The organism is Thalassotalea hakodatensis, from assembly GCF_030295995.1.
In the GTDB taxonomy this organism is placed as follows: domain Bacteria; phylum Pseudomonadota; class Gammaproteobacteria; order Enterobacterales; family Alteromonadaceae; genus Thalassotalea_C; species Thalassotalea_C hakodatensis.
In genome coordinates, this window is record NZ_AP027365.1 from 2,825,905 (window position 1) to 2,883,575 (window position 57,671).

General features: G+C 39.2%; 58 protein-coding genes and 1 other annotated feature (2 of these 59 only partly in view). Of the genes, 22 read left to right on the forward strand and 36 right to left on the reverse strand.

The window, feature by feature from the left end; translation table 11 throughout:
* On the reverse strand, nt 1–260 hold the 5' portion of the coding sequence (locus QUE72_RS12480) for an AzlC family ABC transporter permease (protein WP_286269320.1). It extends 463 nt beyond the left edge of the window; the window shows 260 of its 723 coding nt (coding positions 1–260); its start codon is at nt 258–260; its stop codon lies off the left edge, out of view.
* 77 nt (nt 261–337) lie between these two features.
* On the opposite strand from QUE72_RS12480, the gene QUE72_RS12485 reads away from it, so the two are divergent.
* Nucleotides 338–1,087, forward strand: a complete 750-nt coding sequence (locus QUE72_RS12485) for an SDR family oxidoreductase (RefSeq protein WP_286269321.1) — start codon at nt 338–340, stop codon at nt 1,085–1,087.
* A 71-nt stretch (nt 1,088–1,158) separates the two neighbouring features.
* The gene (locus QUE72_RS12490; protein ID WP_074495583.1) at nt 1,159–1,530 is read left to right on the forward strand and encodes a ribosome recycling factor family protein; all 372 of its coding nucleotides are present in this window, start codon (nt 1,159–1,161) and stop codon (nt 1,528–1,530) included.
* 79 nt (nt 1,531–1,609) lie between these two features.
* Here the strand turns inward: QUE72_RS12490 and topA are convergent, their stop codons facing one another.
* Entirely contained in the window at nt 1,610–4,252 is a 2,643-nt protein-coding gene (gene topA, locus QUE72_RS12495) for a type I DNA topoisomerase (RefSeq protein WP_286269322.1), read from the reverse strand.
* Between the two features lie 383 nt (nt 4,253–4,635).
* On the opposite strand from topA, the gene QUE72_RS12500 reads away from it, so the two are divergent.
* On the forward strand, nt 4,636–5,739 hold the full coding sequence (locus QUE72_RS12500; protein ID WP_286269323.1) for an arginase family protein: 1,104 nt from the start codon (nt 4,636–4,638) through the stop codon (nt 5,737–5,739).
* 77 nt (nt 5,740–5,816) lie between these two features.
* Here the strand turns inward: QUE72_RS12500 and QUE72_RS12505 are convergent, their stop codons facing one another.
* A complete protein-coding gene (locus QUE72_RS12505; protein ID WP_286269324.1) occupies nt 5,817–8,168 on the reverse strand; it encodes an Ig-like domain-containing protein in 2,352 nt (783 codons plus the stop codon).
* 168 nt (nt 8,169–8,336) lie between these two features.
* Here QUE72_RS12505 and QUE72_RS12510 point away from each other — a divergent pair, with 168 nt between their 5' ends.
* The gene (locus tag QUE72_RS12510; protein WP_286269326.1) at nt 8,337–9,677 is read left to right on the forward strand and encodes a dicarboxylate/amino acid:cation symporter; all 1,341 of its coding nucleotides are present in this window, start codon (nt 8,337–8,339) and stop codon (nt 9,675–9,677) included.
* A 71-nt stretch (nt 9,678–9,748) separates the two neighbouring features.
* On the opposite strand, the gene QUE72_RS12515 is transcribed toward QUE72_RS12510, so the two are convergent.
* From QUE72_RS12515 to QUE72_RS12525, 3 genes are all read right to left on the reverse strand, one after another.
* Complete coding sequence (locus tag QUE72_RS12515; protein WP_286269328.1) at nt 9,749–10,435, reverse strand: class I SAM-dependent methyltransferase; 687 nt, start codon at nt 10,433–10,435, stop codon at nt 9,749–9,751.
* Between the two features lie 7 nt (nt 10,436–10,442).
* Nucleotides 10,443–11,486 carry a protease SohB gene (sohB, locus tag QUE72_RS12520; protein ID WP_286269329.1) on the reverse strand — a complete coding sequence of 348 codons (1,044 nt, stop codon included), beginning with the start codon at nt 11,484–11,486 and terminating at the stop codon, nt 10,443–10,445.
* 109 nt (nt 11,487–11,595) lie between these two features.
* The gene (locus QUE72_RS12525; RefSeq protein ID WP_286269331.1) at nt 11,596–13,998 is read right to left on the reverse strand and encodes a VolA/Pla-1 family phospholipase; all 2,403 of its coding nucleotides are present in this window, start codon (nt 13,996–13,998) and stop codon (nt 11,596–11,598) included.
* 243 nt (nt 13,999–14,241) lie between these two features.
* On the opposite strand from QUE72_RS12525, the gene QUE72_RS12530 reads away from it, so the two are divergent.
* On the forward strand, nt 14,242–14,979 hold the full coding sequence (locus QUE72_RS12530) for a YciK family oxidoreductase (RefSeq protein ID WP_074495606.1): 738 nt from the start codon (nt 14,242–14,244) through the stop codon (nt 14,977–14,979).
* A 77-nt stretch (nt 14,980–15,056) separates the two neighbouring features.
* Here QUE72_RS12530 and fadD read toward each other — a convergent pair whose 3' ends face one another.
* The 8 genes from fadD to QUE72_RS12570 all read right to left on the reverse strand — a co-directional run bounded on the left by fadD (nt 15,057) and on the right by QUE72_RS12570 (nt 22,694).
* Nucleotides 15,057–16,712, reverse strand: coding sequence for a long-chain-fatty-acid--CoA ligase FadD (gene fadD, locus QUE72_RS12535; RefSeq protein WP_286269333.1), 1,656 nt, complete (start codon nt 16,710–16,712; stop codon nt 15,057–15,059).
* Between the two features lie 205 nt (nt 16,713–16,917).
* The gene (locus QUE72_RS12540) at nt 16,918–17,769 is read right to left on the reverse strand and encodes an alpha/beta fold hydrolase (protein ID WP_286269336.1); all 852 of its coding nucleotides are present in this window, start codon (nt 17,767–17,769) and stop codon (nt 16,918–16,920) included.
* Between the two features lie 20 nt (nt 17,770–17,789).
* A complete protein-coding gene (locus QUE72_RS12545) occupies nt 17,790–18,371 on the reverse strand; it encodes a Slp family lipoprotein (protein WP_074495563.1) in 582 nt (193 codons plus the stop codon).
* Between the two features lie 12 nt (nt 18,372–18,383).
* Nucleotides 18,384–19,067, reverse strand: a complete 684-nt coding sequence (locus tag QUE72_RS12550) for a M50 family metallopeptidase (RefSeq protein ID WP_286269339.1) — start codon at nt 19,065–19,067, stop codon at nt 18,384–18,386.
* Nucleotides 19,068–19,084: 17 nt separating this feature from the next.
* Complete coding sequence (locus tag QUE72_RS12555; protein ID WP_286269340.1) at nt 19,085–19,453, reverse strand: hypothetical protein; 369 nt, start codon at nt 19,451–19,453, stop codon at nt 19,085–19,087.
* Between the two features lie 38 nt (nt 19,454–19,491).
* On the reverse strand, nt 19,492–20,190 hold the full coding sequence (gene tsaB / locus QUE72_RS12560; RefSeq protein WP_286269341.1) for a tRNA (adenosine(37)-N6)-threonylcarbamoyltransferase complex dimerization subunit type 1 TsaB: 699 nt from the start codon (nt 20,188–20,190) through the stop codon (nt 19,492–19,494).
* 9 nt (nt 20,191–20,199) lie between these two features.
* Nucleotides 20,200–22,128, reverse strand: coding sequence for an ATP-dependent DNA helicase (locus tag QUE72_RS12565; RefSeq protein ID WP_286269342.1), 1,929 nt, complete (start codon nt 22,126–22,128; stop codon nt 20,200–20,202).
* Between the two features lie 209 nt (nt 22,129–22,337).
* Complete coding sequence (locus tag QUE72_RS12570; protein ID WP_286269343.1) at nt 22,338–22,694, reverse strand: hypothetical protein; 357 nt, start codon at nt 22,692–22,694, stop codon at nt 22,338–22,340.
* A 271-nt stretch (nt 22,695–22,965) separates the two neighbouring features.
* Nucleotides 22,966–23,097 (forward strand) — a sequence feature (His leader region).
* A 76-nt stretch (nt 23,098–23,173) separates the two neighbouring features.
* On the opposite strand from QUE72_RS12570, the gene hisG reads away from it, so the two are divergent.
* The 11 genes from hisG (at nt 23,174) to QUE72_RS12625 (ending at nt 32,253) form a co-directional block, all read left to right on the forward strand.
* Nucleotides 23,174–24,073: an ATP phosphoribosyltransferase gene (gene hisG, locus QUE72_RS12575; protein ID WP_074495558.1), complete on the forward strand. Its 900-nt coding sequence runs from the start codon at nt 23,174–23,176 to the stop codon at nt 24,071–24,073.
* 7 nt (nt 24,074–24,080) lie between these two features.
* Complete coding sequence (gene hisD / locus QUE72_RS12580) at nt 24,081–25,388, forward strand: histidinol dehydrogenase (RefSeq protein ID WP_286269346.1); 1,308 nt, start codon at nt 24,081–24,083, stop codon at nt 25,386–25,388.
* Nucleotides 25,385–26,497, forward strand: a complete 1,113-nt coding sequence (gene hisC, locus QUE72_RS12585; RefSeq protein ID WP_286269347.1) for a histidinol-phosphate transaminase — start codon at nt 25,385–25,387, stop codon at nt 26,495–26,497. The genes hisD and hisC overlap by 4 nt, the downstream gene beginning before the upstream one ends.
* A 2-nt stretch (nt 26,498–26,499) precedes the next feature.
* A complete protein-coding gene (gene hisB / locus QUE72_RS12590; RefSeq protein ID WP_074495555.1) occupies nt 26,500–27,570 on the forward strand; it encodes a bifunctional histidinol-phosphatase/imidazoleglycerol-phosphate dehydratase HisB in 1,071 nt (356 codons plus the stop codon).
* A gap of 9 nt (nt 27,571–27,579) precedes the next feature.
* The gene (hisH, locus tag QUE72_RS12595) at nt 27,580–28,194 is read left to right on the forward strand and encodes an imidazole glycerol phosphate synthase subunit HisH (protein ID WP_074495554.1); all 615 of its coding nucleotides are present in this window, start codon (nt 27,580–27,582) and stop codon (nt 28,192–28,194) included.
* A gap of 4 nt (nt 28,195–28,198) precedes the next feature.
* Nucleotides 28,199–28,936 carry a 1-(5-phosphoribosyl)-5-[(5-phosphoribosylamino)methylideneamino]imidazole-4-carboxamide isomerase gene (gene hisA, locus QUE72_RS12600; RefSeq protein ID WP_286269348.1) on the forward strand — a complete coding sequence of 246 codons (738 nt, stop codon included), beginning with the start codon at nt 28,199–28,201 and terminating at the stop codon, nt 28,934–28,936.
* Nucleotides 28,918–29,691, forward strand: a complete 774-nt coding sequence (gene hisF / locus QUE72_RS12605; RefSeq protein WP_074495552.1) for an imidazole glycerol phosphate synthase subunit HisF — start codon at nt 28,918–28,920, stop codon at nt 29,689–29,691. The genes hisA and hisF overlap by 19 nt, the downstream gene beginning before the upstream one ends.
* Entirely contained in the window at nt 29,688–30,311 is a 624-nt protein-coding gene (gene hisIE / locus QUE72_RS12610) for a bifunctional phosphoribosyl-AMP cyclohydrolase/phosphoribosyl-ATP diphosphatase HisIE (RefSeq protein WP_286269349.1), read from the forward strand. The genes hisF and hisIE overlap by 4 nt, the downstream gene beginning before the upstream one ends.
* 119 nt (nt 30,312–30,430) lie before the next feature.
* A complete protein-coding gene (locus QUE72_RS12615; RefSeq protein ID WP_286269351.1) occupies nt 30,431–31,309 on the forward strand; it encodes a hypothetical protein in 879 nt (292 codons plus the stop codon).
* A gap of 118 nt (nt 31,310–31,427) precedes the next feature.
* On the forward strand, nt 31,428–31,721 hold the full coding sequence (locus QUE72_RS12620) for a DUF6559 family protein (protein WP_074495543.1): 294 nt from the start codon (nt 31,428–31,430) through the stop codon (nt 31,719–31,721).
* 76 nt (nt 31,722–31,797) lie between these two features.
* Nucleotides 31,798–32,253 carry a GNAT family N-acetyltransferase gene (locus tag QUE72_RS12625; protein WP_286269354.1) on the forward strand — a complete coding sequence of 152 codons (456 nt, stop codon included), beginning with the start codon at nt 31,798–31,800 and terminating at the stop codon, nt 32,251–32,253.
* A gap of 2 nt (nt 32,254–32,255) precedes the next feature.
* Here QUE72_RS12625 and QUE72_RS12630 read toward each other — a convergent pair whose 3' ends face one another.
* The 6 genes from QUE72_RS12630 to htpG form a co-directional block, all read right to left on the reverse strand.
* Nucleotides 32,256–32,648, reverse strand: a complete 393-nt coding sequence (locus QUE72_RS12630; RefSeq protein ID WP_074495541.1) for an MAPEG family protein — start codon at nt 32,646–32,648, stop codon at nt 32,256–32,258.
* Nucleotides 32,649–33,007: 359 nt separating this feature from the next.
* Nucleotides 33,008–33,652, reverse strand: coding sequence for an adenylate kinase (adk, locus tag QUE72_RS12635; RefSeq protein WP_286269355.1), 645 nt, complete (start codon nt 33,650–33,652; stop codon nt 33,008–33,010).
* A gap of 239 nt (nt 33,653–33,891) precedes the next feature.
* Nucleotides 33,892–35,094: a putative manganese transporter gene (locus QUE72_RS12640; RefSeq protein WP_286269356.1), complete on the reverse strand. Its 1,203-nt coding sequence runs from the start codon at nt 35,092–35,094 to the stop codon at nt 33,892–33,894.
* Nucleotides 35,095–35,116: 22 nt separating this feature from the next.
* Complete coding sequence (locus tag QUE72_RS12645; protein ID WP_286269358.1) at nt 35,117–35,416, reverse strand: S24/S26 family peptidase; 300 nt, start codon at nt 35,414–35,416, stop codon at nt 35,117–35,119.
* 13 nt (nt 35,417–35,429) lie between these two features.
* Nucleotides 35,430–35,864, reverse strand: coding sequence for a hypothetical protein (locus QUE72_RS12650; protein WP_286269360.1), 435 nt, complete (start codon nt 35,862–35,864; stop codon nt 35,430–35,432).
* Nucleotides 35,865–36,329: 465 nt separating this feature from the next.
* A complete protein-coding gene (htpG, locus tag QUE72_RS12655) occupies nt 36,330–38,291 on the reverse strand; it encodes a molecular chaperone HtpG (RefSeq protein ID WP_074495525.1) in 1,962 nt (653 codons plus the stop codon).
* A gap of 337 nt (nt 38,292–38,628) precedes the next feature.
* On the opposite strand from htpG, the gene QUE72_RS12660 reads away from it, so the two are divergent.
* A complete protein-coding gene (locus QUE72_RS12660) occupies nt 38,629–39,009 on the forward strand; it encodes a SpoIIAA family protein (protein WP_074495524.1) in 381 nt (126 codons plus the stop codon).
* 35 nt (nt 39,010–39,044) lie between these two features.
* Here QUE72_RS12660 and recR read toward each other — a convergent pair whose 3' ends face one another.
* Nucleotides 39,045–39,647, reverse strand: a complete 603-nt coding sequence (recR, locus tag QUE72_RS12665; protein WP_074495522.1) for a recombination mediator RecR — start codon at nt 39,645–39,647, stop codon at nt 39,045–39,047.
* 199 nt (nt 39,648–39,846) lie between these two features.
* Here recR and QUE72_RS12670 point away from each other — a divergent pair, with 199 nt between their 5' ends.
* Nucleotides 39,847–41,088, forward strand: coding sequence for an MFS transporter (locus QUE72_RS12670; RefSeq protein WP_286269364.1), 1,242 nt, complete (start codon nt 39,847–39,849; stop codon nt 41,086–41,088).
* A gap of 42 nt (nt 41,089–41,130) precedes the next feature.
* Here QUE72_RS12670 and QUE72_RS12675 read toward each other — a convergent pair whose 3' ends face one another.
* From QUE72_RS12675 to QUE72_RS12685, 3 genes are read right to left on the reverse strand one after another with little or no spacing between them, the layout of a single operon-like run.
* A complete protein-coding gene (locus tag QUE72_RS12675; RefSeq protein ID WP_286269365.1) occupies nt 41,131–41,748 on the reverse strand; it encodes a glutathione S-transferase family protein in 618 nt (205 codons plus the stop codon).
* A gap of 22 nt (nt 41,749–41,770) precedes the next feature.
* Entirely contained in the window at nt 41,771–41,977 is a 207-nt protein-coding gene (locus QUE72_RS12680; protein WP_074495518.1) for a tautomerase family protein, read from the reverse strand.
* 24 nt (nt 41,978–42,001) lie between these two features.
* A complete protein-coding gene (locus QUE72_RS12685; protein ID WP_074495516.1) occupies nt 42,002–42,379 on the reverse strand; it encodes a nuclear transport factor 2 family protein in 378 nt (125 codons plus the stop codon).
* A 90-nt stretch (nt 42,380–42,469) separates the two neighbouring features.
* On the opposite strand from QUE72_RS12685, the gene QUE72_RS12690 reads away from it, so the two are divergent.
* On the forward strand, nt 42,470–43,345 hold the full coding sequence (locus QUE72_RS12690; protein ID WP_074495515.1) for a LysR family transcriptional regulator: 876 nt from the start codon (nt 42,470–42,472) through the stop codon (nt 43,343–43,345).
* Between the two features lie 32 nt (nt 43,346–43,377).
* On the opposite strand, the gene QUE72_RS12695 is transcribed toward QUE72_RS12690, so the two are convergent.
* Nucleotides 43,378–43,959 (reverse strand): MarR family winged helix-turn-helix transcriptional regulator, encoded by a 582-nt coding sequence (locus tag QUE72_RS12695; RefSeq protein ID WP_286269366.1) that lies wholly within the window; start codon nt 43,957–43,959, stop codon nt 43,378–43,380.
* Nucleotides 43,960–43,968: 9 nt separating this feature from the next.
* Nucleotides 43,969–44,883: an aldo/keto reductase gene (locus QUE72_RS12700; RefSeq protein WP_286269367.1), complete on the reverse strand. Its 915-nt coding sequence runs from the start codon at nt 44,881–44,883 to the stop codon at nt 43,969–43,971.
* Between the two features lie 165 nt (nt 44,884–45,048).
* Here QUE72_RS12700 and lgt point away from each other — a divergent pair, with 165 nt between their 5' ends.
* Both lgt and QUE72_RS12710 read left to right on the forward strand, forming a co-directional pair.
* Nucleotides 45,049–45,843, forward strand: a complete 795-nt coding sequence (gene lgt, locus QUE72_RS12705; protein WP_286269369.1) for a prolipoprotein diacylglyceryl transferase — start codon at nt 45,049–45,051, stop codon at nt 45,841–45,843.
* 5 nt (nt 45,844–45,848) lie between these two features.
* A complete protein-coding gene (locus QUE72_RS12710) occupies nt 45,849–46,619 on the forward strand; it encodes a ribonuclease H family protein (RefSeq protein WP_286269370.1) in 771 nt (256 codons plus the stop codon).
* A gap of 28 nt (nt 46,620–46,647) precedes the next feature.
* On the opposite strand, the gene kdsB is transcribed toward QUE72_RS12710, so the two are convergent.
* The 5 genes from kdsB to QUE72_RS12735 all read right to left on the reverse strand — a co-directional run bounded on the left by kdsB (nt 46,648) and on the right by QUE72_RS12735 (nt 52,904).
* Nucleotides 46,648–47,418 (reverse strand): 3-deoxy-manno-octulosonate cytidylyltransferase, encoded by a 771-nt coding sequence (gene kdsB / locus QUE72_RS12715; protein ID WP_286269372.1) that lies wholly within the window; start codon nt 47,416–47,418, stop codon nt 46,648–46,650.
* Nucleotides 47,419–47,431: 13 nt separating this feature from the next.
* On the reverse strand, nt 47,432–47,617 hold the full coding sequence (locus QUE72_RS12720; protein ID WP_074495494.1) for a Trm112 family protein: 186 nt from the start codon (nt 47,615–47,617) through the stop codon (nt 47,432–47,434).
* Nucleotides 47,618–47,621: 4 nt separating this feature from the next.
* Nucleotides 47,622–48,662 carry a tetraacyldisaccharide 4'-kinase gene (gene lpxK, locus QUE72_RS12725; RefSeq protein WP_286269375.1) on the reverse strand — a complete coding sequence of 347 codons (1,041 nt, stop codon included), beginning with the start codon at nt 48,660–48,662 and terminating at the stop codon, nt 47,622–47,624.
* 9 nt (nt 48,663–48,671) lie between these two features.
* Nucleotides 48,672–50,450, reverse strand: coding sequence for a lipid A export permease/ATP-binding protein MsbA (gene msbA / locus QUE72_RS12730; RefSeq protein WP_407704922.1), 1,779 nt, complete (start codon nt 50,448–50,450; stop codon nt 48,672–48,674).
* 117 nt (nt 50,451–50,567) lie between these two features.
* Nucleotides 50,568–52,904: a DNA internalization-related competence protein ComEC/Rec2 gene (locus tag QUE72_RS12735; RefSeq protein WP_286269377.1), complete on the reverse strand. Its 2,337-nt coding sequence runs from the start codon at nt 52,902–52,904 to the stop codon at nt 50,568–50,570.
* A 37-nt stretch (nt 52,905–52,941) separates the two neighbouring features.
* Between QUE72_RS12735 and QUE72_RS12740 the strand changes: the two genes are divergently transcribed.
* Nucleotides 52,942–53,451, forward strand: coding sequence for a DUF2062 domain-containing protein (locus QUE72_RS12740; protein ID WP_286269379.1), 510 nt, complete (start codon nt 52,942–52,944; stop codon nt 53,449–53,451).
* A 41-nt stretch (nt 53,452–53,492) separates the two neighbouring features.
* Here QUE72_RS12740 and QUE72_RS12745 read toward each other — a convergent pair whose 3' ends face one another.
* The 5 genes in view from QUE72_RS12745 to QUE72_RS12765 are tightly spaced (at most 15 nt apart) and all read right to left on the reverse strand, a layout consistent with a single transcriptional unit that may run on beyond the window.
* The gene (locus QUE72_RS12745; protein ID WP_286269381.1) at nt 53,493–54,725 is read right to left on the reverse strand and encodes an SAM-dependent methyltransferase; all 1,233 of its coding nucleotides are present in this window, start codon (nt 54,723–54,725) and stop codon (nt 53,493–53,495) included.
* Between the two features lie 15 nt (nt 54,726–54,740).
* A complete protein-coding gene (locus QUE72_RS12750) occupies nt 54,741–55,517 on the reverse strand; it encodes a DUF1365 domain-containing protein (protein ID WP_286269383.1) in 777 nt (258 codons plus the stop codon).
* On the reverse strand, nt 55,514–56,782 hold the full coding sequence (locus QUE72_RS12755) for an NAD(P)/FAD-dependent oxidoreductase (protein WP_286269385.1): 1,269 nt from the start codon (nt 56,780–56,782) through the stop codon (nt 55,514–55,516). Before QUE72_RS12755 ends, QUE72_RS12750 begins: the two co-directional genes overlap by 4 nt.
* Nucleotides 56,783–56,796: 14 nt before the next feature.
* Entirely contained in the window at nt 56,797–57,513 is a 717-nt protein-coding gene (locus tag QUE72_RS12760; RefSeq protein ID WP_286269388.1) for an SDR family NAD(P)-dependent oxidoreductase, read from the reverse strand.
* Nucleotides 57,510–57,671, reverse strand: partial view of a nuclear transport factor 2 family protein gene (locus QUE72_RS12765; protein WP_254849495.1) — the 3' end only. Its footprint extends 315 nt past the window's final position; the window shows 162 of its 477 coding nt (coding positions 316–477); its start codon lies beyond the right edge, outside the window — the gene reads right to left on this strand; the stop codon is at nt 57,510–57,512. Before QUE72_RS12765 ends, QUE72_RS12760 begins: the two co-directional genes overlap by 4 nt.

The window sequence follows — 57,671 nt, forward strand, 5'->3', positions numbered from 1 at the left end:
TAAAGAAAATGCCGTGAGCTAATAATAAACGTTGTTAATAATATGGTTGCCAAAGACGCATTTCCAGCGATTAACTCGATAGAGACTAATTGCGCAGCACCAGCAAAAACAATTAAAGGCATTAGCAACGCTTCAAGAACGGTAAAATCACGTTGTATCGCTAACGAACCGCACAAGATCCCCCAGGGTAATACCGCTAAATTCAACGGCATCATATCTAGCAAACCTTTTAGAAGGTATTTCTTTTTGATGTTTTGCATTAGTTTACAATGAGATGTTTAGTATTTCTGATTATTGTTATGATACAGCATCTTTTCATAAATTAAGTCAAAAATTGATGAACAATACTATCGCTTTGATTACCGGCGCCAGCAGAGGTATTGGTGCAGCAACAGCAAAAATGCTAGCTTCGCCGAATGTTTTGATTATCGTTAACTATTTAACGAATCAACAAGCAGCAAATAACGTTGTTGATGAAATTGTAGCCCGTGGTGGTAAAGCTAGCGCCTTACAAGCCGATGTGTCAAATGAACATGGCATCAAAGTACTTTTTGACTACATCGACCAGCTTGACGGCACATTCACGCAACTGGTTAACAATGCAGGCACACTTTTCACACAGTCCTCTATAGAAAATATGACAGCAGAGCGCATCAACAAGGTACTTACTACCAATGTGACCGGTTATTTTTTATGTTGCCGTGAGGCGGTTAAGCGTATGTCAACTAAGCATGGTGGTAATGGTGGCGCGATTGTCAATGTATCTTCGGCTGCTGCTCGTTTAGGCGCACCTCATGAGTATATTGATTATGCAGCAAGTAAAGGAGCCATCGACACATTAACAACAGGTCTTTCATTAGAAGTGGCTGATGCAGGCATACGTGTTAATAGTGTTAGACCTGGATTGATTTATACTGATATTCATGCCCAAGGCGGAGAACCTAATAGAGTGGATAGGTTATCACCTAACTTGCCTATGAAACGTGGTGGGCAAGTTGATGAGATTGCCCATGCTATTTGTTGGTTACTCTCCGAAAAAGCATCCTATTGTACGGGTAGCCACTTGGATCTTGCTGGGGGTAGATAATGTAAATATTTGTCATCGCCTCGATAAGTTATTAGAATAAATCCATTAAACTTGATGTTAATTATCACTTTATGATCCGCACCACCACCATAACGCTTCCTTCCTTTTTACGACGCACAATGCGCGCGTTTGCTTTAAAAGCCGAAATAAGAGCAATAGGATGTCAACTAAACAGAGTGGGTCGCTCTCGAAACTGGCAGTTAACAGGTACCGCTGAGCAACTGAATGACGTGGTATTGTTCATCGAAAACTCAGGAGAAAATTCGTGGCTTTGGCTAGCAAAAAAGTTAAGACTAGAAACCGATAAACTCAGCCATGAAATATTATTAGCAATTGCCAAAAAAAATGATGGCATCACCGTCAATGAATTAATGGCTAAAACAGACTGTACCGTTTTAGAAGCAAGAAAAGTCATCGATGAACTTGAATGGTTAGATGACTAACGGCATTAAAAACATATTTCCAGCGTAAAAAAAGCACTCATTGAGTGCTTTTTTTCAATAAACTGACAAATTAAAGTGCTTATTTTTTCTTACGCGTCGCTTTTTTCTTCGCTTGAGTTTCTTGCCATTTACCGTCTTGGTATATCGCTGTCCACCCTGTTGCTTTTCCGTCGATTTCAGTCATTACATATTGCGACTTATTTTTTCGACTATAGCGCACAACGGCTAAGTTACCATCAGCATCTTTTTCAGGTGCGTCCGCTAAATAGTAAAACTTCGGTGAAATACGATCACGAAAACGTTTTAGCTCTGCAACTTTTGGCGCACGAGTTTCCCTTGATTTAGGGAACGTACTCGCTGCTAAAAAGATACCCGCTGCGCCATCGCGTAATACAAAATGAGCATCTGACTTTTCACAAGGTAACTCAGGTAGTTGCACAGGGTCTTCTTTAGGTGGCGCAGCTTCACCATTAGCTAATAGTTTACGTGTATTTTTACATTCACTATTGGTACAGTCGAAATATTTGCCAAATCGACCATTTTTTAATTCCATATCGCTTTGGCATCGGTCACATTCTAAAACAGGACCATCGTATCCCTTAATTTTAAACGTACCTTGCTCAAGTTCCACACCATCACAAACCGGGTTATTACCACAAACGTGTAATTTACGTTTTTCATCAATCAAATAACTATCCATTGCAGTATCGCACTTAGGACAGCGATGCATCGCACGTAATGCATCTGTTTCTTGATCTTCAGATAACACGCTAACTGCTTCTTCACCTGGCGTTAAATTCATGGTTGTTGTGCAACGCTCTTTTGGCGGCAATGCATAGCCAGAACATCCAAGAAACACCCCTGTTGATGCCGTTCTAATACCCATTTTCCTACCACAGGTTGGGCAGTCAATATCCGTTAAAATAGGTTCATTAGCACGCATACCACCTTCATCTGTAGGTTTATCAGCTAACTGTAACTGTTGGGTAAAGTTTATATAAAACTCATCCAATACATCTTTCCAGGGCAATTTACCTTCGGCAATTTCATCAAGCTCTTTTTCCATTTCAGCCGTAAAGTTATAACTCATTAAATTATTAAAACTTGCTGAAAGGCTGTCAGTGACAATTTCACCCATTTTTTCGGCATAAAAACGCTTCTTCTCTAAACGTACATAGCCGCGATCTTGTATAGTAGAAATGATAGAGGCATAAGTTGATGGACGACCAATAGAACGTTTCTCTAACTCTTTAACTAACGACGCTTCACCAAACCTAGCTGGTGGCTTAGTAAAATGTTGACTGGGGTCTAACTTTTCTAATGTTAAGTTATCACCGACAGCTAAATCAGGTAAATGTGTGTCTTTATCACCTTTTGATAATTGTGGGTGTACTTTCGTCCAACCATCAAACTGCATTACGCGACCTTTTGCTTTTAAGTCATAATCTGCGGCTGAAATCGTTAACGTACTTACGGTATAACGTGCAGCGGTCATTTGACATGCGACAAATTGACGCCAAATTAATTCATATAGCTTTTTACAATCAGCATCTACGCCTTCTAATAATGCAGCTTCTAACTTCACATTTGATGGGCGTATCGCTTCATGAGCCTCTTGAGCATTCGCTTTACTGCCATATGTACGAGGACTTTCTGGTAAATAGCTATCACCAAATGATTTACGTACGTAATCACGACACATTTCAACAGCATCTTTACTCAAATTCGTTGAATCTGTACGCATATAGGTAATATGACCTGCTTCATATAACCGTTGAGCTAGGCTCATAGTGCGTTTTACACCGAAACCAAGACGGGTACTTGCCGCTTGCTGTAGTGTTGATGTTATAAAAGGTGCAGAAGGCGAACTTTTCGATGGTTTATCTTCACGTTTAGCCACTTGATATGGAGCATTTTCAAGTACAGAAACAGCTTGCATCGCTTGTTGTTCATTAGTCGCACTAAACGTTTTGCCTAAGTGATGCGTTACGCCTAATACCAGCGCTTCTTTTTGCTGTGTTTTAGTGTGAGCATTTATCTCCCAATATTCTTTAGGATTAAAAGCTTTTATCTCGCGTTCTTTTTCCACTACAAGTTTAACAGCAACAGATTGTACGCGACCAGCAGATAAACCACGGGCGACTTTCTTCCAAAGTAGTGGACTAACCATAAAGCCAACAACACGATCTAAAAAGCGGCGTGCTTGTTGAGCGTTAACCCCTGGCATGCTTAAAATACTGGGAGCAGAGAAAGCCTGTTGGATAGCATTTTCAGTGATTTCATTAAACACTACGCGTTTAAATTTACTGTCTTCGCCACCAATAATCTCTTTTAAATGCCATGCAATCGCTTCTCCTTCGCGATCCAAATCGGTTGCGAGATAGATAGTATCGGCATTGGCAGCAAGTTTCTGTAACTCACTTACTACTTTTTCTTTACCTGGAAGAATTTGATAATCAGCCTTCCAGTCTTTATCTGGGTCAATACCCATGCGATTAACTAATGCTTGACGGTCTCGTTTCGCCTTATATTTGGCCTTTTGTTCAGGAGACATTTTTCTTACTTCAGCCGGAGATTTAGTGGCTGCTTTCTTCCCAGTACTACCTGTTGGAAGGTCACGAATATGACCGACGCTAGATTTTACGACGAAGTTTTTTCCAAGGTATTTGTTAATTGTCTTGGCTTTAGCCGGTGATTCGACAATTACCAGAGATTTCGACATAGTCTATTTGATCCTACATGTGCTGACGTAACGCGCCAGATATCGTTGCGCTAGCTTGACGTATTTAACTGATTGGTTTGCGAGCGAATTTTAACCAATTACAGCGCTAATTTTGAAAACAATATTTATAAATTTACAAATTACTATTAGATATATCTGTAAATAAGCAAGCTTACAAGCAATAATTTTTTTAGATTAACCTATCTCGACGATTGCTTTATAATGCTAGCGTGAGAAAATTGGCGTAATCATAGTAGAGTTTTCGCCGAATGATAAGCGTTAATCCGCTAAATTTTTCATTAAATGATAACTATAATAATAAAATAATCGTCAATGTAACCTTCATTCGTGGTTTTTATCACGACAAAATATAGAGATTTTATATGACAACGCATGCCGCATTTTTACAAAAGATACAACAAAGTTTATGTCCTCCAGGAAATGGAGTTTTCACGGTTAATACTGCAAAAGAGCGCAAAGAACAGCTCCACAAAAAACTCTTTGGTACGACCGAAAACATCGATCAAAAATGGCAAGAAAGTTTAGAAGAGCTTTCAACAGCAAGCAAAGCTGTTGTACTTGGCATTGCCTCTGATTGCGGTGGTGGTATTTTACGTGGAGCAAACTGGGGGCCATTATTTGTGCGCTCAGCATTACTTGAACATCACCCTGAGTCGGTTAGTTTTGATTTGGGGGATGTGCGCGTGATACCTCACCTGTTGCACGATAAATATTTAAATGAAGGGACTATTACCAATTGTCGTAAAGCGCTTTACAATGACGAACATAGCCCATTAGCGGTAAGTCCATTAACAATTACCGAAGATGTTTTACATGATTTTTACGCCATTTACCCTGAAAAAGGTATTTTTGGTATCGGTGGGGATCATTCAAACAGTTATCCATTAACCAAAGCTTATTTGCAAGCGAAGAAAAAACAAGGCAAACGTGCCGCTATTATTCACTTTGATGCACATACCGATTTACTCGTAGAAAGGCTTGGTATCGACTTATGTTTTGGTTCATGGTGTACCCATATCTTGAAAGACTTACACGATCCTAGCCACCTCATTCAATTAGGCATACGCTCTAGCGGCAAACCAAAGTCACATTGGGAATCAACCTTTGGCGTACAGCAACACTGGGCGCATGAAATAATCGAACGCGGTGTTGATGCTGTACTAGCTGATATTATTGCTCATCTTAAAGCTGAAAAAATAGAAGAACTTTACGTAAGTTTTGATATTGACGCATTAGATCAATCATTTGCAGCAGCGACAGGTACACCTGAACCTGATGGTTTATCACCGGAACAAGCCATTAACATATTAACAACGCTTGCTGAGCAATTTCCGGTTACGGGCGCAGATATGATGGAAATAGCGCCGTTTACCGACAGTACCGGACAAGGCAGTGCCAGTGCGCAAACAACCTTAAAACATGGCGCAGATATCTCTGCCATGCTTATTGAAGCAATGGGGCGATAAGCTCATTACTTTAATGAGAATAAAGTCAATTCCCATAAAAAAAGCCGCATTGCGGCTTTTTTTATGCTTAACATAATTTACTGAATACCGTCACACGAAAAGTGTTCACCAAAGGGACCGCTCATACCAATACTAGCAGTAGGTGGTGAAATATCTTCATCGTTCACATCATCAGCAGAATTAGGCAAGGTATAGGTTGTCATCACATGACTTTCAGTACCTGCAACTTTCGCAGAAACAATCAAGTTAATATCTACCCAACTACCATAACTTTGTGCATACACTAAATCAATTAACACTTTACCTTCACTATCAGTTACCGCTTCAACAGGTACAGTATTATCATCTTCAACTGTTACAGTTAGCAATGAAGAAATTACATTACCAGGCGTTAATGTGCCGCTATTATTGGTATCTTCACCTGGATCCAGTATGCCATCTAAATTAATATCTTCATTATTACAACGTATTGGTGGTGTATCTTGTAAGTAGGTTGCGGTATCTCTGTCATGTGCACTTGCAGCATGCGCAGCCCCAGACTCTCCTGCGGTTGTCCAAACTTGGAATTCACCACCTACGTAAAATGGTACCCAACGGCCTTTGTAATAAGCATCAGGTACTGAAGATACTGTCACTTTTTGACCTACTACAGGGTTTGAGTCAGCATCAGTAACGAAAGCGACAAAACGTTTGGTATAGGTTGTATCGTTATCTTCTATTTCATTGCCCGTACCAACAGCAATAAACAGCTCTCTGTCTGCAACGGTCATCGTTACTGTATCAGTCACCGATGGTTGATCTTTTACCGTAGCACTAATTTCAATACCATCTTGAGCTGACACCGTATTTGAAGTGTAAACCGTTGATGCACTACCGTTACTATCAGTCACCGCCTCAGCGGGGAAAATACTGCCGCCGGTTACATCACTTAGGTTAAACACAATGGTTTTGTTCTTCACTAAGTTGCCATTAGCATCTCTTGCAACAACTGAAATAGTCGACGTTTGTTCATCAGGTCCAATCGAATTCGGCGAAGCTTGAGCGACAATTCGTTCAACGGTTTCGGCAATAAACTCAAACTCAAGTTGATTAGAAATTTCAACGTTATCATCTGTTCCAGTAAAGGTGACAATTGCCTTGCCTGCATCACTTGATGTTAACGAAGCAGAAACTTGTCCATTAGCAATAACACCTGATGATGAAGCTAAGCTACCACGGGTTGTAGAAAACTCAACTTTGGTACCATCTGCCACAGGGGCACCAGAACGGTTCCAGTCAAGTGTCACCGTTGCAGTATCTGATAATAAAACGTCAGGAGTGTCGGTACCGGCTGAAGGGTCGACATATTGCCCATCACCATTATTAAAGCGAGTAAAAGTAAAGGAATCGGCCTGCACAGAAACATTTTTAGAAGCTGTAGCACCTAAAGCGGTTGCAATAATCGCATTAGTACCACCTGTTCGGCCTGTTACATTAACAAACGCTTTTCCTTGAGCATCAGTAGTAACACTTGCTGGAAGTTCTAATGATGCAACACCGCCTGTTGGTGTATTTGCTAACGTTAGCGCAACTTCAACATCGGCTACACCACGACTGTCAGAATCAAGTACGTTAATACTAAACGAACTAGCATCATCCAATGCTAAAGAAGAGGAACCGGTTAATTGAACTTCAGTACCAACAACATACACATTGACATCATCACTAATGTCGCCATTACTCGCAGTTACAACAATTGTTCTATTTTCAGGATTACCTACTGTGGTTAATATAGCCGTCGCTTGGCCATTAGCGTTCGTGGTTGAACTTGGTACGCCATCCTCAGAACTAGGAATAAGTATTGAACCCGAAGGTTGTGAAACAAAAGAGATATCGATACCAGAAAGTAAAACATTATTACTATTCTTGGCGATTGCAGTTAATAACACACCTTGAGCACCACTTGATGACAACTGTTGGTTGCTAGCATAAAGTAAAATTTCGCTTACTTGTGGTCCTGTTACAACATTACCATCACCAGCACTATTAAAACCTATTGGCTCTGACTCTTCACCAGTAGACAATGAGGCTGAAATTTCGCCGCCACCTTCACTTGTACCAGCATACAAAGTTACTTTGGCAATACCATCACTGTTAGTTGCGCTCACTCCATTGCCATCAAAATAAGCTATCTCATCATCCGTTAGATCTAAACTAAAAGTCACTGACTTTCCTGAAACTGGGGCATTCCCTTGCTTTACCGTTGCAATAACATCTACAGGCGAGTCTTTTGAGACCTCTTCTGTGCTTGATAAGCTTAGTGAAATAGTGATTGGTTCAGGCGTAGTTGGATCAGAAGGGCCGTCTTGGCTAAGTCCTCCATCTCCACCACCACAGCCAATTAAAGCTATGCAACTAATGATATAAAAGAAGGTTCTCATTACTGCCATACAAGCATCTCCCTGATGTTGTGTTAATTAGGTAACAGTTTAATACTAACCGAAAAAAAAGAAAAAGGTCACTAACTTATTTAAAAAACCTCAACACTAGGTTTTTTAAAGCTCGATTAACTGGTACTCTTTACGGAAAATTTAATCCCTCTACCCAAAAATAAAATTATGACAACAACTAAAAAACCTTTTGGATTAACGGCGCGTATCATCATCGGTATGGCGCTAGGTATAGCAATAGGCCTTCTTCTTCAATTACTAATGGGAAAGTCTGGCGACTTCACTTTAAATTTAGGCTTATTTGAATTTTCATTTAAAGCTTTTTTCGTCGATGGTATTTTTGAAATTGGCGGTCAGATATTCATCGCAAGTTTAAAAATGTTAGTCGTACCACTCGTTTTTGTTTCACTTATTTGCGGTACTTGTTCTTTACAAGACACCACAAAGCTAGGACGAATTGGTGGTAAAGCAATTAGCTTATATATGGTAACCACAGCGATTGCGATCAGTTTTGCTATGTTCATGGCTTTTATTTTTGCGCCTGGCGAAGGCGTAAATATGACCACCAGCACCACTTTTGAGGCAAAAGAGGCACCGAGTTTAGCGCAAGTATTTATTCAAATGTTCCCGACAAATCCCTTTGCGGCATTTGCACAAGGTAACATGTTACAAGTGATCATTTTCGCTTTGCTCTTTGGCATTGCCATTGCACTTTCAGGTGAAGCTGGCAGTCGCGTAGCTAAAATGTTTGAAGACTTAAATGTTGTTATTATGCGTTTAGTTACCATTTTAATGAACTTAGCTCCATATGGTGTATTTTGTTTACTCGCTAAACTCTTTGCTACCATGGACTTTAGTGTTTTCTTAAATATTTTCGCCTATTTCATGGTTGTTTTTGTCGTGTTAATTATACACGGCACAGTAACGTACTCCGTGTTATTAAAAGTATTAACAGGGCTTAATCCGCTAACGTTTTTAAAGAAAATGCGCGATGCAATGCTTTTTGCTTTTTCTACCTCAAGCAGTAATGCCACTATTCCAGTAACCATGGAAACAGCGACAAAAAAAATTGGTGCTAATAACGCTATTTCATCTTTTACCGTTCCCTTAGGAGCCACGATAAACATGGACGGCACCGCCATTATGCAAGGCGTTGCTACTGTATTTATTGCACAAGTGTTTAACGTTGACTTATCCATTACTGATTTCTTAATGGTTATTTTAACGGCAACGCTAGCCTCAATTGGTACCGCAGGCGTTCCAGGTGTAGGATTAATCATGTTAGCTATGGTGCTTGAACAAGTTGGGTTACCGGTTGAAGGTATCGCATTAATAATTGGTGTAGATCGTCTCTTAGACATGACACGTACAGCAGTTAATGTTACTGGTGACTGTATGGTTACTACCGTTGTTGCGAAATCTGAAGGTCAGCTGGATGAATCAGTTTTTGAGAACGAAAATGCAGGTCGAAAAATTGAAGAAATCGACTTCCACCACTTAAAACAATAAGACAAGTAAAAACAATAAAAGGGGTCAGGTACAATTAAACTTAATTGTACCTGACCCCTTTTATATTCTAGTTAGCTTTGCGTGATCAAATAAAGCTTTTCCACTAAATGACTAACGTCAAACACACGCTGAGCAAAGCGTTTATCTAGTAATGTTTGTGCATGTAAACAAGTAACACTGTGATCAGAAAATAACTCAGAGACTCTCAGCTCATCAACAGGGAAAGGCGGACCAGACATTTCATCAGTAGGGAATTCTAACGTTAATAAAAATAACGTGGTGTGAGGGTTTATGAAATTCTTTAGTTGATTAACATAAGACTGCTGCATAGTTTCAGGTAATGCAATGAGTGCGGCTCTATCATATATCCAATCAAACTCACCTATTAAGTCTGTGGTTAATGAGAAAAAATCACCTTGCCATAAACTGATATTTTCATGGCGATAAACAAAAAAATCACCGTCACGCTTAGGCTGGATATTAAGTTGCTTTTCTTTGAAAAAATCTTGGCAAGCAATTTTACTTAATTCTGAGCCTACTACATTGGCGTATTCAGCAAACCAGATCATATCATCTGATTTACCAGATAAAGGCACAAGTACACGTTTGTTAGGCCAGACACCTACGTGTTGTTTTGTTGAACACTCATCCTTTAATAGTTCAGGCAATACGACCCGCTCAAGTAAAGGATGATACTCTACCTGATGAAATCCTAGGGTATTACGCTCCCAGCATTTATGCCAAAAGTTTGCTTCCATTATTTAATTAACTAGGAAAAATACGATTGTGTTGCCAAAGCTTACTAATCGCATTATCTATTGATAATGACGCTGCTTTAGATAACTTTTCTGCTAAACCTTTTTTAACCGCGTATTTTATGCCGATCACTTTACGATTTTGATTCGCCTGATAAATATAATCATCACTGGTGATCAGTTCATCGATTAAATTCACGGTGATCGCTTTTTTACCCAACCATGTTTCTCCTGTTGCGACACTTTCTACATCTAACGTTGGGCGATGCTCAGTAATATGTTCTTTAAAGAGCTCATGCATTTCTTCAAGCTCTTCTTTAAACTTTTCTCTGCCTTTATCGGTATTTTCACCAAACATGGTAAGTGTGCGTTTATATTCGCCCGCAGTTAACTGTTCAAAATCAACATCATTTTTCTTTAATACTTTATTAAAATTAGGTATTTGAGCGATAACACCTATAGAGCCAAGAATCGCGAAAGGCGCACTCACTATTTTATCTGCAACGCATGCCATCATATAACCACCACTGGCAGCCACTTTATCGACTGAAATCGTTAACGGTATGTTGGCTTGTTTAATTCTAGCTAGCTGTGATGCTGCTAAACCATAACAATGTGCCATACCGCCACCACTTTCCAAGGTTACTAACACCTCATCTCGCTCTGTAGCAACCATCAACACAGCGGTTATTTCTTCACGTAATGCTGACACTTCTTTCGCATCAATACTGCCCTTAAAATCAATGACAAACAAGCGAGGCTTTGTTGGCTCTTCACTATCAGACTGTGATTTTTTCGCTTCTTTTGCTTTTAACTTTGCGTTTTTTTTGTTTTGCTTTTCTTTTTCTTTTAACGCTTCTTTGCTGAGTAAGTGATGAGTAACTTCTTCTTCCACTTCTTTTAATTGTTCTGAAATATCAGTAACTTCTAATTCGCCTCTCTTCTGAGCTTGCTTCATCGCAGAAGCGGCAATAATGGCAACAATACCAGCGAACGCTAAGACAAAAGTAATGGTTTTCGCTAAAAACAATCCATAATCGTATATAAATTCCAAAGGATACTCCCTATATATGGTTCTTCTAACAAGTAAATGGGGATAATATTCAATAAAAAAAGCCCCAACACTATACGTTGAGGCTTTTTTGAATAATGAAAGGGTCGTATTATTTCACAAGGTCAGTATTTCCAACCTGTACCATTTGGCCTTTACTTAAAATGAAACTAATCAACTGTTTTTGCATTTCAGTCATTACTGCTGCACTTTTTTCTGCATCTGGTGATGCAGCATTAGGTCTTGGATCTAAAAGTGAACCATGGTGACCATATAAAAACCTTACAGCACCTGACCCTTGAGTTGTTTCACTAACCCCTGGTAAACCTAATAATGCAATGGCAGGTTCAGTGCCACCTAATGGCGTAAACGGTGCCGTATTGGTTACCACTTGATCTGGTAAGTTATCCATACCATTACCAACAATTTCAAACAATAATGTTGGTGTACCTGTAGCTGCAAGTTGTTGCACATAATTAACTGGGTCACCAGAATCATTTACGGTTTGTGCTATTAAGGTAAATTGCGCAAATACAGCGTCAAGCTCAGCTTTTTGAGCCGCTGTTAAGCCTGCATAAAACTGTTCATAAGTTGCCGTTAATTGATCTTGGGTATAACCAGAAGGGAAACTCATATCAACGAAGTTTTTAAAATCTTCCGATGCGCTATACGCTAGGTTTGATTTTGCTAAGCCTTCAAATGCTGGTGATTCAATACCAAAGTTAGGTAACATTAACCCTGGCATTGCCAACGTATTAGTTGTGATTTTTAACAAGGGGTCAAAAGTAGGCGCTAAAGGTGTATTGGCAAGAGTTACAGCATTGATACCATAAATTGCCCCTAATGAATGCCCAAGGAAATGCACTTCATTACTATTGATATTAATCACATTACCATTACTGTCTACGCCACCAAAGAAATTAAGTCCTAAACGAACTCCAAGTAGGTCTATAGCGCTCTGGCGAGTATTATCACGCATTGTTAACATACTACCTAAGTTCATATAATGTAGCGCACTTACCGTAGTAGCATTAATTTCATCGCCAGGCGCACCATCAAGATTAAACCCGCGCGTACCATGAATAGGGTAATCTATTGCTACGGTCGCTAAACCATTAACTGCTAACATACCTGTTAGATTCAACATCACTTCTTTTTGTGTCGTGATGCCGTGTTGTAGTATCACAACTGGCCAACCTTCGGCAGGTTCAGAAATAGGATCCATGCCCATACTAGCTCGCACAGGGTTCACCCAAGCTAAATCAGGCGTTGTCATCTGTACTTCAAGTGGCAACATTGCATTCACTTTTGGTACAGGGTTAAATTTGGTCAAGTTACGCTCGGTATCAATACCTAAATCGCGTAATCCTGGTGCAGGTAAGCCACTTGCTTGAGATATTGCCATACATTGTGCGTCTGTTGGGCTTACAGGCTCAGTTGGAATAGCCGCAGGGTTTTGCGCAGCAAGGCCGGCTAACATGGCCGCAGAATCACATAATGCAGTCCACCAAGTGTTCGCTGGTGCTGTTGGATTCTCAGCTGATGGCACTCCTGAATAATACGGCAAGGTGATACTACCTTTCATGTAGTTAGCGGCAGAATATAATGGTACAGCTTCTGGTGGAATTTGGTTAGCAAGTACATCAGCAACCGACATTCCTGTATCTGTCATGGCAATTGACGGATATACACCTTGTTGAAGGTTATTCGCCATCAAGCTTTTCAAGGTAAACATCACATCAGTGGTTGACTGAGTGGTCATCGCCATAGTGTAAATAATTTCATCGCTTGGCACACCAGCAGAAACAACGGCTTTTTCATAACTATTAACCGCAGCTTGAAGAACTAATTGTGATTCACTACCTAATGGTTTTTCATTAATATCTTGTCTTGCCAGTTCATAGGTTGTAGAGCCTGCAATGGCATTACCATCACTGTCTTGTAAACTATTTGTTAAAGCAAAAACATAAGTAGTTTTGCCTTTTAACGGTTTCAGTGGAACAAAGGCCACTGAATTTCCTGACTTTTGCGTCACAAAATCTTCTAGGTACGTTAGTTCTTCAACGATTTTACAAGCTAAACCACGCTCAACTGCGGCACAATCAACATCTGTTGTATCGCCCCCCATAATGGCTTCAAAAACACGTACAGAAGACGGATTAAAAACACTATCACCGTCAAGCATACGCCCTTCTGGCATATCAATATTGATCACAAATGGGTTAACAGTTGACCAACCATCTAATGCGCTTGCTGCAACAAAAGGATCAGAACCGTCTGTAGGATCTTCTACAGGAATTTCTAATGTACCATCTATAGAACCTGAAAAAATCAAATCATTAGGTACGGAAAGCCCCTCAATACCAGAGGCAGGATCAAATACAATACGTGCTGGCGTAATAACAGCAGGCGCTTCGCTTGCTACATCTTTTTTAACATCTTTTACGGTTTCGCTATCACAGGCTGCCAAGCCAAGGGTGCTTGCAATTGCGAGACTCAGTACTAGCTTCTTCATTTTTTCTCCCCATAGACGAGTCTTTTTATAATTGTAATTAGTGCTTATTTTTATTAATAAGACTCAGTCAAGTTTAACAAGTTAGACCAGTTAAACTTAACTCAAGAATAGCCTTTTCGCTAGCGCTTTTTTCATAAATTCCGTAAATTTTAGTAAAACAATGCTTGTTTGCTTAACTTTTCCTCGTCAGAGGCGATGTCAATCAGTAAAATAACCATTCATATTCGCAATTTTACAATCACCATGTTCGATTACACGATAAAAGACAATTGCTTAAAAAATAAAATTATTTTGATCACCGGTGCAGGAAGCGGTATTGGGCGCCAAGCAGCATTAACATACGCTAACTTAGGCGCAACTGTTATTTTGCTTGGAAAAACAGTGAGTAAACTAGAGCAAGTTTACGATGAAATACTGGCCAATAATGGTGCAGAACCCGCTATTATCCCTTTAGATTTAAAGGGTGCAACCCAGCAGCACTATATTGATATGTCAAACACCATCGCACAACAGTTTGGTCGGCTAGATGGTGCTTTACTCAATGCTTCGATGTTAGGTGAATTAACACCCTACACCCATATTCATCAGCAAATTTGGGATGATATTGTTCAGGTTAATATCACAGCGCAGCATTTATTAGCACAAGCGTTGATCCCTACTTTATTAAAAGCAGATAATGCATCTTTAGCATTTACCACTTCAAGTGTAGGTAGTAAAGGTCGCGCTTATTGGGGAGCCTACAGTGTATCAAAATTTGCCACAGAAGGGTTAACGCAGGTTATTGCCGATGAATATGATGAAACAAGCTTACGGGTAAATGCCATTAATCCTGGCGCTACAGCAACCCCAATGCGAGCAACAGCATATCCAGCAGAAGATCAATCAGCATTGGCATCAGCAGAAGATATTATGCCTCTTTACGTCTACTTAATGGCTGATGATAGTCAATCAATTACCGGTCAAATTATTAAAGCGCAATAATAACAGACTCATTAATCTTTATTTTGTTAGATATAAAAATGCCGAGCAATACTCGGCATTTTTATGAATTTATAGCATTAACGTAGCTCTCTTCGAAGAATTTTCCCCACATTAGTTTTTGGTAACTCTTGCCTTATTTCTACCTGTTTGGGCACTTTGTAATTTGTTAATGCACTTTTACAGTGTTTTATAATATCTTCTTTGGTTAACGAAGTATCTTTTAACACAACAAATAACTTCACCTCTTCTCCACAAACTTCGTGAGGAACACCAATAGCGGCAGCTTCTAGTATTCCTTCATGCGAAACAGCAATTTCTTCAATTTCGTTTGGAAAAACATTAAAGCCTGACACAATAATCATGTCCTTTTTACGATCAACAATTTTAAAAAAACCATTTTCATCCATTGTTGCAATATCGCCAGTAGCTAACCAGCCATCCTTTAATATTTCATCGGTCGCTTCTTGACGGTTATAATACCCCGCCATTACTTGTGGCCCTTTAACACACATTTCGCCAGCTTCACCAATTCCTGCTTCTGTGCCGTCATCTTTAATAATTTTAATATCAGTTGAAGGTGCAGGTAAGCCAATGCTGCCATTATAATGTGCTTGATTATATGGACTAAGCGTCACCAATGGCGCACACTCAGTTAAGCCGTACCCTTCTAATAAGCGAGTTTTGGTGACTTTTTCCCACTTTTCAGCAACAGGGCGTTGTACCGCCATACCACCACCCAGTGACACTTTTAAATAGCTAAAATCTAAATCTGCAAAACCTGGTGTGTTAAGTAACCCATTGAATAACGTATTCACCCCTGTTATCGCAGTAAATTGGTACTTTTGTAACTCTTTAACAAACCCAGGCATGTCTCTAGGATTTGTGATCAATAAGTTGGTGCCGCCAAGCGTTAAAAACGTTAAGCAGTTCGCGGTAAGCGCAAAGATATGATAAAGCGGTAACGCGGTAACCACTAGCTCTTTACCTTCTTCTAATTGAGGCTTAATTACCGCTTTTGCTTGTTCTAAATTGGCCACCATATTTCTGTGCGTTAGCATTGCACCTTTAGAAAGGCCTGTTGTGCCACCTGTGTATTGTAAAAACGCTAAATCTTCCCCTTTTAATAGCACGGGTGTAAAAGGTAGATTACGTCCTTTAGATAACACTGTATTAAAACGTATCGTACCTTTTAAATTAAATGCAGGTACCATTTTTTTAACATACTTAACAACCGCGTTTACAATAGTTCCTTTAATCAGACCTAAACGATCGCCTAATGATGTCATCATCACGTGTTGCACTTGCGTTTTATCAATAATTTGCTCAAGTGTATGGGCAAAATTTTCAATAATTAACATACCTTTTGCACCAGAATCGTTAAGTTGGTGTTCCAACTCTCGAGCTGTATACAGTGGGTTTACATTAACCACGGTTAGTCCGGCAAGTAATGCACCGAAAAGCGCTACAGGATATTGCAAACAATTAGGTACCATAATGGCGAATCTATCACCTTTTTTAAGCCCAAGTTCTTGCTGGCAGTATGCTGCGAATGCTTTAGCTTGTTCTTCTAGCTCAGCATAGGTGATTTCCGCCCCCATGTTGATAAAGGCAGCACGATTTGCGTATATACCTACGTATTTATCAAACATCTCGACTAACGAGCTGTATTTGTCCGGATCTATTTCATGAGATACTCCGGGCGGATAACTTTTCTCAAGCCATACTTTTTGCACTATGCATCTCCTCTCTTGCACGCAACATTAACACAAGCCTCTGTCGTTAATTATTTTTTAATCAATCTCTTTTTTAATGTTATATTTATCAGAGATGTGGGCCAGTGAGTTTTAAAACACTTGTTTGAATCAGCAAGTTTTACTGTAATACTGGTCTAATGTCTATTACTTTTGACAAAAATTCACCTATGAACGACAGTTTTTACTAATTCATCGGTTTTTTAATAAATTCGTCAATCAGACTCGCTGTTTTTTTCGGCAACTCCATGTGAACATGGTGACCACCACTTAGTTGATAAATAGTTAACTTTTTAAAGTATGGTTTAAAAATGTTAATTGCGCGCGCAACAAAGTCTAAACCTTTATCACCGTAAATAAGCTGTACCGGACAATCAATATTATTCACTAGATTAGTTGCTTGAGCTTGAGTCAACCGATAAGGAGAAGTATTCCTCAATTTACTATCGGCCTGCCACGTATACCCTTTTTCTAGTTTTTTTAAACCACGATTAACAATGAGTGATGCACATTCTACGTTTAAATCAGAAACCGCGATTCTCGCATTTATCGCTGACTCTATTGTCGGGTGAACTGATTTACTTTTATGTCGGGACTTAAATCGACTGAGTAAGCCATTTCTTAGTTGTTGGGAGGTATTATCTGGTTCCTCAGTAATAAACCCTATTGCATCAATTAGTGTTAAGCTCGCAACATTTTCTGGGAACGATGCAGCAAAAGCTTGAGCAATCATTCCTCCCATGGAATGGCCAACAATATCCACTTTCCCCCAACCCTGCTGTTCAAATAAAAGTACTAAATCATAAACATAGTCTAAAAAATGGTAATGTGCATCTTCGCCTCGATGGCTTGAGTGTCCATGTCCCGGCCAATCAATGGCGACAATGTAGTATTTAGGTAACCATGGCATTAGCGGTAAAAAACTTGCTGCGTTGTCTAACCAACCATGCAAAAACAATATCGGCTTTTCATGCTCAGCGCCAGAAGCAAGCCCAGCTATATGAGCACGGCTTATTTTCGCGGTAAATTCGCTGTTCATCGCCGTAAAATCACTCAGGCTTATTTATTTTTAGTACTTGTAGTTGGCTTAGCAGGACTATTCACTCGACGGTAAATAGGTCTATGTAAGTATGGGTTCGAGTAATACCATCGCGAAGGAGTGTACCAATGCGGATAATGTTCAACACGAACATCCACTTGTTTTATTTCTTTCCATAAATGAACGTAGTCTGCTTGTAACGTTGGATATTGATATTTATGCTCGCCTATCTTTCCTTCGGTAACATCACCTAAACGACCAATGGCAGTAATACTACGACCTTCTTTATAAATGACAGGATCTAATAAACCAGAATAGATAACTTTGAAGCGCCCTTTCGTTTCGTCTTTTACTTTCGGCCGCGTTGATCTCTTCAAATCAAAATGTACAACTTCGATTACGGTTCGATCAGCTTCATTATTCACTTTTGCAATAACACCGCCCCATCTGACAGTAGAGCCTTTTAAACTATTCGTTTGGCTTTTAGCTTGCTCAAAGTTCGTTAAAGAGGCATTGTCTGCGACTGAAAGCTTTTCAGGTACATGGACACAAGCAGTTGTTAACAAAGTTAATAAACTAAATGCAATAATTCGAATTGTCATAATATTCTCCATTTAATACTGCCGAGATAAGTGCGATTTTATCAATAAATAGGCGGTCATCATACCAAGAGCGCACCAAATCACCACCCAAACAAACTCAGGCATAAAAGTAAGTTGAGCTAGGGTTGCTCCATCGCCTAACGAGCGACCATCAAATAAATACAATGGGCTTTTTATGCTGTTAAGTACCACTGTAGCACCCGTGAGTTGAAATAAGAAAGGTAAATACGCTTTTTTAAAATAAAACAATTTTAACGTAACAAACATAAGTAAAAACAGAATGATCCCTATTGTTAATATATCTTTTGCCCATAAGACTAAACTCGTTGCGATCACAAAAGATAATGCGCCAATAAAGACTTTTGTAACCGTTTGGTGCATGGTTGATACTCTTACTAAGCCATACCCGAATAAGCTTGCTCCGGCATAGCCCATAAAACTAATCAGTAAACGACTACCACCTTGGGTGGTACACAACCCTGACCCATCAATATTAAGTTGAATACTGACAATACTGCCGCCCGTAATCAAAGCAGCTAAGCCATGGCTAAGTTCATGAAAATAACTTTCAAACCATTTTAGGGGAATAGAAATAAAAGGTATTTCAACCACAAAAAAAGCGATTAAAAAAACAAACACAAGTTGATAACGTTGAAAAAAACTCACGTTGGATATGGAAGGTTTATCGTGGATCAATAAAGTAGCTCTTTATTTTAAGCGTATAAGTCAACGCCAAAAGATTTGGAAATAATCTCTTGCTGCTGTTGATTATTAATTGCTTGATAAGCAGACACTGCAACTTGATGACGTTGCGAAGGTTGATCGTATTGTGCCTGCTCATTAGAAGTCGTAGGTTCATTTTGCGCCGACAAACGTTGTTGTTCTTGTTCAACAAGCGCGATCGCTTGTTCGTCAACATCAAATCGTTGTTGTTGGTCGTTACTGTTTTCACGCTCTGCAGACTTTTGCTGCTGTTCACGAACAATTAACTGTTCACTTTCTTTACTCACCCTATTTTGGCTTTCAATACTAACGTTCTGGTTAACTTGCGGCGTGTGAGCTGTCGAACTATTTACTAACATAACTATAAAGGTAACAAATTTTCAGCTATTCGCCAAATCTATTCTCTACCTGGCAGCTTTTTCCAAGAAACTGTATCTCGCACATATACCGGCTGTGCCTGTTCAGCGGCTACCGCATTGCCCGCCTGAAATTGCACCGAAGCTAGGGTTAACATTGCGGCAGCATTAGGAAATAATATTTCTATGTTCTCAGCATTACCTGCTAGCGGCGCTAAACTATCCTGATAGGTTTGCCAACCAGTACCTACGCCATAGGGAGCATTAAATGCTTGCTTTAAATAGTCGGCAGCTTTATTTGGCGCAATAACCGTTTCATCAACTATCGGCTGCATAATGCCTTGTTCATCAGCACGGTAAGCAGATAAGTATATTTCTGACATCCTCGCATCTATAGCAGCGATAACTTCGGTTTTTTTGTGCTGTTCAAGCGCTTGCTGGGCCATTGCTTGTAAGGTTGAAACCCCTACAACTGGCAACTCTGCAGAAAACGCTAAACCTTGGGCTACACCAACACCTATTCTAACGCCAGTAAAGCTACCAGGCCCTTGACCAAACACCAAACCATCTAACTGCTGTAATGAACAATCTGCTTGTTTCAATGCTGCATCAATCATCGGTAACAAAATAGTACTGTGAGATTGTGGGCATAATTCGAATTGCTCTATGAGCTGACCTTGCCACGATAATGCGACTGAACACCCTTCTGTTGACGTATCTATTGCGATCAAATTTAACATAACATTTTACTACTGGTCGTTAATTTGGTGCAGATTAGCCAAGAATTGTTCAGCAGCGTAAGTATCACGGCTACGCTTCATATCTGGCAAACTGCTTAAAAAAACCTGCCCGTAAGGGCGGTTCACTAATCTATCGTCACATATTACCATGATGCCTTGATCGGATACATCACGAATTAACCGTCCGACCCCTTGTTTTAAAGCAATGACGGCTTGTGGTAATTGAATATCTTGAAAAGGGTCACCTCCTTGTCTGCGTGCATCTTCGCTTCGTGCTTGCAACATAGGGTCATCAGGTGATGCAAAAGGTAATTTATCAATGATCACACAGGTTAGTTTATCACCACGTACGTCAACGCCTTCCCAAAAGCTGGCTGTCGCTAATAACACGGCACTTTCATTTTCAATAAATTCATCGAGCATTTTTCGCTTACTCATTTTCCCTTGTACTAATAATGAATTATCAATGCGTTCAGCTAATATATCAGCCACTAGGTTTAGCATCCGATAACTAGTAAATAACATAAAACACGCGCCTTTACTCGCTTCAATTAGCGGGATAGCAAGCTCTGCCAGTGCATTCGCCCTAGCAGGGTTTTGTGCATCAGGTAAATAACGCGGTACGATTAATTGCGATTGATGCAAATAGTCAAATGGGCTGTCAACCAATAACGTATTGGCACTAGATATACCTAGTTGCTCAGTAAAATGTTCAAAACCACCATTTACAGCAATCGTCGCAGAGGTAAAAATCCACCCTGCATCCGACTGGTTAATATAATCACTAAACTTATCGGCAACACTCAATGGTGTTAGGTGAAGTACAACATGTCGACGAGTCGTTTCATACCAAAAACTCATGCCAAATTGTTCGACATTTGCCATGATATCGTATTTTGCAAGCGTTGCTACCGCACGTTCAAAACAATTATCAATGGCTTCACTACGTGAAATACAGAGCTTTAACACCTGATACAAAAAGTCGAGATCGGTTTTAATGTTTTCAAAACTACGTTGAATGCGAGGCAATTGAATTTTTTCTCGCCAATTGCCTCTCGCAGGATCATGTGGAAATAATAAACGAAATTCCATCGCTGTTTTTTGTAATTTCTCGGCGGCCTTACCAAGCTGGTTCACGTCAGTAAATTCAGTGCGATAAAGTTGTAATACATCTGAGCAAAGCTCTAATATTTGCCGCGTAGAAAACGCATCACCAAAGTATTCACTGGCTATATCGGGTATTTGGTGTGCTTCGTCAAATACTACTACATCCGCTTTTGGGATAAGTTCACCAAAGCCTGTATCTTTTAATGCCATATCGGCAAAAAACAAATGATGATTCACCACCACAACATCAGCATCAATGGCTTTTTTACGCGCTTTAACTAAATAACAGTCATCAATATTAGGGCAATCTTTCGCCAAACAATTATCAACCGTGCTGGTGACGAAAGGAAATATATGTGAATCTTCAGCAACGTCAACTAACTCGCCAATGTCCCCTGTGTGTGTTGCCGTACTCCACGATTGAACCTTAACAAAGTCTGCTAGTGATTGAGCATCCAACTGCCCTCGCTCTTGCTGATATAATGCTAAGCGATATAAACACAAATAATTTGCACGTCCTTTTAATAAAGCCATTTGCGCGTTAGTCGCCATTGCCTTGCGCAATAGTGGAATATCTTTATGAAAAAGCTGTTCTTGAAGGTTTTTAGTACCCGTTGAAACAATCACTTTTTTTTCAGAAAGTAGCGCTGGTAATAAATAAGCGAAGGTTTTACCTGTACCAGTTCCAGCTTCCGCCACTAAGCTTGATTGATTTTCTATCGCAAGTTCAACTTCGATTGCCATATCAATTTGAGCTTGGCGCGGTGAATAACCATTAAGCACTTTCGCTAATACGCCAGAAGTTGAAAATGCTTGTTCTACAGGTGTCATAGGGTACTAGGCAGAAGAAATTTTCGCCCATTATAAAGCGCTAACGTAGAATTGGAAGTCACCATTAATGGAAATATTATCTCAATACTGTATTGATATAGGTAAACCTTAGATCGCATACACTCTTTGTTTATTACCTGTCGAAAAAACATACGTAATGAATATATCAGAGTATGTAATATTCGCATAAATAGCGCAAAACAACTGTGTTAAACGTAAATGTCTAGATGCGGTTTATCATCATCGTCTTTATCGTTTTTATCTTGGGAATGTTTAGGATGTAACACATCTTGTTTATGCAATATTTCAGGTTCTACCACTTCATCAACCACATACTGGGGTGGTGTTTGTTCTTGATGTGTGTCAGTCGTATTGTCGTTTGTATGAGCCGAATTCTGGTCAGATTGAGAATCTTTAACAAAATATAAATGATGATCTTCCACATGATCAATATCATCAGAAAGCGCTTTTGTTGCCGCCTGCTTAGATAGTGACTTAACGCGTAGTTTGTCTGGTTTAATCGGCGTTGGTCTTACCTTAGTTAACGCTGTTGTAAAAATATCCATTATTCACCTGTTATCCGACACTTGCAATAATGTTAAAAATACATTCAATTTATATATCGGCTTATTTAGAGCAAAGTTTACATGTTTAGACCATATTTTCATAAAACGATCACATTTATTACTTGCGCTTGACTTCTTTTACCCGTACTGTAAAAAGCAATTAACGTATTAATATTGAATTGTGTAGTAACCAAGGTAACATGTTTTACCACTTGCTATACATCCCATGAGAAAAGAGAACGAAATAAATGTACTTAAACCTGATCGCAATTCATCATCACCATCATACGAATTAGCCACTCAGGTTTATTCGCTGAGGGGCTATTGGACCTTTCAGCGGAATAAAGTAAAAGTCATTACCAAAACCCCCGAAAGAGTCCATCTCTCTCGGGGGTTTTGTCGTTTTTAACGCAAACGAATTGTATATACAGGGTAATTGGACTTTTAAATTTACACATTAATGAACTAGGAATGAAACAATGACAACTGATACTCGCTTACGCATTGCGATGCAAAAATCTGGTCGCTTAAGTGATGATACTCAAGCATTATTAAAACGTTGCGGCTTAAAAATTAACGTATCTGATCGACGTTTACTTGCACATGTTGCCAATATGCCCATTGATATAATGCGCGTACGAAGTTCAGATATTCCAGGGTTAGTAATGGATGGTGTTTGTGATTTAGGTATTGTTGGTGATAACACACTTGAAGAAACAGCATTAGAGCGCGAACGTTTAGGTGCTAAGTCTCAATATATTAAAACCTCACAGTTAAACTTTGGTGGCTGTAGACTTTCAATAGCCATGCCTGAAGAATTCAATTATCAAGGCGTTGAAAGCCTTAACGGCAAAAGGTTCGCTACCACCTACCCACAACTATTACAACGTTATGCCGATTCACAAGGTATCAATATTGAGTTTTGTTTACTTAAAGGCTCAGTAGAAGTTGCACCAAGAGTAGGTTTAGCCGACGGTATTTGTGATTTAGTGTCTACCGGCGCAACATTAGAAGCTAATGGTTTAAAAGAAGTTGAAGAAATTTTCCGCTCGAAAGCTTCTTTAATTCAAACGGCAACACCTTTAGAAGCAAGCAAGCAAAGTATCTTAGATACATTATTACCACGTATTCAAGGTGTGATGAAAGCGAAAGAAAGCAAATACATTATGTTACACGCGCCTAAAGACAAAATTAGCCAAGTCAGTGCACTTATGCCAGGAAAAGAAACACCAACAATTCTTCCGTTAGCGGGCCGTGACGATTTAGTCGCTGTGCATGTAGTAGCGACAGAAACCTTCTTCTGGGAAACCATGGAAGGATTAAAAGACCTAGGCTGTGACTCGATCTTAGTCATGCCAATTGAAAAAATGATGGGGTAGTAACATCATGTCTATCCGCATTATTAATTGGTCATCATTAAATAAGCAAGAAAAACGCAATGCACTGATGCGCCCAGCACTTGCTGAAAGTGATTTACTTGCGACCCAAGTGGCCAATATTATTAACGAAGTAAAGGCCAAAGGTGACGAGGCGCTTTACAATTTTTGTCAGCGCTTTGATAGCGTTACCTTAACTAGTTTACGTGTGAATGACGAACAAATTAACCAAGCAATCGCATCATTAAGTGAAACACGTTTAGCTGCGATTGAAACAGCTTATCAACAAATTAAACGGTTTCATCAAGCCCAACAACCTTCAGATATTACCGTAGAAACAACACCCGGGGTTGTGTGTACGTTAAAAACAGAGGCCATAGAAAGTGTAGGACTTTATATACCGGCGGGCAGTGCACCGCTACCTTCTACGGCTCTCATGCTTGGTGTTCCAGCACAGCTTGCTGGTTGCAATCGAAAAGTGCTTGTTAGCCCACCTGACAAACAAGGTAATATTGCTCCTGAAGTGTTAGCAGCTGCCAAGTTATGTGGGATAGATGAAATTTATGCCGTTGGCGGCGCACAAGCATGTGCTGCACTTGCCTATGGTACTGATTCAATCGCGCCGGTTAATAAAATATTTGGGCCAGGAAATAAATACGTTACTGAAGCAAAAACGCAGCTATCACAACATGTTGCCGGTTTTGCTATTGATATGCCAGCTGGCCCCTCAGAAGTATTAGTGATTGCTGATCAGCATGCAAACCCTGCTTTTGTTGCCGCTGATTTATTATCTCAAGCAGAGCACGGCCCTGATAGCCAGGTCATTTTATTATCAGACAGTAAGTTACTGATAGAACAAGTGAGTAATGAACTGACAAAACAGGTATCGGTACTATCACGTAAAGCCATTGCGTTAGAAGCCTTAAAACAAAGCCGATTAATATTAACCGAAAGCTTAGCTCAAGCATGTGAAGTTTCGAATCTGTATGGACCTGAACACTTGATCATACAAACTGACAACGCCGAACAATTGCTGACAACCTTGCGTAATGCTGGTTCGATTTTTGTGGGCGCGTATACTCCTGAGTCAGCAGGTGATTATGCAAGTGGTACAAACCACGTCTTACCTACTTATGGTTACTCTAAAGTAGTATCAAGTTTGTCATTAGCTGATTTTTCGCGCCGCTTTACTGTACAACAACTGACAAAAGAAGGCTTAGCCAACATAGCAGACTGCATCAAAGAGCTGACTGATGCAGAAGGGTTAGACGCTCATAAGCGCGCCGTCACTATCAGGCTTGAGGAAACAACCGTATGAAAAACATCAATACATTAGCACGACAAGAAATTGTTGATATGGTGCCATACCAGTCTGCTCGCCGTTTAGAAGCAGGCAACGGTGAGTTCAACTCAAAAATTTGGTTAAATGCCAATGAAGCTTCAGGGCCTGGCATTTATTCTATCAATGGCGATTGCATTAATCGCTACCCTGATTTCCAGCCAAAGCATTTAATTGATGCCTACAGTCAGTACTGTGGGCTTAACAAAGAAAACATCTTAGCAACGCGTGGTGCTGACGAAGGTATAGAATTAATTATTCGCACTTTTTGCCGTGCGTACCAAGATAATATCCTTATTTGCCCGCCAACTTACGGCATGTACGCCATTAGTGCTGAAAATCACGGTGCTGGTATTGTTAAAGTGCCATTAATTGAGCAGCAATTAGATGTTAACGCGCTTGAACAACAAGTAGGAAAAGTGAAGGTTGTTTTTCTTTGCTCACCCGGCAACCCAACCGGCAACCTACTTAACAAAGACGATATCATTCGCACCATCGAATTATTCGCAGACACAGCCATTGTGGTGGTTGATGAAGCCTATATTGAATTTTCTCCGCAAAACACAGCGGTAAACTTACTTGCCAAATATCCAAATGTTGTTGTACTGAGAACATTGTCTAAAGCCTTTGCTCTTGCTGGTCTTCGCTGTGGCTTTACGTTAGCAAATACAGATACTATCACGTTATTAAGTAAAGTAATTGCGCCATACCCTGTTCCAGCTCCTATTGCTGAAATTGCATCAGAAGTGCTATCAAATAAGGGGTTGGAACAAGTAAAAGTACGTGTGCAAGAGACAGTCATACAACGAAATTCCTTAGCCAGTTGGCTTAATGAGCAAACTTGGTGCGAAGCAGTTTTTAATTCTGACGCCAATTTTGTTTTGTTTCGATGCGCCAATAAAGAAACCAAAAACGCCATTTTTAATACCCTAACGAATCAAGGCATCTTAATTCGTGATCAATCTAAACAAATGCAACTCGAACATTGTTTACGCATTAGTATAGGAAGTGAACGAGAATTAAGTGTTTTAAAGCAAACCCTAACAGCGTTCAGCTCATCACCAGTTTTAAAAGAAGTAGTAGAGTAATCATGACACAACAAAATATTTTATTTATCGACCGAGACGGCACCTTAATTGAAGAGCCGATTAGCGACAAACAAGTAGATTCACTTGAAAAACTCGTTTTTGAGCCTGCAGTTGTTCCTGTGTTGTTGTCATTACAAAAGAAAGGGTTTCGCCTTGTGATGGTATCTAATCAAGACGGTTTAGGTACCGATAGCTACCCACAAGCTGATTTCGATTTACCTCATAACAAAATGATGGATTTCTTTTCTTCACAAGGCGTTATTTTTGATGATGTTTTGTTATGTCCTCATTTTGAAGAAGATAACTGCAACTGCAGAAAACCAAAGTTAGGTTTGGTTAGTGATTATTTACAACAAGGCAGAGTTAATTTTACGAATTCGTTTGTCATTGGTGATAGAGAAACCGATATTCAATTGGCTGCGAATATGGGTATTCAAGGCATAAAATATGATAGAGAAACCAATAACTGGTCTGATATTGCTGAGATGTTGCTCACTAAAGCACGTAAAGCGAGTGTGACACGAACTACGAAAGAAACTGATATTTGTGTTGCGGTCAATTTAGACAAAGTGGGTGATGTACAAATTAATACTGGCTTAGGCTTTTTTGATCATATGCTAGAACAAATAGCTACCCACGGTGGTTTTTCTATGCAAGTAAGTGTTGATGGTGACTACCACATTGATGAACACCACAGCGTAGAAGACACAGCGTTAGCCCTTGGGCAAACGCTTAAACAAGCCCTAGGCGATAAACGTGGTATTGGACGTTTTGGTTTTGTATTACCCATGGACGAATGCCGTGCAGAATGTGCTATCGATTTATCTGGCCGCCCTTGGTTAGAGTTTGATGCGCAATTTACTGAAAATAATGTAGGCAAAATGTCGACTCAGATGGTGTCACACTTTTTCCGTTCCTTAGCAGATTCAATGGCGATTACTTTGCACTTATCAACCACTGAAGGTAATTGCCATCACCAAGTCGAAAGCTTATTTAAAGTATTTGGCCGGGCATTACGCCAAGCAATTACCGTCAGTGGTGATGTATTACCAAGCTCAAAAGGCACACTATAAAGGTAAAGTATGAGTAGTAAAAATCAACAAGTCGTTATTGTCGATACCGGTTGTGCAAACTTATCTTCTGTGCAGTTTGCAGTGAAAAGAATAGGTTACCAAGCGAGCATAACCGATGATATCAGCGCAATAAATGCGGCTGATAAAGTCATATTACCTGGAGTTGGTAGTGCAAAGCACGCCATGGCCAATATAAAAGCAAAAGGCTTAGTGTCAACGTTGCAACAGTTAACTCAACCAACATTAGGCTTTTGCTTAGGCATGCAATTGATGACCAATGCCTCTGACGAAGGCGCTAAAGCAACCCCAATTGACTGCTTAGGCTTGATACCGACAAACGTCAAACCATTGCAAGCAGAAGGAGTACGTTTACCTCATATGGGCTGGAATACGTTAACCAACATTAGCGATCATCCTGTATTTAACGGGATTAAAACGGGTGATTACTTTTACTTTGTCCATAGCTTCGCTGCTCCGATAAGTGAATTTACTGTCGCTGCCTGCGAATATGGACAAACATTTTCAGCGGCTATCGCAAAAGATAATTTCATTGGTTGCCAATTTCACCCTGAACGCTCAAGCAAGCTTGGCAGCAAAATTATACAAAATTTTATAGAGATGTAGCCTTATGATGATCCCCGCAATTGACTTGATAAATGGCGAAGTAGTTCGTTTATTTCAAGGTGACTACGCACAAAAAACCCAATACGCTTTTACACCGAAAGAGCGACAAGATGCTTACTTTAATGCTGGTGCAACCGTGATGCATTTTGTTGATCTAGATGGTGCTAAAGACAGTACCAAACGACAACTTTCTACGTTAAAAACTGTAGTCAACCACCCAAATATGATCATTCAAGTAGGTGGTGGTGTACGTTCAGAGCAAGATATTATTGACTTACTTGAGCTCGGTGCAGATCGGGTTGTTATTGGCAGTCTTGCCATCAAAGAACCCGCTTTAGTGAGTACTTGGTTAGAAAAATACGGTAATGAAAAAATTGTCCTTGCATTAGACATTAAAATTGATGCGCAAGGACGTAAAACGTTACCCACTCATGGTTGGATAAAAGACAGTGGTGTTGTACTGGAAGACTTACTCGAACAATACCAGAATGCAGGCTTGAAACACGTGTTATGTACAGACATCAGTAAGGATGGCACGTTAACAGGAACGAATGTCGCCCTTTACCAAGAAATGTGTATAGCCTACCCTAACATTCATTGGCAAGCTTCTGGAGGTATTGGTTGCTTAGACGATATCAAGGCGCTTATTCCTACTGGTGTAAGTGGCGTAATACTCGGCCGTTCATTATTGGAAGGTAAGTTTACCTTAGAGGAGGCGATCGCATGTTGGCCAAACGGATAATTCCATGCCTTGATGTTCGCGATGGCAAAGTGGTTAAAGGTGTTCAATTTCGTAACCACGAAATCATTGGTGATATTGTTCCCCTTGCCCAGCAATACGCTGAGGCTGGTGCTGATGAACTGGTTTTTTATGATATTACCGCAAGCTCTGATCAACGTGTTGTCGATAAAACATGGGTAAGCCGCATTGCTGAAGTCATTGATATTCCTTTTTGTGTCGCTGGTGGTATTAAAACCGAACTAGACGCGCAACTCATTTTAAAAATGGGTGCAGATAAAATTAGTATAAATTCACCCGCATTAGCCGAGCCACAATTAATCACTCGTCTTGCTGATATTTTTGGTCAACAATGCATCGTGGTGGGTATTGACAGTTTTTATAATAAAGACACACAAGAGTACCAAGTTTATCAATTTACCGGTGATGAAACACGTACGCAAAAAACCAAATGGAATACCTTTGATTGGATCAAAGAAGTGCAACAACGTGGTGCTGGTGAAATAGTGCTTAATTGCATGAATCAAGATGGTGTTCGCCAAGGATACGATATTGCACAATTAACTCTGGCCCGTCAGGCAAGTAATGTTCCACTTATTGCATCAGGTGGTGCAGGTGAAATAGAACACTTTATTGATGTGTTTCAACAAGCCGATGTCGATGGAGCCTTAGCCGCAAGTGTTTTCCATAAAGGCATCATTGCCATGGATGAACTCAAACAATCTTTACATAACCATAAAGTAGCGATCAGACGATGATAGTAACACAAGAAAATCAGGCAGATTTAGCCTGGAAAAAAATGGAAAACATGATCCCAGCCATCATTCAACACCATAAAACTGGCGCTGTTTTAATGCAAGGGTTCATGACTCCAGACGCCCTATCGCAGACCCTTGAGCAACATAAAGCAACGTTTTACAGTCGCTCTCAGCAAGGTTTATGGACTAAAGGGGAAACTTCCGGCAACTATTTGCACGTAAAACAAGTGCTTGCTGACTGCGATCGCGACAGTTTATTAATTGCCTGTGAGTCTATAGGCCCTACATGCCATTTAGGTACTGAATCTTGCTACCCTGAGCAACAGCTTTCTCAACAGAATTTTCTTAGCCAACTAGAGCAAGTTATTGCCACACGCCAAGGAGATAAGCCAGAAGATAGCTATACCGCCTCTTTGTTTGCCAAAGGTACAACGAAAATTGCACAAAAAGTAGGTGAAGAAGGCGTAGAAGTCGCCCTTGCAGCTGTGGCAGAGACTAAAGAAGACTTATTGGGTGAATGTGCTGATTTATTTTATCACACGCTCGTGTTGTTACGAGATAAAAACATAGATCTTCACGAAGTGATGCAAGTGTTACAAAACAGGCATCAAAAAACCTAATGACTCACGGATAAGTAGTGCCATGTAATAAAAACCACATCGGCACTACTTATTCTGCAAAATCCCTTTATACTTAAGAAAGAATATGGACTTTCACTGGCTTAGCTGTTGAGGTCTCTATGCTTTTAATAACACATAAAACAACACCCTTCGTTATTTTCACTGTTCTTTTCTTTTACATGTTCAACGCACCTAATGTACTCGCAGATAATATTGTTATTTCTATTCGTGACGATGTGTATGAAGATTATCAGCACTTTTTGAACGGGCGAAATGTGTTAGACATCAAAGACTTTTCCGGTAAAACGATAAGGCGTGATGTTGTTGATATGATTATCGCTCAACAAGCATTAACCCTTGGAGGCTTTAAACATACCTTTAAATATCATCCAGGAAAATTAAATTTTCGCAATACTAAAATGATCCAACAAGGTACCTTACTGATAAGTTTTGATTCCTATTGGTTTGCTGACGCTAACGCACTAACTGAACACGTCTATATTTCAGCACCTGTTATACGTAAAGGAGAGTATGTAGCAGGTATCTATACCAGTCCGAATAACAAAGCCGTATTAGCGATTAACTCACTCGATGATCTCAAACAGTTTACCGCTATTTCAACACCGAAATGGCGTACTGATTGGAGAACTTTAGAAAGCTTACCCATTAAACAATTAATCAGAGAAGATGAATGGCTCAGCCAAGCACGCTTAACAAATATTCAGTGGGTTGATTTTATGTTAATGGCATTTCATTCAACGCCAGATAAATCATTTACTCTTGATAAAATTCATTTAGTGCCCGTTAGAAATGTTGGTGTTGTATTAAATGACAGTAGGCACTTTGTGATCAGTAAAAAACACCCTTTAGGGCAACAAGCCTTCATTGCTATTAATAAAGGCTTAACTCTATTAAGAAAGAAACAATTGATCACAAAAGCTTATACTCAGGCGGGATTCTTTGTTGATAAAAATAACATCAAAATTATCAATAAGTAACGCTAACAAGCCCTTTTTTCCTAACCAAATAGTCAAAAATCATTGATATTTTATTAACAAATATGTAATATAGCGCCCCTAAAATACACGGATTCAATGTCACTGCTAAGGATTAGCTATGTTTAAATATTGGTCTATCAAAAAATATGGTAGTAAGCTTTTACCATTACTCGAAAAGCAGTATGGCGTTCAAGATGCTTATACCGCTTCACAAATTAGAACTGTCGTTTATCAAAAAGATTTTAATCCTGAATATTTGCCATTAGGTTATATTCTATTTTTAGATCAGAATGATTTAAATACAGTGCTAGATAAAGAATTTCCCTCGTTAAATGTAGCCGAGTATAAGAAAGAAATTCTGACGTATCTTGAACAAAAAAGTTATCGTGGTTTTTTACAAATATTGCAATAAAGCAGTAAAAACCATTGAGTTATGTTACACGGTCAAATAACATCACGCTTATTTGACCGTTTTTTATGGGCGCTTTATGCATTGGCTTGATTCTACATTCAATGAATTAACACTTGATCAACTATATGACTTGCTGAAACTCAGAGTAGATGTATTTGTTGTTGAACAAACATGTTATTACCCAGAGCTTGATAATTTAGATAGGCACATACAAACACGTCATATCATGGCGTATAAAAACGAAAAACTTGCCGCATATTTAAGAGTTTTACCAGCAGGTACAACCTACTCAACAAACCCAGCCATTGGTAGAGTCGTTATTGCTAACGATGCTAGAGGTAATGGTTTAGGGCATCAATTGATACAAAGAGCGTTAAGCTCATGCCAACAATATTTTCCTCAGCAGATTATTAAAATGTCAGCGCAGGAACACCTAGAAACATTTTACAACGCACACGGCTTCGTAAAATGCTCTAGTGGTTATTTGGAAGACGGTATTCCTCATATCAGCATGATACAAGAAACAAAGTAGATCTAACCAAGAAACAAACGAATATTTTCAATTGCCAACACTAATAGCGTAGCAAAACTAATGAGCATACCGGCTTGTCGACCTTTGCTTGGCCCTTGCGTTTGCGTGATGCCAATACCATGCAATATACGACCAATAAAAAATGCAGCGCCTACTCCATGAATTAATAGTTGTGAGCTACCATTAATTTCTGCGCAGGCAAGCATCAACATGGCTAAGGGTGCGTATTCAGCAAAGTTACCATGCACTCGCACTGCTTGTGCCAACTCATCATGACCGCCATCACCGATGCCAGTTTTGTATTTATAGCGCAATTTAATGATGCGTATAGCAAAGCCAATATATAGTAACGCTAATAGCGCAAGGTAAAAGCCGGTAATTGATATGTTTAACATAAACTTCCTTAAAAAATAAAACGAGATCTACTTTGAATCTAAGTACAATAACCCCGTGTTAAAATGTATCGTAACTAAATGAACATTACAGCGGGGGAAAAAGACAAATATCAGTGAAAAACTGACAAATCAGCAAAAAAAAGACCTACTAAAAAGTAGGCCTGATCTAGAGCGTGTTGATCTTTCAAGTTTGTTTTTGCAGCAATTTGTTTGGTATTTATACAAGGCAGAGCTTGTGCCGTGTAGTTATTCTACTCAAATCAAGCGATAACATAGTAGAAATGCCAAATAGGTGTTGCCCGAAGGGTTCAACTAAACTCAAACAACAAAGATCAACACGCTCTAGCTTATTCTGTTTGTTAAGACAATTTTTCTGCCAATATTTGACTGACGGTCTCAACTGGCTGAGTGCCATCGATCGTTATGTAACGACAAGCACCTGCATCAGCTTCTGCTTTGTAATAATCAACCAACGGTTTTGTTTGATCATGATAAATACCTAAACGCTTACGTACAGTACCTTCTTCATCATCAGGACGAATAATTAACTCTTCGCCCGTTTCATCATCTTTACCTTCATTTTTAGGCGGATTATAAACGATATGATAAACACGGCCTGAGCCTGGGTGCACTCTACGGCCTCCCATGCGTTCAACTATCACTTCATCGGCTACGTCAAATTCAATAACACTATCAACTGAAACACCATTTTCTTTCATTGCATCAGCTTGAGGAATAGTACGCGGAAAGCCATCAAGCAAGAAGCCTTTTTTACAGTCTTCTTGTGCTATACGTTCTTTAACCAAGCCAATAATCAAATCGTCAGAAACTAACTGGCCTGCGTCCATTACGGCTTTCGCTTTATTACCAAGTTCGGTACCTGCCTTAATAGCAGCGCGTAACATATCGCCAGTAGATATTTGTGGTATACCATATTTGGTCATTAAAAATTGTGCTTGAGTACCTTTACCTGCACCCGGAGCACCTAACAAAATTATGCGCATAGAACTTTGCCCTATCTTATAAAAATACTAATTTGGCCGTTTAACTGTTTTAACACTGCCCAATTAAGCCGCCAAATGAGTACATAATGTACCTTCTTTTGATCGAGCAACACTATACATTTTCAACAGAGCGCAAACAAGTAAGAATTTACTCGTAGTTAACAAAAAATAGCGCTTACACACTGATCTTCGACTAATGTCTAAAGTCTCTTGTCAGAAGTATTTAGAAAAATAGCAATTTAATACTCAAAAAGTAGAAAATACCCGTAGGCAACTATCAAGGCAGGAACGGCAGAATAGCACGTTGCAATAACGGCAACTTTCGGGGATAACGCAATGGCAGGAAATAAAGCATCGCCATCGTTACTAATCGCATTTCCAAGCTGAGCAGACAATGGAATAGCCCCATTCAGATACAAAGTGGTTGTTAAAATTTGTGGTCCACAACCAGGGATCATACCAACTAATACGCTGATCAGTGGTGTGACCGCTGGAAGTGCTGAGAAAAGATGAATCAATTGTAGATCAGTAAAAAAAACAATGAGTTCAAAACAAAGTAACGCTATAACCACCCAACTAATAATAAAGTTTGTATCTAAAGCAACCCTTTGAAAAATAGCATGTTGTTTGGGCTTATCATCTTCAGCGACTATCGATTTAAAGCTATTTGTTTCACTTGTGGTTGCCCATAAGAGAATAAATAAAAACGCCATCATTGCACCACCACGATAAATAATACTATTTTGTTGGCTCGACAACCATGGAAGCTCTATTTGAGCAGCCATCAATACCGCGATAATTGCACATGGAATTAACAGTAACTGCCATAATCCACCTTGAAGCATTACTCGTTTTAACGGTTTATTGGTTGATGTTTTACAACTCTTTTTATGTCTTGTGTTTGTTGAAATTGGCCGAAGAAAATCATGGCCATGGATCATATTAACCATGATCCCAGATAACACTCCAACGATAAAACAAACAGCGATTATCACTATACCCACTTCAGGTTGTGCAGCAAGCAACAAAAAAGCGGCATCTCCCATGGTAGCTGTAAGCACCGCGACAACAGCGCCAAACCTCATACTGCCTGAAACATATTGCGAAATAACAATAATTGCCCCACCACAACCAGGCAATAGCCCTAAAAAAGCAGCCAATATAATTTGCCTATTAGGGGTACTTATGAAGGTAGAAACTAAATATTCGTAACTCGATGTATTCGCAACTGAGTTCACCACTAAGTGATAAAGGAAAAGAGACATCGCAACAAAAACAGCGACTTGCCAAAAAGCATCAGACAACACGCTTAAGGTTAATGTTTGCGTTTCAGGTATTATTAAAAGTGCTAATAAAAAGCTAGGCAAGAAGAGTCTACGGTACTGAGGAAAGTCTGTCGTATTTCGCCAGAGTAATGCTTTTTGATAAAGTGAAGTTGCCATGAATAATCATCCCTTATAGGGATTACATTGCCACTTTATTAACATAAATAATGCGACCAATGACTTGCTCTTTATTAATTGGCCCTAATTCTTCTATTGTTTCACTAGTTTCATTTTCTCCTTTCCCCCAAATAAAGCCATTTCTATCAACCACTGCAACAGTTTTTACCACTATGCCAAATCGTCTATGCTTTATCAGTACTCGGTGCCCTTCTTTTATTGGCAAAAAATTTAACCAATTACACACCAATACGGCACTATTTTGAGGAAATAGTGGTGCCATACTGTGGCCTTTTACCTTCCAAAATTTTAAGCCAAGCATCGTTATTCCTCTTTTAATGCAACACTTCTTCGTTCTGAGCTAAGCGCACTTTTAACGCCTTTAACTTGTTTACACAGTCTTCGCAAATAGGGTATTTTTTTGAAAAAGATAATAGCCGTTGTAAGGTAATATTAAGTGCCTTTATAGCAATGAGCTTCACATCTTCATCACGTACACTATCATCAGATAATGCTTGCAAATATTCATGGGGAACTAATAAGTATCGAAGTGACACATCAAGGTCACCCTGTACTTCAAAAAGTGCAGAAAGGTTATGGCATGCGCAGATCCATGCTAATAAAATATCGGTTTCATACGGATTATTTTGATAATTATCCGCCAACAACTCATACGCTTCTTTGTAATAAAATTCAGCTTGTAACCAACGTCTATCGTAAAAGCATTCATTACCATTGTTTAATAATGCTTGCCATTGCTCATGCTGCATTGTAACTCCTTCTTTTTTAAGAATATAAACGGGCTTTGTTCAACATACTATTTAGTACAGATTTGCATCACTCTGCGATTCAACATAAAAACATGACGTTTAAATGATTTATAACCCCTTACTTCTGAACAACAGTGTATGGCTGTTAGCGTAAGTAAAAAATCCATAATCAAACCGTAAAATAGATGAAACCAAATAACCCAAATGATAATCATTATTATTTTTGTTTGCAATATTTTTATTTGTTTTATTGTTGAAAGTAAACTGATGGATTGAATAAATGAATGTAGATAAGCTTTGTCAGCTTTTCATCGCAAGTTAAAGAATGTAGTTTTCAACATGATCGTTAAGTGTAGTTCAACAATGAACCCTGCCTGTCGAAGCAACGACCATGCACAAAAAAAGCGCCTTTCGGCGCTTTAGTAAAACAAGTATCAAATAATCACTGTTATTAATGAACAACCGTTATTTGGTTAAACTCATCATCAATTTATTCAACTTAGTAACAAATGATGCAGGATCTTTTAAGTTACCACGTTCAGCTAATGTTGCTTGTTCAAATAATACATCAACCCATTGGTTAAATTTATCATCGTCTGCTTCATCAGCCACATGCTTCACGAGATCATGTTCAGCATTAATTTCAAAAATTGGTTTTACATCGGGCACTTCTTGACCAACTTGCGCCATCAATTTCTGCATCTGAATACTCATGTCATCTTCAGCCGTCACGATAACCGCAGGAGAATCTGTCAAGCGATTAGAAATTTTCACTTCTTTAACTTTATCGCCTAGCGCTTCTTGCATGCGCTTAACCACAGAGTCAAACTCTTTTTCAAGCTTTTCTTGTTGTTCTTTAGATTCTTCATCGTCTAAATCACTTAAATCAACACCACCGCGAGCAACGGATTGCAATTGCTTTTCATCAAACTCGGTTAAATGACTCACTAACCACTCATCGATACGATCAGAAAGCAATAACACTTCAATACCTTTTTTACGGAACACTTCTAAATGCGGGCTATTTTTCGCCGCTTCAAAACTGTCTGCAACAACATAGTAAATCTTGTCTTGGCCTTCTTTCATACGTTCAATGTATTCTGGTAAAGACACATTTTGTACTGAAGAATCTTCATGTGTTGACGCGAAACGCAACAACTTAGCGATAGCCTCTTTGTTGCCCATGTCTTCTGCTGGGCCTTCTTTTAATACTTGACCGAACTCATTCCAAAAAGCTTGATATTGTTCTTTATCTTTTTTACCGAACTTCTCTAACATTTTTAACACACGCTTAGTACAACCTTTACGGATCGCTTGTGTTACTTTGTTATCTTGTAAGATTTCACGAGATACATTTAACGGTAAATCGTTCGAATCAAGTAAACCCTTCACAAAACGAAGATACGTTGGCATGAATTGCTCTGCATCGTCCATAATAAAAACACGTTGAACATAGAGTTTCAAACCGTGTTGTTTTTCGCGGTTATACATATCGAACGGGGCTTTACTTGGGATGTAAAGTAACGAGGTATATTCAGTATTACCCTCTACTTTACTGTGTTCCCAAAGTAATGGATCGGCAAAATCATGCGACACATGCTTGTAGAACTCTTTGTACTCTTCTTCGGTAACGTCTGCTTTTTCACGTGTCCAAAGTGCTGTTGCTTTATTAACCGCTTCCCATTTCGCTGGAACCGCATCTTTAGCTTCAACCGCCGGCGTTACCACATTACCTTCATCATCTTTTACTTCATCTTGCGCCTCAACAGCAGGTACTTCTGGTGTTAGCATTTCAACAGAGATTGAGATGTGATCTGAATACTTTGTCACAATTGAACGTAAGCGCCAGTCATCTAAAAACTCTTTTTCATCTTCTTTTAAATGAAGAATGATATCGGTACCACGATTCGATTTTTCAATTTGACGCGTCGTAAACTGGCCTTCGCCTTCACTTTGCCATTCAACAGCTTCATCAGCATTAGCACCAGCTGCTCTTGAACGAACGGTTACTTTGTCAGCAACAATAAAAGCTGAATAAAAACCAACACCAAACTGACCGATTAATTGTGAATCAGAAGCTTGGTCACCAGACAGTTTAGAAAAGAATTCAGCGGTGCCTGATTTTGCAATTGTCCCTAAATGCTCAATGACTTGCTCTTGAGTCATACCAATACCGTTATCTGAAATAGTAACCGTATTATTCTCTTTATCAGCACTTACGCGAACGCGTAAATCACCATCACCTTCATATAAATCAGCATTTTTTAATGCTTCAAATCTAAGCTTATCGGAAGCATCTGCCGCATTTGATACTAATTCACGCAAAAAAATCTCTTTGTTTGAATACAAAGAATGAATCATTAATTGAAGAAGTTGTTTTACTTCAGTTTGAAAGCCATGAACTTCTGGTTGACCTGCATCAGACATTCGAGCTATCTCCTATCTTACTATCTGTTATTGGTGTTAATGAGGACAACGCCTCTTGATAGAGCAGATATGGGGATAGCGAAAATAAAATCAAGCACAAAAAATATATTCAGAAAATTTATTTATCAATGAACCATTACTACCCACAATATCATGGCACGATAAGCGGTAGCTTTATCGTTAAAGATAAAAAACAAAGCCAGTACACTCTGAAAGATAAAACCAATTATCCTCAGCGACTTTACTAAGTTTTCACTCTTTTTAGCAGGTTGTCGATTTAGTGTTACACTCAAAGTAAGCGTTAATATTTTCAACAATTAACAGAAAGGTAGGTATCATGACATCACTTTCAAACGGCATGACAATAGGGCTTGAACGCACGAACAATGACTTCTTTATTTCATTAAAACTCACAGGAAAATTAACCCATGAAGACTACCAAGCCATTATTCCCATTGTTGAATCAGCACTCGCCAAAGTTGTTTCACCGAACATCGACGCTTTTATTGATGCGTCAGCATTTGAAGGGTGGGAGGTACGAGCTGCTTGGGATGATTTAGTTTTTGGTTTAAAGCACAACAACGAATTTAGAAAAGTAGCTATTTATGGTGATAAAGACTGGCTAGAGTCGGTTTCTAAATTGAGCAATTGGTTTGTAACAGGAGAAGTTAAGCACTTTACTGATCCAGCTAAAGCGTTAGCATGGTTAGCAGAATAACGATTAACCATGCTTTCGGTACAACTAGCACCTTGCTATTGGTAATTTTTACGACCTGAAAATGCGTGCGATAATGTATTTCCATCAACGTACTCTAATTCGCCACCAACAGGAACACCATGCGCAATACGCGAAATACTTACTTGATATTTTCTGGCTAACTCAGCAACATAATGCGCAGTCGCTTCACCTTCAACAGTGGGATTTGTCGCGAGAATTAATTCATTGTATTGCTGTGTCGCTAGTTGTGTTTCTAATACCTCGAGTTTTAGATCTTCTGGGCCAATTCCATCAAGTGGCGATAAATGCCCCATTAAAATAAAATAAACCCCGTTAAATTCACCCGTTTGTTCAATAGCAATAACATCTGCGGGCGACTCTACTACACATAATTGACCACGATCTTGTCGTTTTGAACTCGCACATATATCGCAAATATTTTGCTCGGTAAAATTCCGGCATTGTTGGCAATGTTGTACATGCTCCATTGCTTGGTGCAATACATCGGCTAATTTCTTACCGCCTACTCTATTGCGTTCAAGTAGTTGAAACGCCATACGTTGAGCAGACTTTGCACCTACACCTGGTAAATATTTCAATGCGGTTATTAATTCTTGTACCAAAGGACTAAATTTCATACACAGTTAACGAAAAGCAATTTTCGCTAGTCTAACCACTCAGCAAGAAAAGTTAAAATTATATATGATATTTTTCTATCTACTGATAAGAATTTACCTTAATATCAACGATAAAATCATTCGCCCTAAACAGAGATTTAGCTTGCTATGCGTTTGTCTTTTGATCCTATTAAACGCTTATAAAACCCAGAGATTTTTTATGTTATCTAATGTAGTTATTACGCTTGTGTTGTTAATCACCACCGCATTTATCTTGAAAAAATGGTTAACACTTCCACACAATATTTTCCTACTTTTCATTATTCAGCCATTAGTCATGGCTTCATCACCCGTGATCGTTTTTATTGGCGGCATTTTATCATCTGAGTTAACGACAGATAAATCACTAGCCACCTTACCTATCACGTTAATGATAGTAGGTGTCGCAACAGCTGCAATACCAGCGGCAATGTTAGCTAAAAAGCTTGGACGAAAAACGGCAACACTCTTTGGTTTTTCTCTAGGTTTAATCGGTTGCACCTTGGCGATGATCGCCACCCAAATAGCAAGTTTTACATTATTTAGCCTTGCCGCTCTGTCACTAGGCTTTTGCGCTGCTTTTGTGCAGCAACTACGTTTTGCTGCGATTGAAAGTACTAAAAATCAAGAAGATGTTCCTTCCATGTTATCAGTACTGATGCTCAGTGGTATATTTTCAGCATTCTTAGGCCCTGAAATTGCAGTAACAGCCAAAGACTGGATTTCATCACCACACGGCTATACGGGGTCCTTTGCTTTTATTGCCGTATTATTAGTGATAGCAATGATAATATTTACACAGTTTGATGGTGCAAAACCCATTATTAATACAGGTAAAAGAAGTGGTCGTGCGATGAAAGACATTATCAAGCAACCTATATTTATTATTGCAATACTCAGTGCTGCCATTGGTTTTGCGTTGATGAGTTATTTAATGACTGCCACTCCCATAAGTATGCATCATATGCATGGCCATTCGTTGCTTGATACCAAATGGGTTATCCAATCACACATTGCTGCCATGTTTGTTCCGTCATTATTTACGGGTTGGTTAGTGAAGAAAATAGGCTTAAAACACCTGATGCTTATTGGTACCTTGTTATATGCGGTGGTTGCAGTTATCGCTTATTCTGGCATGCAAGTTATTCACTATTGGTGGGCTTTATTATTGTTAGGCGTTGGTTGGAACTTTTTATTCCTTACCGGAACGTCATTGCTTCCTAGAAGTTATCATGAAGATGAAAAACATAAGGTACAAGCATTCAATGATTTTGTTATTTTTGGCTGTCAAGCAAGCGCATCATTGTTAGCCGGAGTCGTACTGTACCAATTTGGTTGGGCTGGAGTTGTTACATCAAGTTTGCCGTTTATCGTTATTTTACTGCTATTAAGCATTAAATATTACCGTCAAAAAGCACTTTAACGTTTATTGACCTTGCAAGAATTTACTTACAAGGTCAATACATTATGCACCTTTAGGTAAGTTAAAGCTTGCGCCTTCCTGCTCAAAAGCGTCAACAAAAACTTTATGCTGAGTTAAATCAGCAACTAAATTCTTTACATTATCACCTAAAGGGATAGTTAACTCTGGGAAATAATTACCCCAATTAGCATAAATCGCTAATAGATAATCTATAACAGTTACAGAATTACCAGTAAGATATTGCTGTTGTGCCAACCTGTTATCAATAATCTGCCAAAGTCTAGCAACATTTTCAGCAAGCTGTCTTAAATACACTGTTTTTTCTTCACTATCCGTCATTACAGAAGCTGTAGTAAAGAGTTTACTATAAGCAGGATGTAACGTGGCGTAATTAAACATTAACCATTGATTAAACGTATTTTTTTCTTTCTCACTAGTAAAGGTTATTTGATGTTTATCAAGTAAGTACAAAACAATCGCTGAACCTTCGGTTAGCACAAGATCGCCATTGATTAATGCCGGCACTTGATTTGTAGGTACTATCTGTTGGTAGTTAGGTACCTTATCTCGGTGAACAACTTCAGCCTTAATATCCAATATATTTAATAGTACATGAATGCCTGTTGAGCAGGTCCCTGGTAACGTAACAAGTGTATACATAGTTATCTCCTATTAGAGTAAATTAGCTATTTGCTGTGCGGCGAAACTCGCTCACCGGCAGTCCTGAAATTCCCCAGTTATCTAATGGAACTTCTTCAATGACAACAAATGTAGTTGCCGGTTCTTTATCTAGCACTTCAGATAACATTGCGGTCGTTTGTGCAATCAAACGTTGTTTTTGTCTGTTCGTTACCCCTTCATCGGTAACTTGTATTTTTACATAAGGCATGGCCTTTCTCCTGTGGTTACAACATTATTTAAACGGTGTTAGTTGATAATGAAATACCTTGCTAATGATTTGCCATTGATTATCAAGGTAGATAAAACTTAAAAAATCGGTGAAGTACTTAGGCGAAATAACACACTGCACTTTAGCTAAGGCGGTTTGGTTGCCAACTACGTCGATAGTGAGAATACGATCTTGCCTTACTTGTTCTTTACTTGAAGGTGATTGACGTTTTTCTACATTCGCGAAATACTCTGGCATTGATAAATGAATGAGCGCTCCGTCCGTGATACTGGTATAACGGGCATTTCGATGAAATACTTGCGCTAATCTCGAAACATCTGCGTGATATAACCCGTCAAAATATTTGTTAATTTGTTGCTTTATCGCACTGATATTATCCATGTGTTTATCTCCTGTTTCAGTAATAGGCGTAGTTTACAAAACATCAGACTACTGATAAATTCACAATAAAAACACATTGAGTTTGCAAAAATGCACAACTGGGATGATTTTAGATTTTTTGGAGCCGTTGCTGAAACAGGAAGTTACTCCAAAGCTGCTACTTCGTTAGGCGTTAATCATTCAACGGTATCGCGAAGGGTACAAGCAATGGAAGTTGCGCATGGGGTAAAATTATTTGAACGCACACAGTATGGCTATCAACTAACAGAGGCTGGCGCATCTATCTTTGAAATTGTTCAGCAATTACAAGATAAAACCCATCAAGCTGCTCGCATATTACTAGGGCAAGATGCCAGATTAGAAGGCACTATTAACTTAACAATGCCAAACGACATGTTTATGTTTTTAATGGCTGAGCCTCTTAAATTATTTTCCGACCAACACCCTGGAATTACTTTTAACCTACTGGTGAGTAAAGGGTTACGAAATATGGCGAATAGAGAGGCTGATTTAGCAGTACGTGTCACCGCAACACCCCCCGATTATCTTATTGGTACTAAAATCACCCATATTCAACACGGCCTTTATCAACGTGAAGACTTGGCTCAACATGATTATACGCCAGTAATAATATGGGGCAGTGAATCGAACCTTCCTACTTGGACAACACAATATTTTAAAAACCCCAAAGTCATCATGCGCGTAGATGACTTATATGCGATGCATCAAGCTGTTAGAGCTGGTTTTGGTATAGCTAGAATGCCATGTTTCATACCTGATATTGTGCAAGATGAAAAGGTGGTGAGGCTGCCTGTCGATGTGCCACTTTCAGATTTTGCCGTGTGGATTTTACATCATCAAGATTTAAGAACCTCGGCAAAGATTAATCAATGCCGAGGTTATATCAAAGAAGTATTAACCGCACAAAAAGGCGTATTTTCTGGGGAGTATTCACGCTTTCAATAACGCAACAATAATGTTTGCTACAGAAAGAGCGTTTAGCTTTTGCTTTTCTTGCGCCACCTTATAAGCTCTTTTTGATCTGCTGGTGCGTCTTCTCCTTGTGCAATCAACTCTTTTGCTTGCTCTGCGAGTAACTGTTCAGCTTTATCTTCAATTTTGGCTAACATTTGATAAAAAGATGCTTTTTCTTCTTCCGTTAATACACTTTCTAATTGCTTACTACGTTCATCCATCGCCGCTGTTACATGTTTGTATATCGTTAATCCTCGCTCATTCAACACAAGGTTTTTCACATTCTTTTTATATTGATCAGGCTGCGATTCTATCAAGTCTAATGAAAGTAATTTTTTTACCGCTCGGGAAACGGTATAAGAGTCAAGGCGAGATTGATACGCAATATCGGCTGACTTAATTGGCATGTAAGAACCAATATTGAGTAATACCCGCATTTCTCGCGGATCAAGATCAGATAAGTTACGGATTTTCCAGTCTCTGTTAAGCGCAAGCAGGTTACTCACTACCGCAATTTGAAACGGTAAATGATTAGTAAGATCAAGTGGTTCCTTGTGCTCAGTGGTAAGTTGGAACGCTAAACGCCGTGCCGATGATTTGATCATATGGCTCCCCTAAGGTACTGACTGCCCATTTCTCGCTTCAAACAAGCGATACCAATCTTCACGACAATAATCGAGCATTAACGACACCTTTGCAGCTTCAATTCGCTCAGGCGTTGTCGAACCAATAATAGGCAATATTTGAGCTGGGTGTTTTACTAACCAAGCTAAGACCACTTGCCAAGGGTGACATTGATATTTTTCAGCTTGTTGCTTTAATTCGTGTTCAATACGTTGCTCATCCTTTGTCGTAAAGGTATTTCCCCATGCTGGGTAGGCCACACCACCTAAAGGACACCAAGCAATAGGTGCTATTTGATGTTGTTGGCATTGATCTAAGGTGCCATTTAGCAAAGTATCAATGTTATGAACATTGATTTCAACTTGATTTGCCACTAACGGCATAGACATCACAGAACGCAACATTTCAACTTGCGACGGTAAGAAGTTACTGACACCGAAGTGTTTTACTTTGCCAGAAGCCTTCAGTAACGCAAACGTTTCTGCTACTTCATGCACATCCATTAAAAAATCCGGACGATGCAATAAGAAAAGATCTAAATAATCAACATTTAAACGCGATAATGAACCTTCAACTGCATCTAAGAGATACTGCTTACTAAAATCATATCGCGTTGGTGCATATTCATTTTCTTTTTTCGGACGAATACCCGCTTTTGACGTAATAATTAAATCATCTCGTAATGCAGGTGTCGCTTTTATCACTTCGCCAAATAAACGTTCACTTTCACCGCCGCCGTATATATCAGCATGGTCAAAGTGGTTGTAACCTGATTCAATAGCTGCATGTATAGCACGTTTCCCTTTGTTACGTGCTTCCTGTGAGTTATCACCGCATATGCGCATACAACCATAAATTAACCGAGAAGTGGTGTATGGTGTTTGCGCTAAGTGTACGTTTTTCATAAATTTATATATATTAAATCTTGCATGCCCTCAATATAACATGAAGTTAGCGCAAAATAAGTACGTATACTGTGGTTTTCTTACATAAAACGGCAATTTATCCTGCACAATTTATCAATAGGCTGATATATTAGCGCCAGCAATTTTCCACAAGAAGGTTAACCTGTGTCACATTTTGTTTGGAACGTCGATCCCATATTATTCTCACTTGGCCCTGTCACTATACATTGGTACGGTGCATTATTTGCCAGCGCAATTTTTGCTGGTTTGTATTATATGAAATGGGTATTCACCCTAGAGAATAAAAGTGTAGATACCTTAGACAATTTATTAATGTATGTGGTACTTGGCATTATTATTGGTGCGAGGCTCGGTCATTGTTTCTTCTATGATCCTGATTTTTACTTTGCTAACCCATTAAAAATATTGGCGATTTGGGAAGGCGGCTTAGCAAGTCATGGTGGTGGACTCGGTGCCATCATAGGTACCTGGTTATTTTGCAAACGCCATCACGTTAATACGCTATGGCTACTTGATAGGTTAGCTATTGCAACCGCAGTTTTTGGTATATTCGTTCGTTCAGCGAATTTTGTAAATTCTGAAATTTTAGGCCACCCAAGTGATGTGCCTTGGGCCATTATTTTCGAACGAGTTGACACCTTAGCACGTCATCCGGCACAACTTTATGAAGCGATCGCTTATTTGTTAATTGCCGTTGTATTAACATTACTTTATCGAAGTACTGCTATTAAAGAGCGTGTTGGCGCTTTACTCGGTTTATTTTTAATACTGACTTTTAGTGCTCGCTTTGTTATTGAGTTTTTTAAACAACAGCAAGCCTCTTATACGCTAGAGTCCGCGTTAAATACCGGACAAATGTTAAGTATTCCGTTCTTTTTCGTTGGCGTATTATTATTGCTACGTGCAAAGCAAACTTCAGCCATTACAGGTAAAAAATAAATTTTATGGCAAAAAAATATTACGTCATTTGGAAAGGTACAAAAACAGGTGTTTTTGATAATTGGCCAGAAGTACAGCAGTTAACCTCAGGCAGAGCAGATGCCCAATATATGGGGTTCCCTACGAAAGATGATGCAGAAAAAGCATTTAAAGAAAGTTATACAAAAGCGCTAACTAAACGCTCATTAACACAAAAAAAACCGAGCACTAAACCAGAAAACACGTTGAACACTAATGCTCATGGCGTAAACGCTGACATTCAAATTTATAGTGACGGTGCTTGTTCACCTAACCCGGGCCAAGCTGGTACAGGCATAGCTGTTTATCAAAAAAGCAAGCTAACTCAGCTTTGGTATGGCTTGTATGATGCTAACGGTACGAATAACACTGCTGAGTTATTAGGCTTACTTGAATCTTTTAAGCTTGCGCAGCAATTTATTAATACTAATAAAAGTTTAACGGTTGAGATATTAAGCGACTCTCGTTACTCAATAGATTGTATAACTAAGTGGGCATTAGGTTGGCAACGTAAGGGATGGAAAAAAGCAGATGGTCAACCAATCAAAAATCCAGAAATAATTAAAGCATGTTTTGAGCTGTATCAGCAAATCAAACAACAAGTCACCGTTAGCCACGTTAAAGGTCACGCCAATATAGAAGGTAATGAACTAGCAGATCGCATGGCGGTTTATGCGCGCATGACAAAACAAAAAAGCTTTGTAACCTACGAACAGGCGCTCGATATCACCTCAATTCTGGCAATGCCTTCTGGCTAAAAAAGCCCGCGTGGCGGGCTCGTTCGAACTATACTGTTATTTGTGCTGCAAAGGCCCTTGCCTTCGCTAAATCTTCTGGGGTATCAACACCTTCTACAAGCAAGCGGCTTTGTGCAACATCAACATGAATTTTTTCACCTTGCCACAATACGCGTAATTGCTCTAAAGATTCAATTTGTTCAAGTTCACTTGTTGGCCATTGAATATATTCATTAATAAAACTAGCACGGTAAGCGTAAATACCGATATGGCGTAGATAAAAATCTCCGACAGTTGTTGTATCTTTGGTGGTTAAAAAGCGCTCTCTATCGTATGGGATTGTCGCTCGACTAAAATATAAAGCATATCCTTGCTTATCCATTAGCACTTTCACTGCATTCGGATTAAAGGCTTCTTCAGCATCAGTAATGTGTACAGCCAGTGTCGCCATTTTTGCTTTTTGTTGGTTAGCAAGGTTACTTGCCACTTGTGCAATATTTTCTGGCGGGATGAAAGGTTCATCTCCTTGCACATTGACAACGACTTGCTCTGGCTCAAATTGGTACTTCTCAACTACTTCAGCCAATCTTTCTGTACCTGATTGATGATCAGCTCGAGTTAAGCACACTTCGCCACCAAAGCCTTCAACTACCTTGGCAACCTGCTGATTGTCGGTAGCGACAATCACTTTTTCTGCACCACTTTTTACCGCTTTTTCAACAACCCACTGAATCATTGGCTTACCGTGAATATCGGCTAATACTTTGCCAGGTAAACGAGACGATTCAAAACGGGCTGGAATGACTACCACAAATGACATATTTAGCTCCGTATTAATTACGTTCGTCTTCACTGAGTCGGCGCGCTTCACTTTCTAACAGAACAGGTATGCCTTTTTCAATACCGAAGGCAAGCTTGTCAAAATTACACCAAAGCTCTTGTTGATCTTTTTTATACTGCAACTTACCTTTACAAACAGGACAAGCAAGAATTTCCATCAATTTAATATCAAAAGCCATATTATTACTCTTCTTTTTGTTCTCGTTCATTACTGACTAAAGTGAGCAATGATTCTATTAACGTTTTAGCAGATAGCTCATTAAATTCCGCATCTACCGGTAAATACCACCAATTATTATCTGCAAATAATTGACATTTAACTGCATCTTTTTCAGTCATTAACAAAGGCATATTCTGTTCAAAATCACCGAAATCTCTTCGTTGAAAGCCATGATGATCATTAAAAGACTTTTGTTTTATAACCGAGAAACCTAATGTAGATAACAGGGTAAAAAAACGCTCTGGCGAGCCAATGCCTGCACAAGCGTTTACTCGAGCTGATCGTAAAAGAAAATCAGCAAGCGTGACTTTTTCATTCGTCGCAACATTTATCAGGTGTTTTGCTTTTAATGTCATCACATGTTGTGGCGTATTTCCGCAACTTAATGGTGTTGAATTTCCATTAACGATCACATGATCAACCGCTTTTAAGCGTCTTGTTGTTTCTCGTAAAGGCCCTGCAGGTAATAATAAACCATTACCGAATAACCGCTTGCCATCGACAATGATAAGCTCAAGATCCCGTGCCATTTTATAATGCTGTAAACCGTCATCACTAATCACCAGTTCTACTGACATCGTTTTTAACTGTTCAATTGCTGCATTACGATCACTGTCAACGACAACAGGTATTTGATGACGATTAAAAATCATCATCGGTTCATCGCCTACCATAGTCGCATCACTTTGTTCATTCACAACATAAGGATAATAAGGCGCCTTTGCGCCATACCCGCGGCTAATAACACCTACGTTAATATTATGTGCTTTCAAACATTCAACAAGCCATAGCACCACAGGAGTTTTACCATTGCCTCCTACACCAATATTACCCACGACCACCACAGGTAAACTCGGCTTAGTTTGCGTTAACAAACCATAACGAAAGCTTAACCGCCTAACACTGCTAATCAACCAAAATAACGCTGAAATCGGTAGTAATATCGGTACCAATAAATAACGTGCTGGATGTTGATGAAACCATACCTTTTCAATTAATCGCATGATTAACGGTTATCCAAATTGAAACTTATGTAACTGTGCATAAGCACCATCGGCGGCAAGTAATGTTTTATGGTCACCTTGCTCGACAATCTTACCTTGTTCCATAACAATAATTTTATCAGCATTTTCAATGGTAGATAAACGATGAGCAATAACGATAGACGTTCGATTTTCTTGTAACGCATTTAACGCATCTTGAATATGGCGCTCCGATTCAGTGTCGAGCGCACTGGTTGCTTCATCAAGCACTAAAATGGGTGAATCACAGAGTAATGCACGCGCGATAGCGACACGTTGGCGTTGACCACCGGATAAAAGTGCGCCGTTATCACCAATGTTTGTATGTAAACCTTCTGGTAATTGTTCAGCAAACTCGAGAACATGTGCTTTACGGGCAGCTTCAATAATTTCTGCTTCGCTCGCTTCTGGACGACCATAAGCAATATTATTGGCTAGGCTATCATTGAATAATACCACCTGCTGTGAAACATATGAAAATTGTTTTCGAAGGTCATTCAGCTGATAATCAATCACATTATGTCCATCTAGCAACACTTGTCCTTGTGTAGCTTGATAAAAACGTAATAACAAAGAACTGGCTGTTGATTTTCCACTGCCAGAACGACCAACAAGCGCTACTGTTTCTCCTGCATTAACGTGAAAGTTAACGTCAGTTAACGCGAGCTTATCGTCTCCTGGGTATAAAAAATTTACGTGATCAAAACGAAGTTCTCCAGTAGCACGTTTTAATGGGATTGTTCCTGTGTCTTGTTCAAGTGCTTCATCTAATAAGCCAAAAATACTGTTACTGGCTGCCATTCCCTTTTGAAATTCGCTATTTACATTAGTCAATAATTTTAAAGGTCTAAGTAACATTGTCATGTAGGTAACCACCCCCATGAAAACACCGGGAGAAATGTTATCGACCACACCATCTAGAGTGGCAACGTATAGAACAAACGCTAACGCAAAGGAAGCAATAATTTGAATTAACGGTACACTTGCTGATTTAGTTGCTACCATTTTCATACGTTGTTGGCGGTTATTTTTATTTATCTCTGCAAAACGTTCATCTTCTCGATGTTTGCCATCGAAGGTTAATACTACTTTATGGCCATTAAAGGTTTGCTCAGCAGTACGCGTAACTTCGCCCATGGAGTCTTGAATATTTTTGCTCACCGTACGAAAACGCTTTGAAACGTATGTAACAATAAACGCGATGATTGGCGTGATCACCAAAAATATTGCTGACAACTGCCAGCTTTGCCAAAACATTAACACCAATAAACCAATAACAAGCCCACCTTGTTGTACAATCGTTAATAACGATTTACTGGTAGCCTGCAACACTTGTTCAGTATCGAATGTCAGCTTGGAAATTAAGGTGCCGGTTGAGGTTTTGTCATGAAAGGTTACCGGCATCGCCATTATGTGACTAAACATAGATTGACGTAAATCGGCGACAACATTATTACCTACCCACGCTAAGCAGTAGTTACTGAGAAAATGGCAAATACCACGAATAATAAAACACACAATAACAAACAAAGGTGCCCACTTCATAAACTCAGAGTTCTTCCCCGATAGGCCTTCATCTATTAATGCCGGAAGTTTTGAAAGAAAGTACACATCTATACTGGCATAGCCAAGCATGCAAATAATTGAAAAAATACCTGCGGTTTTATACTGTTTCGTGTGCCCCATTAACCGTTTAAAGTTTTGCCAAGTTTTATCTTGGTTATCTTCTGGGGCGTTTTGTAACGGCTCGCTTTCTGTCGACGTCGACATTTACTACTCTTATCAATTAAATTCAATCCTAACTATTCTAGCTTGTTATAGAACACCAACCAAGCTTTGATTTAACCATTAACATCACAAAGTTCATCTGCAAAGGAGGCCCGAATACTAATTAGCAAACCAGAATGGCCAATGTGCTTCTCGGTAAGTTTGCATTTGATAGTCCTCAGGCGAAACAATTACTCTCACCCTCCCGTGTGTGGCAGTAGTATATGTTTTAATGTTAAATTGATGATAACGACGAACAACATCTTGATGAGGCATATTCCAGCGATTTAAAAAGCCAGCGCTAAAAACAACCTGCTTTGGTGACACTGCTTGAATAAAAGACTGTGAAGAAGACGTTTTTGACCCATGATGTGGTGCAACTAATACATCTGAGTTTAATTTTTCTCTATAATTATCAACTAATGCTTGCTCAACTTTTTTTGAAATGTCCCCTGTCAATAACACACTAAACTTATCATCAGATATTCTCACGACACAGGAGTCATCATTATGATCAGCTTGACGTTCTGTAGGGTGTAATACTTCAAAAGTTAACCGGCCAATTTTTTTAATTTCACCTATTAAGCATGAGGTATATTGCTTTTTATGATTAAACATTAATTCGTTTACTTGAAGGTGCGTTTCAAGGAATGCTTGACCGCTAGCATGATCATTATCATCATGACTGATGATTAACAAATCAATAATAGAAATCCCTTCATAATTTAAATAAGGCTTAATCACTGACTTAGCCATCGAAAAACCACTTGGATAAGTTGCGCCAGTATCATAAACAATCGTTTGCTCATTTGTGCGAATTACCACAGATAAGCCCTGACCAACATCAAGTATATCGACAAGCCAAACCGAGTTTCTGCTTGGCTTATTATTTACATATGCAAAACCGGTTAACATCAACGAAACGCCACACACCGAGTAGATAAATATCCGTTTTTGAAAAGTAACCAATAGTAGTATTACGCTCACAACCACCAACACTGACAATGTTAACCATGTTGTATGATCTATTGATACGCTTACCCATGACAGCTTTGCAACGCCATCAAGCCACTGCCACAACACGGTTAAACTTAATTGTGCTAACGAGATTAATACAGTTGCGCTAGTTTCATTGATAACACTGGCAATTACAGAAAGTAATGTGAGCGGTACACACACTAAACTCACCCATGGCACCGCTATGATGTTGGCAAAGATAGCAACTAACGACACTTGATACTGCATAGAAGACGTTAAAGGCAAAAGTGTAAAAATTAAAAAGCCTTGAAAGCACAAGGCATACAGTACCACGTGAAAATACCGAGTAAAAATCGAATTATGATCAGATTTAACATGCTTTTTATAACGCCAAATAAATAACAAAATGGTGCTCACTGCTGAAATGGATAACCAAAAGCTCGCAGATAAAAGACTAAAAGGAGAAAACAAAACGACCATAAACATCGTTAACAGAATTAACCTTGTCGCGGTAAATTTTGTCGCTAATAGTTTTGCACACCACAAAATAATCAGCATAATTGCCGCACGAATTGTGGGTTGTGAAAAACCAGCTATGTAGGCGTAAGATGTTACAAAAATAAGAGTCAATAACGTAATAAACAGCACTTGTGAACTAACCGTTAATGTTTTCGAAATTCGCGAAGAACTGAGAACTATTAATGATAGTAAACGCAGTATTAACTTACTAAACCCGTAACTCAACATGGCAACAACCCCTAAATGCAACCCTGAAATCGCAATTAAATGCTGTGCAGCTGTTGCATTGAGCACCTGCCACTGTGCCTCTGATATTTGATGTTTTAAACCAAAGGTTAATGCTAGTAATAAAGCATTGTTTTGATGTGTTGGTAACAAACTTTGATAATGTTCATAAAGACGTTGTCTGACACTAACTTTCGATGTACTCGACTCTACCCCTTTAATTACATACCCTGTTGCATGAATATTATGTTGTCTTAACCAGGTTTGGTAATGAAAACCGCCTTCATTAGCAAGGCCGTGGGCGGGTTTTATTTTTATTTTTAATAGCCACTTTTGCCCTTGTTTCAACCCATTTTTATGACTTTTCCAGCTAAGCCTTACATTAATCGGCTGATTAAGCACTTGCCCAGAAAACTGTGTTATTGAAAAATTAAAGCGTTGAGTTTTTTTCTTGATTTGAGGAATACTAAGCACCTCACCAATTACTGTATAAGACGATTTATGTAATAACTCAGTTGAAATATTATTATTCTGCCATATGTCTTCATACTGGGCGCCATGATAAAGTAACCATGCAATTCCCAAACAAAACCAAGCTAGGCTTTTATTTGTCAAAAAAATACCAACAATTAGACTTAAAAGCGTAAACAAGAGCACATAAAATAAACTTGGCACTATTGGCAAAAAAAGTGACAATAGCGCCCCTATGAGAAATGACGATAACCAACGATCCATCGTGATTGAAATCCTTAACTTGATAAATTAGACGTCCATGCCTAAGAAAACGATTAAAAAGCTGCTGCCAGATCATCAAAAAATCAAAGCAAATAAGCATTTGCAGATCTTTGGCGATTTACTTCACAACGGTAATCTATGGCATCTAAATCGTCGTTCTGTCGCTAAAGCGTTTGCTGTAGGCCTATTTTGCGCTTTTATTCCTATTCCTTTTCAAATGGTGTTAGCAGCAGGCTTAGCTATTATAGTACATGCAAATTTACCGCTATCTATCGCGTTAGTGTGGATCACCAACCCTGTCACCATGCCGGCAATTTTTTATTTTTGTTATGTGGTAGGTACGTGGATTTTAGGCAAACAAGAGCAAGCTTTTGCGTTTGTTCCAAGCTGGCAATGGGTTGTTGACAGTGTTTCAACCATAGGCCCGTCATTTTTACTCGGCTGCGCAGTACTAGCGATATTATTTTCTTTAATTGGCTATTTTGGTATTCACGGCCTTTGGCGTTATTCCGTGAATAAAGCGTGGAAAAAGCGCATGAAAAGGTGATTGATAAAGCGGTTAACAATAACCGCTTTTGGGAGCCGTAGTTATTTTCTTGCAATCAAATGCACGGTACTTGTTGAGCGCTCAATAAACGCGCCTTCACAATAAGCAAAATAATACAGCCATAAGCGTTTGAATTCTTCGTCATAACCTAAGGTGGATAGTTCTGGCCAAGCCTTTAAAAAAGCTTTACGCCAATCTGCTAACGTTTTTGCATAATGTAACCCTATATCATGCAACTCTTCCATCACCAACGACGTATGCTTGGTCAGTTGCTTTGTTAGCTCATTAATTGAAGGTAAAAAACCACCTGGAAAAATATATCGTTGAATAAAATCAACGTTATTTCGATAGTAATCAAAACGCTGATCAGCAATAGTTATCGACTGTATCAGCAATTTACCACCCGGTTTCAACCGAGCGTGACATTGTTGGAAAAAGCTCGGTAGGTAATCATAGCCAACGGCTTCTATCATTTCTATCGACACGAGTTTATCGTATTCACCGGTTAGCATACGGTAATCTTCTTTCAATAAAGTAATACGACCTTCTAAACCTAATGCCTTTATCTTTTCTGTCGCGTATGCGTGTTGTGCATCAGAGATAGTTGTTGTGGTGACTTTACAGCCATAATGCATTGCCGCATGAACGGCTAATCCGCCCCACCCTGTACCTATTTCTAACAAGTGGTCAGTTTCGTGCAATGACAGTCGTTGACAAATAGTATCTAATTTGTGTTTTTGTGCTTCCGCTAAGCTTGCCTTTTCGGATGGATAAATAGCGGCGGAATAAACCATTTCTGGATCTAAAAAGCGTGAGTAGAGTTCGTTACCCAAATCGTAGTGTGCAAGAATGTTGCGTTTTGAGCCTTGTTGACTGTTTCGATTAAAACGGTGATAAATCGCATTTTTTAACTTACCAAGCCAAGAAGCATTTTTCTCAAGTTCATCGGTAAGTTGCTGTGCACGAGCAAAAATTTGTATCACTTTTGTGAGGTTTGGTGAGCTCCATTTTCCATCAATAAAAGCTTCTGCAGCACCTATGCTACCACCACGAACGAAGTCACGATAAGTCGATGTATCATGAACAACAATGGTGCCAGTAATACTTTCAGAATTGGTTCGATTCTCTGGAAACCTATAGGTAGAAGAATCTTGAATAACTTCAACACAGCCGAACTGAATTTTGTCTAATACTGAAAACACTAGATCACGACAACGTTTGTTTATCCAAGTTTCTGCTGGCTCTTTAACCTTACTTTCTACAAGTTGCTCCACACTAAGCTCCTACTGCTATAATCTTTTTTTCTGCTGATAAGAAACAAACGGTATTTTTTTTAAAAATAACTTTAATGCTTGCCAATAAATGCCCGTTACAATTGACAAAGACATCGCTGGCAATTGACACCAGGTTTTCATTAATGTTTTTGCTGCTAAGGGTTGTTTCTTCAACCTTAAATGGGCATCAAATACTTTTAACTTATCACCTTGATTCATTTTTCTGTTTTCTATATGGATCAACAAATTATCGTCCATATGTTCTGGGGGCTTAACTTGCCATAAATAGTGCATGTCTAAATCCATAAAGGGCGAGACATGAAATGCTTTTTCGTTGATCTTTTTACCTTTTAAGTCAACCAAGTAATAATGGCGTTCATTCCATGGTGTATTACTCACTTCCGCTAACATATAGCGGCATTGCCCATAATCGTCGTAACAAAAATAAAAATTTGCTGGACTAAAGTAAATGCCAAAGCTTCTTGCTTGAACGAGCATCACAACTTGCGAGATAGTAGACGTACCACCCAGTGCCCTCACTTTATCTATAATACGTACCTTAAGAGATCCTGGTTCACCTGCTAGGTAATCTTTTTCAACAAATCTTATTGGCTGCCACCACTTTTTACCGAATAAACGTGAGGCTGAAAACGCTTGCTCAAGCTTATCTACATTAAGTGCAAGCATATACAAGCGATAAGAAAATTGATGCCGCTTTGGCGTAAACCTTCTGTGCTGAATACTTCCAACATAAACATAGGAGTTTAACGGGGTAAACGTGTGCGTTTTCATTCGCTGTCTTCTGATAAAAAGCAATCAAACCTAGCAGCAACATCAAGCGCACTTCTTACGCCATCTTCATGAAAGCCATTATACCAATAGGCTCCACAAAAATGCGTGTTGCCAACACCACATACTTCGCTACGTCGTTGCTGTGCTTCCAACGATTGCACAGAAAACACTGGGTGATGATACGTAAATTCTCTGAGTATTTTTTCTGGGGCGATTGCTGCTTTTTGATTAAGCGTCACGCAAAATGTATGTTCAGTGTCTAATCCCTGCAATATATTCATGTTATAGGTAACGCTTGCAGGTTTTGTTCGGTTATCACTTAATTGATAATTCCAACTTGCCCAAGCCTTCTTGCGCACTGGTAACAATGTTTCATCAGTATGCAACACCACTGAATTGGCCGCATAAGGCATTGCTGATAGTATTTCGCTTTCTGCCGGTGTTGGTAAATCTAGTAACGCAAGAGCCTGATCTGAATGGCAAGCAAACACTACGTCGTCAAATATCTGTTCAGATTTATCGTCAAAAACCAAGGTTACGCCATCGTCATGTCGTTGCACTGAACATATTTTTGCATCTACAGTAATACTATCTTTAAAGGGTGCGATTAAAGGCGCGAGGTAATTTCTAGAACCTTTGGGAATTACATACCACTGAGGTCTATCTGTCACATTTAATAAACCATGGTTATAGAAAAATTGAATGAAAAAACGCAGTTGAAACTGTTCCATTTGTGCTAATGAGCTCGACCAAATCGCCGCCCCCATGGGTAAAATATAGTGCTCTGCAAAATATTGATTAAAGTCATTTTGTTGCAAGAAGCTGCCTAAGGTTTCATGTTCAGAGATATCTTGTTGCTGAAAGACAGCTTTACAGAGTTTATTAAAACGCAATATATCGAATATTAAACGCCAAAACTTGGGGTTCAATATATTTCGCTTCTGCGCAAAAAGTGTTGCTAATGTATGGCCATTATATTCTAGCCCTGTTTGACAATTATGTACTGAAAAGCTCATTTCAGTGGCTTGTTTATCAACGCCAAGGCTTGCGAGTAAAGCTAAAAAATTTGGGTAGGTTTTATTATTAAAAACAATAAAACCGGTATCGATTGCATATGATCTTCCCTCGACAGTTACATCAACAGTTGCCGTATGCCCACCAATATTGCTATTGCTTTCAAATACACTAACATTATGTTTTTTAGACAATAAATGTGCTGCGGTTAAACCTGATATGCCTGCGCCAATAACTGCTATACGCTTCATTAGTCATTACCTATTTACATCAAACGATGTCTTAAAAATTGAGGCATAAAAGCAAGTACTTTTAATAGCCATGTTAATCTTCTGGGAAAATGTATGTATTGTTTTTTCTTCATAACACCTTTATAGATGCGTTGAGCAGCTTCTGAAGCTGAAAGTATAAAAGGCATGTCAAAGGTATTTCTATTGGTTAAGGGGGTTTCAACAAAGCCTGGATGCACTAAACTTACACCGATTTGGTATTTTTCAAGATCAATTCTCAAACTGTTTGCCAAATAATTTATTCCTGCTTTTGATGCGCCATAGGCTTCAGCTTTAGGAAACGGTAATAATGTTGCCGCTGAACTGACAAATACCACTTGTCCACCCTTGTTCATTTTTGGCAAAAACGCAGCTAACACATTACCTAATGACGTTAAATTGGTATTGATAATGCGCGCAAAATTAGCGGCATCAAATGCCATAGCATCATCAATATAAGCACAATCGCCCGCATTTAATATCAGTATATCGATTGCATCTACCTGACTCGCCGCTAGGTTCACTTGCTCGATTTCATTAATGTCAAACGATAAAGGCTGACACCTAGTAGAATGTTCTTTAAGCTCTCGAAGCTTTTCTTCATTGCGACCACATGGATACAAGGTGTGACCGTGTTTACTGAAAAGAGCAAATAGCGCTGCTCCGATACCTGAAGTAGCACCGGTAATTAGTACATTTTTGTCAATGGTCATACTGTTTTTATCCGCGCTTTTAGCCAAGAAATAATTCGTCCTAGAATAGGAACATGTTGGTACAGCATTTGACCTAAATCGAGATAATCTCGATGGTAAATAACTTTCCCTCCCTTTGCTTCTAAGTAGGAATGCCCTTCAACGACAATCGGCTTGCC

Coding starts and splice junctions, on each gene's coding strand:
- QUE72_RS12640 (WP_286269356.1), bottom strand. CDS start 35,094: ATGGCAACTTCACTTTATCAAAAAGCATTACTCTGGCGAAATACGACA.
- hisD (WP_286269346.1), top strand. CDS start 24,081: ATGTCTATCCGCATTATTAATTGGTCATCATTAAATAAGCAAGAAAAA.
- hisH (WP_074495554.1), top strand. CDS start 27,580: ATGAGTAGTAAAAATCAACAAGTCGTTATTGTCGATACCGGTTGTGCA.
- QUE72_RS12675 (WP_286269365.1), bottom strand. CDS start 41,748: ATGTATACACTTGTTACGTTACCAGGGACCTGCTCAACAGGCATTCAT.
- QUE72_RS12735 (WP_286269377.1), bottom strand. CDS start 52,904: ATGGATCGTTGGTTATCGTCATTTCTCATAGGGGCGCTATTGTCACTT.
- hisA (WP_286269348.1), top strand. CDS start 28,199: ATGATGATCCCCGCAATTGACTTGATAAATGGCGAAGTAGTTCGTTTA.
- lpxK (WP_286269375.1), bottom strand. CDS start 48,662: ATGCGATTAATTGAAAAGGTATGGTTTCATCAACATCCAGCACGTTAT.
- QUE72_RS12530 (WP_074495606.1), top strand. CDS start 14,242: ATGTTCGATTACACGATAAAAGACAATTGCTTAAAAAATAAAATTATT.
- QUE72_RS12505 (WP_286269324.1), bottom strand. CDS start 8,168: ATGGCAGTAATGAGAACCTTCTTTTATATCATTAGTTGCATAGCTTTA.
- QUE72_RS12555 (WP_286269340.1), bottom strand. CDS start 19,453: ATGTTAGTAAATAGTTCGACAGCTCACACGCCGCAAGTTAACCAGAAC.
- QUE72_RS12720 (WP_074495494.1), bottom strand. CDS start 47,617: ATGGCTTTTGATATTAAATTGATGGAAATTCTTGCTTGTCCTGTTTGT.
- QUE72_RS12690 (WP_074495515.1), top strand. CDS start 42,470: ATGCACAACTGGGATGATTTTAGATTTTTTGGAGCCGTTGCTGAAACA.
- QUE72_RS12750 (WP_286269383.1), bottom strand. CDS start 55,517: ATGAAAACGCACACGTTTACCCCGTTAAACTCCTATGTTTATGTTGGA.
- QUE72_RS12615 (WP_286269351.1), top strand. CDS start 30,431: ATGCTTTTAATAACACATAAAACAACACCCTTCGTTATTTTCACTGTT.
- htpG (WP_074495525.1), bottom strand. CDS start 38,291: ATGTCTGATGCAGGTCAACCAGAAGTTCATGGCTTTCAAACTGAAGTA.
- QUE72_RS12695 (WP_286269366.1), bottom strand. CDS start 43,959: ATGATCAAATCATCGGCACGGCGTTTAGCGTTCCAACTTACCACTGAG.
- QUE72_RS12485 (WP_286269321.1), top strand. CDS start 338: ATGAACAATACTATCGCTTTGATTACCGGCGCCAGCAGAGGTATTGGT.
- hisB (WP_074495555.1), top strand. CDS start 26,500: ATGACACAACAAAATATTTTATTTATCGACCGAGACGGCACCTTAATT.
- QUE72_RS12515 (WP_286269328.1), bottom strand. CDS start 10,435: ATGGAAGCAAACTTTTGGCATAAATGCTGGGAGCGTAATACCCTAGGA.
- QUE72_RS12570 (WP_286269343.1), bottom strand. CDS start 22,694: ATGGATATTTTTACAACAGCGTTAACTAAGGTAAGACCAACGCCGATT.
- hisC (WP_286269347.1), top strand. CDS start 25,385: ATGAAAAACATCAATACATTAGCACGACAAGAAATTGTTGATATGGTG.
- QUE72_RS12685 (WP_074495516.1), bottom strand. CDS start 42,379: ATGGATAATATCAGTGCGATAAAGCAACAAATTAACAAATATTTTGAC.
- hisF (WP_074495552.1), top strand. CDS start 28,918: ATGTTGGCCAAACGGATAATTCCATGCCTTGATGTTCGCGATGGCAAA.
- QUE72_RS12490 (WP_074495583.1), top strand. CDS start 1,159: ATGATCCGCACCACCACCATAACGCTTCCTTCCTTTTTACGACGCACA.
- QUE72_RS12760 (WP_286269388.1), bottom strand. CDS start 57,513: ATGACCATTGACAAAAATGTACTAATTACCGGTGCTACTTCAGGTATC.
- QUE72_RS12700 (WP_286269367.1), bottom strand. CDS start 44,883: ATGAAAAACGTACACTTAGCGCAAACACCATACACCACTTCTCGGTTA.
- msbA (WP_407704922.1), bottom strand. CDS start 50,450: ATGTCGACGTCGACAGAAAGCGAGCCGTTACAAAACGCCCCAGAAGAT.
- QUE72_RS12545 (WP_074495563.1), bottom strand. CDS start 18,371: ATGACAATTCGAATTATTGCATTTAGTTTATTAACTTTGTTAACAACT.
- hisG (WP_074495558.1), top strand. CDS start 23,174: ATGACAACTGATACTCGCTTACGCATTGCGATGCAAAAATCTGGTCGC.
- kdsB (WP_286269372.1), bottom strand. CDS start 47,418: ATGTCATTTGTGGTAGTCATTCCAGCCCGTTTTGAATCGTCTCGTTTA.
- hisIE (WP_286269349.1), top strand. CDS start 29,688: ATGATAGTAACACAAGAAAATCAGGCAGATTTAGCCTGGAAAAAAATG.
- QUE72_RS12620 (WP_074495543.1), top strand. CDS start 31,428: ATGTTTAAATATTGGTCTATCAAAAAATATGGTAGTAAGCTTTTACCA.
- QUE72_RS12660 (WP_074495524.1), top strand. CDS start 38,629: ATGACATCACTTTCAAACGGCATGACAATAGGGCTTGAACGCACGAAC.
- QUE72_RS12630 (WP_074495541.1), bottom strand. CDS start 32,648: ATGTTAAACATATCAATTACCGGCTTTTACCTTGCGCTATTAGCGTTA.
- QUE72_RS12710 (WP_286269370.1), top strand. CDS start 45,849: ATGGCAAAAAAATATTACGTCATTTGGAAAGGTACAAAAACAGGTGTT.
- QUE72_RS12500 (WP_286269323.1), top strand. CDS start 4,636: ATGACAACGCATGCCGCATTTTTACAAAAGATACAACAAAGTTTATGT.
- QUE72_RS12680 (WP_074495518.1), bottom strand. CDS start 41,977: ATGCCTTATGTAAAAATACAAGTTACCGATGAAGGGGTAACGAACAGA.
- QUE72_RS12740 (WP_286269379.1), top strand. CDS start 52,942: ATGCCTAAGAAAACGATTAAAAAGCTGCTGCCAGATCATCAAAAAATC.
- QUE72_RS12755 (WP_286269385.1), bottom strand. CDS start 56,782: ATGAAGCGTATAGCAGTTATTGGCGCAGGCATATCAGGTTTAACCGCA.
- QUE72_RS12565 (WP_286269342.1), bottom strand. CDS start 22,128: ATGACACCTGTAGAACAAGCATTTTCAACTTCTGGCGTATTAGCGAAA.
- adk (WP_286269355.1), bottom strand. CDS start 33,652: ATGCGCATAATTTTGTTAGGTGCTCCGGGTGCAGGTAAAGGTACTCAA.
- QUE72_RS12650 (WP_286269360.1), bottom strand. CDS start 35,864: ATGCAGCATGAGCAATGGCAAGCATTATTAAACAATGGTAATGAATGC.
- recR (WP_074495522.1), bottom strand. CDS start 39,647: ATGAAATTTAGTCCTTTGGTACAAGAATTAATAACCGCATTGAAATAT.
- QUE72_RS12670 (WP_286269364.1), top strand. CDS start 39,847: ATGTTATCTAATGTAGTTATTACGCTTGTGTTGTTAATCACCACCGCA.
- QUE72_RS12540 (WP_286269336.1), bottom strand. CDS start 17,769: ATGAACAGCGAATTTACCGCGAAAATAAGCCGTGCTCATATAGCTGGG.
- QUE72_RS12625 (WP_286269354.1), top strand. CDS start 31,798: ATGCATTGGCTTGATTCTACATTCAATGAATTAACACTTGATCAACTA.
- QUE72_RS12645 (WP_286269358.1), bottom strand. CDS start 35,416: ATGCTTGGCTTAAAATTTTGGAAGGTAAAAGGCCACAGTATGGCACCA.
- QUE72_RS12525 (WP_286269331.1), bottom strand. CDS start 13,998: ATGAAGAAGCTAGTACTGAGTCTCGCAATTGCAAGCACCCTTGGCTTG.
- tsaB (WP_286269341.1), bottom strand. CDS start 20,190: ATGTTAAATTTGATCGCAATAGATACGTCAACAGAAGGGTGTTCAGTC.
- topA (WP_286269322.1), bottom strand. CDS start 4,252: ATGTCGAAATCTCTGGTAATTGTCGAATCACCGGCTAAAGCCAAGACA.
- QUE72_RS12510 (WP_286269326.1), top strand. CDS start 8,337: ATGACAACAACTAAAAAACCTTTTGGATTAACGGCGCGTATCATCATC.